At 60.5% G+C, this 42,500-nt stretch carries 39 protein-coding genes (1 of these 39 running past the window's edge); 19 read left to right on the top strand and 20 right to left on the bottom strand.

Going from position 1 to position 42,500, the window contains the following annotated elements; all coding sequences use genetic code 11:
* The coding region (locus ACKLNI_RS03185; protein WP_413717564.1) for a hypothetical protein at positions 1–3,215 on the bottom strand (3,215 nt) is incomplete at its 3' end.
* A gap of 931 nt (positions 3,216–4,146) precedes the next feature.
* Between ACKLNI_RS03185 and ACKLNI_RS03190 the strand changes: the two genes are divergently transcribed.
* Together ACKLNI_RS03190 and ACKLNI_RS03195 are read left to right on the top strand one after the other, a co-directional pair.
* On the top strand, positions 4,147–6,477 hold the full coding sequence (locus ACKLNI_RS03190; RefSeq protein WP_413717565.1) for a cadherin-like domain-containing protein: 2,331 nt from the start codon (positions 4,147–4,149) through the stop codon (positions 6,475–6,477).
* Positions 6,478–6,654: 177 nt separating this feature from the next.
* Complete coding sequence (locus tag ACKLNI_RS03195; protein WP_413717566.1) at positions 6,655–7,332, top strand: dienelactone hydrolase family protein; 678 nt, start codon at positions 6,655–6,657, stop codon at positions 7,330–7,332.
* A 260-nt stretch (positions 7,333–7,592) separates the two neighbouring features.
* On the opposite strand, the gene ACKLNI_RS03200 is transcribed toward ACKLNI_RS03195, so the two are convergent.
* Complete coding sequence (locus tag ACKLNI_RS03200) at positions 7,593–11,459, bottom strand: Ig-like domain-containing protein (RefSeq protein WP_413717567.1); 3,867 nt, start codon at positions 11,457–11,459, stop codon at positions 7,593–7,595.
* Positions 11,460–11,622: 163 nt separating this feature from the next.
* On the opposite strand from ACKLNI_RS03200, the gene ACKLNI_RS03205 reads away from it, so the two are divergent.
* From ACKLNI_RS03205 to ACKLNI_RS03215, 3 genes are all read left to right on the top strand, one after another.
* The gene (locus ACKLNI_RS03205) at positions 11,623–11,934 is read left to right on the top strand and encodes a hypothetical protein (protein WP_413717569.1); all 312 of its coding nucleotides are present in this window, start codon (positions 11,623–11,625) and stop codon (positions 11,932–11,934) included.
* A gap of 190 nt (positions 11,935–12,124) precedes the next feature.
* A complete protein-coding gene (locus tag ACKLNI_RS03210) occupies positions 12,125–12,661 on the top strand; it encodes a flavodoxin domain-containing protein (RefSeq protein WP_413717570.1) in 537 nt (178 codons plus the stop codon).
* A gap of 327 nt (positions 12,662–12,988) precedes the next feature.
* A complete protein-coding gene (locus ACKLNI_RS03215; protein WP_413717571.1) occupies positions 12,989–13,312 on the top strand; it encodes a hypothetical protein in 324 nt (107 codons plus the stop codon).
* Between the two features lie 845 nt (positions 13,313–14,157).
* On the opposite strand, the gene ACKLNI_RS03220 is transcribed toward ACKLNI_RS03215, so the two are convergent.
* From ACKLNI_RS03220 to ACKLNI_RS03250, 7 genes are all read right to left on the bottom strand, one after another.
* Positions 14,158–16,251, bottom strand: a complete 2,094-nt coding sequence (locus ACKLNI_RS03220) for a molybdopterin cofactor-binding domain-containing protein (protein WP_413717572.1) — start codon at positions 16,249–16,251, stop codon at positions 14,158–14,160.
* Positions 16,248–16,706 carry a (2Fe-2S)-binding protein gene (locus ACKLNI_RS03225; RefSeq protein WP_413717573.1) on the bottom strand — a complete coding sequence of 153 codons (459 nt, stop codon included), beginning with the start codon at positions 16,704–16,706 and terminating at the stop codon, positions 16,248–16,250. Before ACKLNI_RS03225 ends, ACKLNI_RS03220 begins: the two co-directional genes overlap by 4 nt.
* Positions 16,707–16,842: 136 nt before the next feature.
* Positions 16,843–18,102, bottom strand: coding sequence for an LVIVD repeat-containing protein (locus ACKLNI_RS03230; RefSeq protein WP_413717574.1), 1,260 nt, complete (start codon positions 18,100–18,102; stop codon positions 16,843–16,845).
* On the bottom strand, positions 18,099–19,613 hold the full coding sequence (locus ACKLNI_RS03235; RefSeq protein ID WP_413717575.1) for a tripartite tricarboxylate transporter permease: 1,515 nt from the start codon (positions 19,611–19,613) through the stop codon (positions 18,099–18,101). Before ACKLNI_RS03235 ends, ACKLNI_RS03230 begins: the two co-directional genes overlap by 4 nt.
* Entirely contained in the window at positions 19,606–20,097 is a 492-nt protein-coding gene (locus ACKLNI_RS03240) for a tripartite tricarboxylate transporter TctB family protein (protein WP_413717577.1), read from the bottom strand. The genes ACKLNI_RS03235 and ACKLNI_RS03240 overlap by 8 nt, the downstream gene beginning before the upstream one ends.
* Before the next feature lie 52 nt (positions 20,098–20,149).
* A complete protein-coding gene (locus ACKLNI_RS03245; RefSeq protein ID WP_413717578.1) occupies positions 20,150–21,145 on the bottom strand; it encodes a tripartite tricarboxylate transporter substrate-binding protein in 996 nt (331 codons plus the stop codon).
* A 71-nt stretch (positions 21,146–21,216) separates the two neighbouring features.
* Entirely contained in the window at positions 21,217–22,233 is a 1,017-nt protein-coding gene (locus tag ACKLNI_RS03250; protein WP_413717579.1) for a substrate-binding domain-containing protein, read from the bottom strand.
* 753 nt (positions 22,234–22,986) lie between these two features.
* On the opposite strand from ACKLNI_RS03250, the gene ACKLNI_RS03255 reads away from it, so the two are divergent.
* The 4 genes from ACKLNI_RS03255 to ACKLNI_RS03270 all read left to right on the top strand — a co-directional run bounded on the left by ACKLNI_RS03255 (position 22,987) and on the right by ACKLNI_RS03270 (position 26,400).
* Entirely contained in the window at positions 22,987–23,817 is an 831-nt protein-coding gene (locus ACKLNI_RS03255) for an ankyrin repeat domain-containing protein (RefSeq protein WP_413717580.1), read from the top strand.
* Positions 23,818–23,912: 95 nt separating this feature from the next.
* Positions 23,913–24,620 carry an SDR family oxidoreductase gene (locus ACKLNI_RS03260; protein ID WP_413717581.1) on the top strand — a complete coding sequence of 236 codons (708 nt, stop codon included), beginning with the start codon at positions 23,913–23,915 and terminating at the stop codon, positions 24,618–24,620.
* A gap of 106 nt (positions 24,621–24,726) precedes the next feature.
* Positions 24,727–25,155 carry a GFA family protein gene (locus ACKLNI_RS03265; protein WP_413717582.1) on the top strand — a complete coding sequence of 143 codons (429 nt, stop codon included), beginning with the start codon at positions 24,727–24,729 and terminating at the stop codon, positions 25,153–25,155.
* 57 nt (positions 25,156–25,212) lie between these two features.
* Complete coding sequence (locus ACKLNI_RS03270) at positions 25,213–26,400, top strand: peptidoglycan-binding domain-containing protein (RefSeq protein WP_413717583.1); 1,188 nt, start codon at positions 25,213–25,215, stop codon at positions 26,398–26,400.
* Positions 26,401–26,501: 101 nt separating this feature from the next.
* On the opposite strand, the gene ACKLNI_RS03275 is transcribed toward ACKLNI_RS03270, so the two are convergent.
* The 6 genes from ACKLNI_RS03275 to ACKLNI_RS03300 form a co-directional block, all read right to left on the bottom strand.
* On the bottom strand, positions 26,502–26,903 hold the full coding sequence (locus ACKLNI_RS03275) for a VOC family protein (protein ID WP_413717584.1): 402 nt from the start codon (positions 26,901–26,903) through the stop codon (positions 26,502–26,504).
* Between the two features lie 1,065 nt (positions 26,904–27,968).
* A complete protein-coding gene (locus tag ACKLNI_RS03280; protein ID WP_413717585.1) occupies positions 27,969–28,535 on the bottom strand; it encodes a hypothetical protein in 567 nt (188 codons plus the stop codon).
* Positions 28,536–28,637: 102 nt separating this feature from the next.
* Positions 28,638–28,904 (bottom strand): hypothetical protein, encoded by a 267-nt coding sequence (locus ACKLNI_RS03285; protein ID WP_413717586.1) that lies wholly within the window; start codon positions 28,902–28,904, stop codon positions 28,638–28,640.
* A gap of 467 nt (positions 28,905–29,371) precedes the next feature.
* Positions 29,372–30,571 carry a Gfo/Idh/MocA family protein gene (locus tag ACKLNI_RS03290; RefSeq protein ID WP_413717587.1) on the bottom strand — a complete coding sequence of 400 codons (1,200 nt, stop codon included), beginning with the start codon at positions 30,569–30,571 and terminating at the stop codon, positions 29,372–29,374.
* 75 nt (positions 30,572–30,646) lie between these two features.
* Complete coding sequence (locus ACKLNI_RS03295; RefSeq protein ID WP_413717588.1) at positions 30,647–32,302, bottom strand: DUF6504 family protein; 1,656 nt, start codon at positions 32,300–32,302, stop codon at positions 30,647–30,649.
* A 38-nt stretch (positions 32,303–32,340) separates the two neighbouring features.
* The gene (locus ACKLNI_RS03300) at positions 32,341–32,505 is read right to left on the bottom strand and encodes a hypothetical protein (protein WP_413717589.1); all 165 of its coding nucleotides are present in this window, start codon (positions 32,503–32,505) and stop codon (positions 32,341–32,343) included.
* Between ACKLNI_RS03300 and ACKLNI_RS03305 the strand changes: the two genes are divergently transcribed.
* Positions 32,480–32,911 (top strand): c-type cytochrome, encoded by a 432-nt coding sequence (locus ACKLNI_RS03305; RefSeq protein WP_413717590.1) that lies wholly within the window; start codon positions 32,480–32,482, stop codon positions 32,909–32,911. The two genes, ACKLNI_RS03300 and ACKLNI_RS03305, sit on opposite strands and share 26 nt — an antisense overlap.
* A gap of 6 nt (positions 32,912–32,917) precedes the next feature.
* Here the strand turns inward: ACKLNI_RS03305 and ACKLNI_RS03310 are convergent, their stop codons facing one another.
* Entirely contained in the window at positions 32,918–33,268 is a 351-nt protein-coding gene (locus ACKLNI_RS03310; RefSeq protein WP_413717591.1) for a hypothetical protein, read from the bottom strand.
* Positions 33,269–33,349: 81 nt separating this feature from the next.
* Between ACKLNI_RS03310 and ACKLNI_RS03315 the strand changes: the two genes are divergently transcribed.
* From ACKLNI_RS03315 to ACKLNI_RS03335, 5 genes are all read left to right on the top strand, one after another.
* The gene (locus ACKLNI_RS03315) at positions 33,350–34,480 is read left to right on the top strand and encodes an S-(hydroxymethyl)glutathione dehydrogenase/class III alcohol dehydrogenase (RefSeq protein WP_413717592.1); all 1,131 of its coding nucleotides are present in this window, start codon (positions 33,350–33,352) and stop codon (positions 34,478–34,480) included.
* Between the two features lie 95 nt (positions 34,481–34,575).
* Positions 34,576–34,959: a preprotein translocase subunit SecD family protein gene (locus tag ACKLNI_RS03320; RefSeq protein ID WP_413717593.1), complete on the top strand. Its 384-nt coding sequence runs from the start codon at positions 34,576–34,578 to the stop codon at positions 34,957–34,959.
* Positions 34,952–35,437, top strand: coding sequence for a GNAT family N-acetyltransferase (locus tag ACKLNI_RS03325; protein WP_413717594.1), 486 nt, complete (start codon positions 34,952–34,954; stop codon positions 35,435–35,437). Before ACKLNI_RS03320 ends, ACKLNI_RS03325 begins: the two co-directional genes overlap by 8 nt.
* 23 nt (positions 35,438–35,460) lie before the next feature.
* Positions 35,461–36,111, top strand: coding sequence for an ATP-dependent Clp protease proteolytic subunit (locus tag ACKLNI_RS03330; protein WP_413717595.1), 651 nt, complete (start codon positions 35,461–35,463; stop codon positions 36,109–36,111).
* Positions 36,111–36,827 (top strand): NYN domain-containing protein, encoded by a 717-nt coding sequence (locus ACKLNI_RS03335; protein ID WP_413717596.1) that lies wholly within the window; start codon positions 36,111–36,113, stop codon positions 36,825–36,827. The genes ACKLNI_RS03330 and ACKLNI_RS03335 overlap by 1 nt, the downstream gene beginning before the upstream one ends.
* A 110-nt stretch (positions 36,828–36,937) precedes the next feature.
* On the opposite strand, the gene ACKLNI_RS03340 is transcribed toward ACKLNI_RS03335, so the two are convergent.
* Both ACKLNI_RS03340 and ACKLNI_RS03345 read right to left on the bottom strand, forming a co-directional pair.
* Positions 36,938–37,726, bottom strand: coding sequence for a calcium-binding protein (locus tag ACKLNI_RS03340; protein WP_413717597.1), 789 nt, complete (start codon positions 37,724–37,726; stop codon positions 36,938–36,940).
* 158 nt (positions 37,727–37,884) lie between these two features.
* Complete coding sequence (locus ACKLNI_RS03345) at positions 37,885–38,502, bottom strand: TetR/AcrR family transcriptional regulator (RefSeq protein WP_413717598.1); 618 nt, start codon at positions 38,500–38,502, stop codon at positions 37,885–37,887.
* Between the two features lie 351 nt (positions 38,503–38,853).
* On the opposite strand from ACKLNI_RS03345, the gene mbfA reads away from it, so the two are divergent.
* On the top strand, positions 38,854–39,831 hold the full coding sequence (mbfA, locus tag ACKLNI_RS03350; RefSeq protein ID WP_413717599.1) for an iron exporter MbfA: 978 nt from the start codon (positions 38,854–38,856) through the stop codon (positions 39,829–39,831).
* Positions 39,832–39,871: 40 nt separating this feature from the next.
* Here mbfA and ACKLNI_RS03355 read toward each other — a convergent pair whose 3' ends face one another.
* Together ACKLNI_RS03355 and ACKLNI_RS03360 are read right to left on the bottom strand one after the other, a co-directional pair.
* Positions 39,872–40,363 (bottom strand): fasciclin domain-containing protein, encoded by a 492-nt coding sequence (locus ACKLNI_RS03355; RefSeq protein ID WP_413717600.1) that lies wholly within the window; start codon positions 40,361–40,363, stop codon positions 39,872–39,874.
* A gap of 69 nt (positions 40,364–40,432) precedes the next feature.
* The gene (locus tag ACKLNI_RS03360; protein WP_413717601.1) at positions 40,433–40,915 is read right to left on the bottom strand and encodes a fasciclin domain-containing protein; all 483 of its coding nucleotides are present in this window, start codon (positions 40,913–40,915) and stop codon (positions 40,433–40,435) included.
* A gap of 286 nt (positions 40,916–41,201) precedes the next feature.
* Between ACKLNI_RS03360 and msrP the strand changes: the two genes are divergently transcribed.
* The 3 genes in view from msrP to msrQ are tightly spaced (each overlapping or abutting the next) and all read left to right on the top strand, a layout consistent with a single transcriptional unit that may run on beyond the window.
* Complete coding sequence (msrP, locus tag ACKLNI_RS03365; RefSeq protein WP_413717602.1) at positions 41,202–42,131, top strand: protein-methionine-sulfoxide reductase catalytic subunit MsrP; 930 nt, start codon at positions 41,202–41,204, stop codon at positions 42,129–42,131.
* On the top strand, positions 42,131–42,337 hold the full coding sequence (locus tag ACKLNI_RS03370; RefSeq protein ID WP_413717603.1) for a GDCCVxC domain-containing (seleno)protein: 207 nt from the start codon (positions 42,131–42,133) through the stop codon (positions 42,335–42,337). Before msrP ends, ACKLNI_RS03370 begins: the two co-directional genes overlap by 1 nt.
* Positions 42,334–42,500 carry the 5' portion of a protein-methionine-sulfoxide reductase heme-binding subunit MsrQ gene (msrQ, locus tag ACKLNI_RS03375; RefSeq protein WP_413717605.1) on the top strand. The gene runs 442 nt beyond the window's last position, so the window shows 167 of its 609 coding nt (coding positions 1–167); its start codon is at positions 42,334–42,336; its stop codon lies beyond the right edge, outside the window. Before ACKLNI_RS03370 ends, msrQ begins: the two co-directional genes overlap by 4 nt.

Here is a 42,500-nt window from a genome sequence, read left to right on the forward strand (position 1 = left end):
TCGTTCGAGTCCGCCCCGGGATCGCCCCTCTCGATGTAGCCGTAGAGAATGTTGTTCGTCGTATCGAGGTCGTAGACAACCGCCTCGCCCCCCGAGAACAGGTCCGGAAGATCCCCAAGACCCGACGACGTCAGCGAGAAGGCCGCGCCTCCTCCAAGATTTTCGTCCGTCCCAACGCTGACGAGGCCCGCCAGTGACCCGCTCGCTGTATTGGTGGTGATGCCAAGGTTACCCTCAACGTCCCCATCCTTCGGATCCGGACCGACATCGTCGGTGCCCGGATCGTCCGTAGCATCCGGATTGAAGTGCTCGTCTTCAACAACGCCACTCGAATAACCCGCGACAGTTATCGGAACGTCGTCTAGAACCCGGAAATCCGCCAGATCGCCAAGATCAAGCACCGGGTCGCCGTCAGAATCGACGACATGCAGCGCACTGGTGAAATCGAACGCGATGTCCGCTTCCAGGTTGTCCCCGAACTGCGCGCCATCGTGGTCAATCTGCCGGAGAACCGTAAACGTCAGAAGGCCCGCCGGTGTGACCTCAAAGGTCACCGCGTTATCCAATGACCTCGTCGTCAGAGGATCTGCATCGTCGTCCGCGTAATCGCCATAGGCGCCATCGGTGATCCCGAATTCTTCAAAGCCGGAAAAGTCGAGGTTTGCATGATCGACGGACTCGATGCGCAGGGTGTCGCCATCCAGCTCGGCTGTCAGAAATCCTGATGCATTGATCGCCGTGACCAGTTGCTCAACGGTCTCGCCATCAGTGGGGACATTGAAGGAGAAAGCTTCGCTATCATCGTCAAGTTCGTCGATTGTGAATGACGTCGAAACCAATGACGCTCCTGGATCTATGTCCGTCGATGGTGTCTTTGTCCCCTCAATAGACACCACTGTTCCGTAGATCACGTAGCCGGTGATCGTCGGCGTGGGCGAACCGCCATCATCATTGACCACACGGTGGTAGTCGATCAGCGCGTCCCGTGAGTAGCGCACCGGCAGTGTCGCGCCCGTAAGGTCAAGGCTGAAAACCGCGTCCGCATCGGTTCCCGACACCACCTGAAGGATCGTCGGGGCATCTACCGATACGCCATTGGTAATGTTGTCGAAATCGTTGTCAGCGACTACATCGGTATCGACGTCGGCCAAGTCGACCTGCACGGACGTCGTCTCGTCCTCATTGCCCGCACCGCCAAGCAAGGAGTCTTCTTCCTCGACATATTTGGGTGCTGACTCCGCTTCGAACGGATAGTCGTCTTCGAAGCCGAAAATGTCCCCGATGGCGACAGACTGCGTCGAGACCTGGGTGATCATGAAGTTGCCAACGTCGAACTCGGCGCTGTCGTCACCGGAATTGTCGCCGTCGTTCTCGATCAGGAGACGGACATGGTAGTCGTCGGTTGTGTACTTGACCGTATCCCCTGCCAGGATGCCGCCCATTTGGACGCCCATTCCGTCTTCGTTGAACGCAACCGTGATGGTGGATGAACCATCGCTTCCGAGAACCGTCATTGGGTCACCGAAATCAAGCAGGTCGGAGCCTGCGTCATCCGCGCCGACGTAGGCAGCATATTCCGCATAGGAAACTGTAAACGTCACATCGGGCGCGTTTTTGCCCTTTGCGCGCGCACCGACGACCGTGATGGACTCGAAGCCGACCATTATTCCGGCGACGCTGTCCATATTGCCGAGCTGAGTTTCGAGGTCTTCCTCGAAAGTCGACCCGCCAAGCAGGCCGGTAGTCGACCCATCGATCGTATCTGAACCACTGATGTTTTCAGAGAGGGCTGTGAGGTACAGGACCGCCGACTTCCCGCTTTGTAGCTGAACGACGTCGAATTGCGCGCTGGTGGCGCCAAGTGTGTCTTCGAAATCAATCTTGTGCTCATCATCCGCTTCGTTCTGATCGAGTTCCGGCACGGTATAATCGGCGCGGGCGCCAGTCACGAAAGTCAGGACCAGGGTATCCCCGAGACCATCGCCGTCTGTGTCCGCCGTCAACATCTGGTTGTTGGTACCGAACACCTGGTCCTGACCCTTGGCCTTAGACGAGTTGACAGTGTCGCCGGACGTAAGATTTTCACCGCTGTCCACGTCAGCCGGGTCGCGGCCGGTAGCGACGATGGCATAATCATGACGAAGGACGCCGTCACCGTCTTCATCGGTCGCGACCGACCCTGTGGAGGCGAACATGATGAACATGTTCTGACCGGAGGGCGCGTTCGTGGCGTCGAAGGACAATTCATTTGTGATGGTCAGCGAGATGGCTTCATCCAGAATGGTGACCAGATTGTCCGGACCATCGGGCCCAACAAGATTCTCTGAATTGGCGTTATCGATGGAGACACCGTCGAATTGGACCGTCCAGAATCGGCCTTCGAGCGTGTCCGGATCGCTGTCAGTTGCACCAGGTGTCAGGACCTGCTCGAAATAGATCGCGATCGCAGGGCTGGTGGGGTCGATGGGGTCGCCATCTGCGTCGACTTCAAAGCCAATGAGAATGTAGTCATCCACTCCATCATTGGTTGGGTCTGGCACCAACCACAGATGAATCGGGTTACGGTCCTCATCGGTATTTCCGGACGTCCAGAGGCCACTCGGAACGCCGTCGGCATCCACTCCGAGAACGGGAAACGGCAAACCGCCGGTGCCTGTGGTCAGCGCGATGTAGTCGAGATCGTCTCCGGTCAACGAGAAGACCTTGGTCAGTTCGAATGAATCGGCGGCCACGTTCAGAAGGGCAGGCAGACCGAAGGCCTCTGTATCGCCTGAGATACTCAGGTTGCCAGTGGTGTAGAGGACGATCTGGTTATCGGCATTCAACTCAGCATTGATGCCAGAAAGGCTTCCGAACTGCGCAATGAGGTCAGCGTATGGATCCAGGGCGGATGCATCATAAGTTACAGCAACGTTATTGATCAATACTGTGTCGCCGTCGCTGAGGTTTGTGAGATCGACAGTTCCGGTGACAGTGCCGTAATTCGACAGGGCCGCCTCGTGGATTTCGTCGTCGAGATCTGCAACGTTGACGCTCAGATAAGCGGCCATCCAATTGGCGAACACAGGAGGAAGTTCGTTGACCGAGATGTCATTGTCGTTGTCGTCTTCCAGCGTTACGCCGGATTGCGTTACGGTATCTCCCCCGTTTTGCTGCCCCAAGCTTTCATCGAGAACTATGCCGCCAAAAATGTCGCTGTCAGAAAGGTCCGTCATTGTTCATTTCCCCCATAAGAATTTGCCTAGCGCGCCAGCCTCGAGAACCTCGCTTGCGCATCCTGCTTGACGATCCGATTTAAGTTTGCCTATCCGGACGCACGCAGGTAGTTGATACGGGTCAAGCGACGATTCCGTGTTCCGATGTTGCTGGTGTTCGACGTGTCTCGATCGGAGGCGAAAGGCGGCCTTCCGCAGCCCGCTGAGCGCGAGATCGACCGACCCCACCGTTGTCTTTCTGGAATTTGAACCTGAGATGCGTCTCCCGACGCTCGGGCAATCAATGCTGCTTGTGGCGTGTTCCGATTATTGCACTCGCCGATCGCGCGATCATGACCGCGCGAGCCTGACCCAGCTACAGATACCCAATCTTTTGACGATCCGTGCCTAAAACCGTCCTTGTACATCCCCACGAGCCCCCAGCCCAATCAGGATGCTCGATACCGCTTCGCCTGTCGTCACATCACAAGCAGCGAACTGATACTGGATAGGAACTCACACAAGCTGCCAGGGCTTCTGCACTCACTTTGACAATTCGGTTCTATCCGAAAGTATATTTTCAGCTTGCGCCACAAAGCATTCGAAAATCAATAGAAAACTTGGAATATTTGTATCATTCCGAATATTTAACAATACATAACAGTTTACTATTTCTGTTTCCGAAATAGAAACAAAAACGACTTGGGAGCCGTTTCCAAGGCTCCGATTTGTGACAGGAGCAAGGCTTTCTCTCTACCATTGGGCGAGTGGCGATTTCAGCCTTCCGAGCGACGTAAAGAGCCAGGGCGAGCGTGTCACGCTCGGCAAAACCCGCCCAATGCCGAAATGGGCAACAAAGCGCCCATGCCACGCTATGGCCATGATTCTGCCTTGCGGAGGGCTAGTTTCGGGAAAAAAACAGCCGGAAACCCTATGCACGAGAGGCGCGTTCATGCCGAAGAATATCGACAAGGGTAACGGTGGAACGGGTCCTGGTAGAGAGCAAAACCTGATTTTCGAAGCTGACGGTGTCGCGGGCACATATGCCGGCGGCCGGGGCGACGACACCTATTTCATCGATCACGCGGATGACCAGGTTTTCGAGAAGAACAATGCTGGCATCGACAGCGTATTCGCGAGCGTGGATTGGACGCTGAGCGACAACCTCGAGGCCCTGACCTTCCTGGGCGAGGGTGACTTCAGTGGTTCCGGGAACGCGGAAGACAACACTATCACCGGTGCCGCCGGGAATGACACGCTCCTAGGACAGGCTGGACAGGACAGTATTGTCGGCGGCGAGGGCGATGACATTCTCGATGGCGGAGAGGGGTCGGACATCCTCGAAGGTGGCCTTGGCTCCGACACGGCTCGGTATCTCGGGTCGGAACATGACTACACGCTTGCGATTGACGGCGATGTGGTGACCGTCACCTCGCTGATCACGGGTGACCGGGACATCCTTACGGAGATCGAGTGGCTTCTTTTTGATGATGCGCGGATTTCGACAGCAAGCCTGACATCTGACCCCGTCCCAAGCTTCGCGACAGCTGCCGACAGTGGCCCGGTCCCTGAGGACGGAACGATCGTGATCGACGTTCTCGGCAATGACGCCGGAGAGGGCCTCACGATTGTCGGTGTCACGCAGGGTGCCCTGGGGGCCGTCACGATCAATACCGACGGAACCCTTTCCTACGCACCAAATCCGGATGTCACCGGCGAGGACAGCTTCACCTACACGGTCATGGATGCGAGCGGCGCAGAGCTGACGGAAAGCGTCTCGATTGACATCCTGCCGGTGAACGACGCTCCGATCGCTGTGGATGACAGCTTTTCGATTTACCTGGGCGCAGATTATTTAGGTTCGTTCAACACCCTGTCCAATGACGCGGACCCCGATGGTGATGCCCTGTCCGTTGTGGCGGGCGGCGCATCGGCAGACGCCCTCGTATCAGGAGATGGCAGCGGTGCATCATTGGTCTTTAAGACCGCGGCCGGGGGCTCGGTGACACTCAATGCAGATGGCACCTTCAGCTACACGGCCGGTGAAACGGAGACCACGGAAGACAGCTTCATCTACGCGGTGTCCGACGGCAGCGACGCGCTGTCGACCGCGGAAGTCACCCTGAGCCTCACCACGTCGGCGCCGGAAGCACCAGCGCCGACCCCGGAGCCCACGCCCTATTACGTGGATGGGTTGATCTATGGCGATCCCTATCGGCTCAATGCCGGGAACGACCTCGGGACGGCCGTCCAGGTCACTTATACATTCCTGTCAGGTGTGCCCAGCTATTATGACGAAAACTCCGCACAAGCTCAGACCTTCGCGGCTTTCGACGATGCACAGCAGGAGACTGTCAGAGCAATACTGTCCGAGCTGTCCTCCTTTGCGAATGTTGAATTCGTTGAAGTGGTTGATGGGCCGGCTACGATCACGTTCGGCTTAGCTGATCTCGGCGGCGCAAAAGGGCTTGCGTTCAAGCCCTTGGGAACCGAAACGGGAACGTATTCCTCGGATATCTGGCTAGATTTGGCGCATGTGGCCACCGGCATGGACCCGGGAGATTATGCTTACTGGACGCTAACTCATGAAATTGGTCACGCCATAGGCCTGGATCATTCTGCACTCCCAAACGACGAAAACAACCTGCAGTATTCGGTTATGTCTGGCAGTGCACATCCCGAATTCGGACTTCCAGATTCCTATCAACTCTATGACGTTGCGGCACTGCAGTACCTCTACGGCGCGAACACCTCGGACACGGCCGGCGATGACGTCTATGCGTTTGATGCCCTTTCGGACGGCACGGCCGTCATCTGGGATGCCGGCGGCCGCGATACGATCGACATGTCCGGAGCCACCTACGGTGTGGAGATCGATTTGAATGAAGGTGTATTCAGCGATATCACGGCCCTTGGCAGCAACAATGTCGCGATTGCCTTTGGTACCACGATCGAGAATGCGATCGGCGGCGGCCATGACGATGTGATCCGCGGCAACGAGGTCGACAACTGGATCGACGGCGGTGCGGGCAACGATGTGCTCGCGGGCGGTGCCGGCTTCGACACCTACGGGTTCAGCAGCGGCTGGGGACAGGATACGATCGAGGATTATACTGTCGGCGAAGACCGCCTCGACTTCTCGAACACCGGCCTGACGCTCGAGAACCTCCTGATCACGGCCGTCGATGGCAATACCATCCTCAGCGATGGCGAGAACAGCGTGACGCTGACCGGGGTCGATGGCACCGAGACGAAGCTCGACGAGAGCTTCCTCCTCTTCTGATCGGCCATTATCACCGAAATACGCGAGGCCCTGGACGCATGTCGCGCCCGGGGCCTTGTCTTTCGACGAGGCGCAATCGTCTCCAACCAAGACGCGACAGACGGCCAACCTCCCGGCCCGGGACCAGGAATTGATCAGCGTCAAGGCACCGAAGCCGCGTCCACGGTCAGATGCCTCATGACCGAGATCGAGGAACGCGGCGTTGAGGTCGCTGCAGACGGCGAGCAGATATCCTTGCCCGGAACCTTGCTTCTACCGCCGCGCGCAAAAGCCTTGATCGTCTTTGCCCATGGCAGCGGCAGCAGTCGGCTCAGCCCGCGCAACCGCGCGGTCGCCGAGGCTCTCGCTGAACAAGGGTTCGCGACGCTCCTTTTCGATCTTCTGACCGAGGCAGAGGCGCGCGACCGGGCCAATGTCTTCGATATCCCGCTCCTCGCCGAGCGCGTGGGCGCGGCCATTCGCTGGGTCCGCGCGAGTCCCAACCTCGGTGCCCTCGCTCTCGGGCTCTTCGGCGCGAGCACCGGCGCAGCGGCGGCGCTCGTGGCCGCGGCCAAGGCCCCCGGCGAGGTCGGCGCCGTGGTCTCCCGCGGCGGGCGTCCCGACATGGCCGAAGGCGCCCTCCTCTCGGTCGAGGCCCCGACCTTGCTGATCGTGGGCGGTGCGGACCACGGGGTAATCGAGCTGAACGAGGCCGCCCACGCCGCGCTCCGCTGCCCGGCAAAGCTCGAGATCATCCCCGGCGCCACGCATCTCTTCGAGGAGCCGGGCGCGCTTGCGGCGGTGGTCGATCTCGCGGCGCGATGGTTTGACCTCACGCTGACCGCGGGCCCGGCCCGATGGAACGACGGGGAGTAAGACCCCCGAACGGGCGCCAGCCCGAGTCATCTCGAGGGCGAAGATTTCGGCCCCGTTGAGACCCCTTTTTAAAGAGGTCCGCAAAATTCCCGACTCGAAGGCCCGATAACGTGCGACCTCGTCTTCAAACGACAGCGCGATCGGAGTAGCGGAACCCTGTCTCGCAACCTCGACACCGCGACTCTGCTCGCGCTCAGAACGGCTTTCCTGCCGAGCGAAAAGGGTCTTCCGAAGTCCCCTTTCGACCGAGGTCTGCCGTGTTATGCGACGAACTGGCTGTCGAAGAGGAAATCATCCGCCGTAAGGGTCAGTTCTGCGTAGTTCGCAAAGGTCAGGCTGTCGCCGCTTGCGAATTGCAGGATCTGGTCGGAGCCTGAGATGCTGAAGGACAGGTCGGTGAACGTGGTCTCTGAGAAACCGCTCAGCGAGACGAGATCGAATTCCTCCTGGTTGAAGTCGAGGATCACGTCGTCGCCGTGGCCGAACTCGAAGTAGAAGATGTCCGCATCGGCTCCGCCTGCAAGGGTATCGTTCCCGAAATGGCCGTATAGTTCGTCCAGTCCGGCCCCGCCGCTGATGTCGTCGTCACCACGCATCCCGGCGAGCCGGTTGGCGCTGTCGTCGCCCAGAAGCGTGTCGTTGCCGTCCCCTGTGACCGCATGTTCGATCTGGGTGCCGGCATCGAAGGAGGCGATGGTCACTTCTCCGGCAGTCACGCCGGCTGCGAGATCGACCGCGATATCCGATGTCATCGCCGCGAGGTTCAGCCAGTCGATGCCGCCGGTGTCTGACAGGGTGACGCGATCGGCGTCGCCGTCGAGACCCATGCTCAGCATTTCGTCGGTATAGGTGTAGATGTCATTGTCGAGGCCGGTGTCCGAGCCGTGGAACTCCATGCCCAGCTCGACAAGAGTGTTGCCGTCGTACTCCCTCCGGTAGTTGTCGACGTCGAAGGTGACGTCCTTTTCCATGAGCGTCACGGTCCAGGTGCCGTTGGGGTCCTCGCCGCGGAAGGCGTTGGCCCCGAAGGTCCAGGTGACGTTGACGGTCAAAAGCTGGAAGCCGATGAAGTCATAGGCCGGCGTGTAGTCGTTGATCGGCACGTCGAGCAGCGTCACGGTCGTCCCGTCGGGCGAGGTGATCTGGAGCATCACCTCCTGCATCAGCGTCGTGCTGAGGTTCATGTAGATGTCGACATATTCCAGGTCCATCGGCGCGCCGGAATAGTCGAAAGTCCATTCAGCAATGTCGCCGTTGCCCGAGACCGTGAGGTTGGGGGTCATGACCCCGGTGCCATAGCTAACCTCGTTCGCCGAGGTTTGCGGCACGTCGAAGAAGCCCCAGACCTCCGCCATGCGCACGGCGGCCAGCGCGTTCACGGCACCGTAGCCATAGTCTTCCGAGAAGTGCATGCCGCCGCCGTTCCACGTGTCGGTACCGTTCCAGGTGCCCGGGAAATACTCGATCTGATCGAGCCCTGTCGTTTCGCGTATGCCGTCGGAATCCAGGTCGACGGGGACGATCTCGGCATCAGTTCTCTGGACCTCGATCTCGCTGCCGGTCCAGGTTGCCGATTGCGCGAGGATGGTCTGCACGTCGCGCCAGCCCAGCAATTCGTTTGCGTCCAGCATCAGGGCCACGACGCCCGCCACGGTCGGCGTTGCCGCCGAGGTGCCGCCGAAGCCGCTGGTGTCGTTGGCGCTGCTCCAGTCCTCGGGGCCATAGCCGAAGCTGCCCAGGCGGTCCGTGGTCGGAATGCGCAGATCGCTCTCGGCCGTCATGTCGCCATTGGCATCGACGATGGTGTTGCCGCTGGATGGCGCCGAGACCAGGATGTTCGCGCCGCGGCTGGAGTACCAAGAGACGTCGCCATCGGAATCGTAGGCGCCAACGGTGATCGAGAAGCGGGTCGTATCGGTGAAGTCGCCCTGTGAACTGTCCGCCCAGTTGCCCGCGGCCTTCAGGATGATCGTCCCCAGCCCGCCCCGACCGGTCGTTGTCGCGTCTTCGGCGGCCGCGACATAGGCCAGGATGGGGGCCGCGGTGTCGTTCAGATAGGTCGGTGCGCCGCCCCAGCTGTGGTTGACGACATCGAAATTGCCCATCTGCGCGATGGCATATTCGAAGACGGTTGTATCGGTGGTGTTGATGTTCGCCGGGCCCGAAAAGATGTTCACGCCGACCAGCGTGGCGTCATAGGCGATGCCTACCGTGCCCTCGCCGTTACGTTCGCCCGCGATGATGCCGGCCACGGCGGTCCCGTGGTTCGCCTCGTTCTCGTTTGTCGGCATCGGGTCGAGTTCTGTGCCCCGATACCTAAGATGCAGCGAGGCGTCGTAATTGTCGTCGAGATCGACATGGGTGTATTCGATCCCGTCGTCATAGACCGCAACCGTGACGCCGACGCCGGTATAATCCACCCAGACATCCTCGATGCCGCCCAGCATTTGCAGGTTCCACTGTTCGGCGTAAAGCGGATCGATCTCGGGTGCGGGAGGTTCCTCAACCAAGATAGTGAAAATGGAGGGGCCGGTGGGCTCCCCCGCAACATTGCCCGCTTCGTCGAAGGTCTGGAGCGTGATCTCGTGGGTTCCGGCAGCAAGGCCTGAAAGGTTTGCCGACCAGTCACCCGCATCGTCCGCATAGGTGTGCGTCGCAAGGACGCCATTTACATAAACATCCACGCGTGCATTGCGCTCGGCCGTGCCCACCAAAAGCGGACTTGAATCGGTAGTTGTCGATCCGCTGCCGATAGGCAGGGCGTCCGAAGACCCGCCATCATCGACCCTGACTTCGGTCAGAACAGCGGCACTGACCGCAGTGTCGATTGTGATGCTGAGATCGCTCGTCCAGGCTGTATTGCCCGCGGCGTCAGTGACGAGTGCCCGATAGGTATAGGTCCCATCCGTCAAGGCTCCAGGAGCGAATGTCCAGCTACCATCTCCAGCGACCGTGGCGATCACGCCAGCGTCAAGGTTCGCCTCGCCGCCGATGACGGGGTAGACCATCACGGTCGACCCCGCCTCCGCCATGCCTGTCAGAACCGGTGTGGTGTCCGAGGTGATGCCGTCGCCGTCGATGCCGGTATCATCGGAGATACCGTCGATCGTTGCGATCGAAACCGAACTGTCTATGGTTATCTGGAAATCCGCCGATGTCGCGGTATTCCCCGCGACGTCAGTGACGACAACATACAAGGTATGGGTCCCATCGCCGAGCCCCAGGATTTCAATCGCCCAGGTTCCGTCCGACGCAATAGTCTCTCCGAGGAGCGTTCCGCCGGCATCGTAGAGTTGGACAGTTGCGCCGGGCTCGGTGGTGCCAGTGACCGTCGGTGTCGTGTCGGTGACGACACCGTCGGCGTCCGGGGTTACATCGTCGGACAGCACGGCATCAATGGACGCGTTTGGAGCCACGATATCGAATGTCAGGCTGGTCGTGGCGGTAACGCTTTCGTTGCCGGCCGCATCATAGAGGCGTGCACTGACGAGGTTTTCCCCCTCGGACAGGCCGGTATCCGTCGTGGTCAGTACGACATAGCCCTGGTCGATGTCGGCTTGGGTAATCGTGGCCGAGACATTCATGACGCCGTCAATCAGGAGTTCGATCTGATCCCCGGTCTCCACGCTGGCATCAAGATCGATCCGGAAACTGGCAATATCGATATTTGTGACGCCGTCACCCTCGATACCTGAATCCGAGGACGCGAGCAGAAGCGGAACCGAGGCGGTCGGGGCGGTCGTATCTTCGCCTTCTATCAGAAGATTATAGGGCTCGGTCGACACCGTTTTGGGCCGATTGTTTTTCGGGTTTATCTCCGTGTAAGAGGCCGAGACCGTGAAGTTGCCTATTTCGTCGGAAAAGTCATCCGCGGGTGCCGCGGGGTCGATGTTGATCAAGTTGATGAATTCGATGGACCAGCTGCCGTCGCTCTCGACATTTGCTGTGCCTTCCCAGGTGGTCCCGTCAGCATCGGTAACGCGGACCGTGATCGTGCTAACGGAGGGATCACAGGTTCCGATCAGCGCAGTCTCATCAGCGCTGAGACCCTGTACGACGAAGGCAATGTCACCACCGCCGCCACCGCCGCCATTTTTTCCGCCACCGGTGTCATTGGGCTTCGGCATGTCATGACCTCCTGTCCCTCACGGAAGTGAGTATCCGTGCAAAGAAATTTTCTGAGTTTCCCTAGCACGGTGAGGCATTTTTATGAAATTTAATAGCCATTTTAATGTGTTAAGGGTCCGATTTGGAAACCGAGCGTCAGAAGAGTGAGGGATTGTTTTCCCTTTGGAAACAGCGCCCTTCCGTCTGGGCGTTCTCGCGGGGAGATACGCGCATAAAAAAGCCGCGAAGATTTCCGAGCGTGACTTGACGGGATGCCTGGTGCCGGTTCTGCGTGACCGTTCCTTTTTTGATGCCGTAAAACTGCTCCTCATAGCATGGCTCATGCGAATGTCAGGCATTGGGGACGAAACGTTCAGCCTGCGTGCCGGCAAGGAGGAGAGCGTCTCCCTGTCGTGCATCTTCGACGACGTCGACGAGGTTGTCCTGACAGCATCGGGCGGCTTGGTTGTTGACGACCTGGCCTTCTTCGTCTGAAGAGCGCCGTATTCTGCTACCAGTCAGAGGACGACCAATCTCCGGCGCGCTTTGAACATCGGCAGACGCGGCTGCGCCGTCGTGTTGCAACCATGAACCTTTCGGGTGATCGTCAGGCCACAAGTCGGAGGCTACGCGGATTACAGTTTCGCAGCGCCCTTCAAAGGATTTTAGGGGGAGGAGGTGGCTCATGAAGGTTTTGATCCTATTTGCAACCGAGGAGGGGCACACAGGCCGGATCGCGCGTTTCGTCGAGGAGGCCGCGGCGCGACTGGGCCATGATGCCCTTTTAGTTGACGCCGACGATCCTGCGGATCTGGACTTCGATTGGATCGATGCGGTGATCCTGGCCGCGCCAGTCCATCAGAGACGCCATCCGAAGACCTTTGAAGCTCTGATCGTGGCGCACAGAGAAGAGCTGGCGCGCGTTAGGACGCTTCTTCTCTCGGTCAGCCTGAGTGCCGCTTTCCCCGAGGGCCGGGAGGAAGCGGAGGACTACGTGCTAGAGATGAAAATGCGAACGGGTCTCGAACCCGACGTTGAGCTGCTCGTCGCCGGTGCCGTGCGCACAGATCACTACGACTACTTTGCGATGCAAGTTATCCGGCACGTTGTTCTCAGAGGCCGGGATTTTGATCCGGGTGACGGCGAGCATGACTTTACCGACTGGGACGGGCTCTCGGCAGAGGTCTCGCGTTTTCTCGCGGAAGAGACGCGCGCGCCCTGACCGCGAGCATGTGTCCTCGCCAGACGGATTGGAGTTCAAAGTCTCGTCTCTCGGTGAGTGCGTTCTTTCACACTCGAGGCGGACCGTCCTCGGTCCACCGCGGCGGCGGCGGCGCATGCTCAAAGTGGGACGATCAGGGCACTCCAGCTGCCATGGCCGCGGAGCAAATTGTGACGTGCCCGAGGCGCTGATACCAACTCGACGTTCTCTTTCCGTGGGCGAATTGGTGCCGAGTTTCGAAGAGCGGGCGCTTATGTCATATTCTCGCCTCAATTCTCTTGATACTTTGCGCCTACGACCCAAAACGCAGCAGGAAAGACTGACGTCATGAAGGCAGAGGCAATTCAGAAAGCGCTCGACGCGCTCACAGGCAAAAGTGCAGCTGGAATTACCACCGCAAGCGAGGTTCTCACGAACGTCCAGGCCGAACCCGCGCCACCCGCAGGCGTACCGGCACCACCTGAAGCGCAGGGCCCCGAGACCCAGGAGGCCGGCCCGCCCGAGGGCCTGCCGCCGGTTGAGGCAGGCAACATGGACGGTATCGCGGCGCTTACCGGGCTCCCCATGGTCCCAATGGGCGACCTTCCCGACCCGGCGGACATCCCCGCGGACGAGGAGGCCCAGGGCGCGGCTTTCGACTTCCTCTTCTGATCAGAGCGCGCATGCGCAAGGCGCCCGGCTCCCTCCGGCCGGGCCCTTTTTCAACCGACACGCCGCCTTGGCGGCGACGGCTTGGTCGAATTCTCTGTGAAATCTTGGCGCGCACGCTCTGCAAGTCCAACCATTATTCCGCGTGCGGGCCCGCACGCGGTCTCTTTCACGTCGCTCAAGCGGGAAGAACGTCATAGCCCTGTTCAGTCACGGCCGTCTGAACGGCGCCACCCTCACCATCGAGGTGGCGGCACCCGGGTCTTCTGTCACGCTGCTGACCGTCAAGCTCTCTCCTCAGAGCGTGACCGACGCAAATGCCCGATAACGCAAGCCCGCGATGTTCTTTAACCGCGCCAGTGTCCCGACCGCCTGATTCATTTTTTTTAAAGAGGGGTTTGCACCAAGCGGTCGAGACGGCCCCCACTCTGTCCAGCCAACCCCTCCCCAAAATTGGCTTCGCAACCGTGGCAGCACAAAATCATATCATATTTCGCATGAATTTTATACCCACACGGGGAGCAAAAAAGTTAAACGGCAACGCCGTCCAATTCAGACATCCAATGGATATTGAATGACTGCGTCGGAAGAATTGCGCCATTCTAGAAGCCGACGGCTGGCAGGCTGGCAGTGGGACTATCAGAGAAAAATAGACCAGCTCGAAAGACAGGTCGTCCCTGTGGTCAACAGCGAAGAGAATGACGCCGTTCGACTGCAAAATTCGTGTGTCCGCAAGCGGACGTTGGTTCTATGAAGACGGGGCCAGTCACTTTGGCGGCGCGCTTTTTCCGAGTGCAATGAGAAGGGAAAAGTCGAATGGGCGCGGTCTCCTACTCACACCTCTCCGGTCATGTATGGAGCGCTGCGGACCTGAGGTATTCCGGGGTAAACGGCAATCTTCTGATGCGAAGACCAATCGCGTTGAAAATGCCGTTGCCAATCGCCGCAAGCGTCGGGCCCGGCGCGGCTTCGCCGGCTCCAACAGAAGGCGCGTCACCGCGATCAAGGAGGATGACCTTGATGATGGGAACGCCGTCGAAGCGCAGGACCGGGTAACTATCCCAGTCACGTGACGTCACACCATCGCGATCCCAAGTCACTTCCTCGCACAGCGCCCAGCTTGCGGCCTGCAAGAAGCCGCCTTCGAGTTGCGCGGTCAACCCGTCCGGATCGATAACCCGACCCGCATCGGCAACGATGACAGCGCGCCGGAGGTGGATGGAGGCGCTATCATCGATGTCGAGGTCCACCGCCACGCCGACCCTGGTCATGGCGTTCTTGTATTGGGCATAGGCAAGGCCGCGCCCGTCCGTTTCCCGGTGCTCCGTGATTTCTTCGGCAAGCCTGTCCAGAACCGCCAAGGCGCGAGTGTCGGTGAGATGCGCCTTTCTGTATTCAAGCGGGTCCCAACCCTCGGCGCTGGCGATCTCGTCAACAAAGCTCTCGATGGCGAAGACATTCAGCGCCGCACCAAGGCAGCGGAGTGCCGAGGTTCGCAGCGGCAAATCGCGAACAAGGTTCTTGACGTAGCGGGCCTTGGGAATGTCATAGACCGGGTTGAGATTGCGCTGAAGCCCACCGTGCCGGTTCATGTTCGGCACAGCGGGTGCGGGCCCTTCCGCCCGTGCTCGGAATTGATTTGCAATCAGCTTTTTCGCGCCCGTCCGGTCCTTCCCGGCGCGCGGTCGGCCGCGAAAGGTGCCGCCGATGGCTTCAGCGGAAAATTCGGCTATGCGTCCATCTCCATCGGTGACGGCGCCGACCTCGACGGCGCTGGCGGTGCCATAAGGTTCCCAGGCGTGCTCGTCTTCCCGGGTCCACTTCAACAGGATAGGGGCTCCGGGCAACGTCATCGCAATCAATGCCGCCTCGAAGGCAGCGTCGTCGGCGCCATTGTGGCCGTAACAGCCTGAGCCGGGCGCATGCGTCAAGATCACGTCCTTGGGCATCAGGTCGAGGCTCTCTGCAATTGCGTTGCGAAGGACGTAAATCCCCTGGCTGTGGGTGGTGATCGAAAGCCTCCTGCCATCCCACTTGGCAAGTGCCGCCGAGGGCGCAAGCGCTCCATGCATGGTGAAAGGACGTTCGTAACGCGCCAAATAGGTCGGGTTCTCCATTGGCGCAGGTATCTCGGTGTCCTCGCGTGGTGTCCCGTCAACGACAGTGAGCCGTAACGCATTGTCCTGTGTCAGCTGGGAAAAAATATCCATCTCGGGAAGGCCTACGCCGCTGTCCCAATGGCACGCATTTGCGAGACGCTGGGCCGCTCGGACCAGGGGCCATTCCGAGGGGCCTGCAACGCCCAGGAAACTGCCGTCGCGGTGGATGTGAAAGCCCTCGTCTTCGAGTTTCCGCAGGATGGCGCCATCGATATTTGCCAAACTCGCGCGCGAATGTGGCGGGTGGACGACCCTGGCATGAAGCATGCCCGGTAAATCGAAGTCATGCACGAAGCGATAGTGCCCCGTGACGATATCTCCAATGCCGGACATTGGTATCGCGCGCGCATCATCGCGAAATCGCGTCGGTACTTCATCGGATACAGGTATGTCCAGTCCGGCTTCTGCCGCAATATCGAAGACGGGGATTGGACGGTTCAGACCGGGTCCGAAAAAAGAACCATCTGTCAACGCCCAGTCGTCCGGCGCCCCGCCGTACCGCCTGACGACCTCCGAAAGGAGACTGGCGCGCAGCGTCGCGGCGGCACGGCGAAGCGCCCACCCGGATTGTTCCACCGAGTTGCTGCCGGACGTCACGCCCTCATCCGGACTGTCGGCAGTTGTGACGGGCAGGACCTCGATCCGCTCGAAAGGAAGAGTAAGTTCCTCATGCACGATGGCCACAAGCGCGGTTGAGATGCGCTGACCGATGTCGACTTTGCCGGTGCGGACGAAGAGCTTGCCGTCACCAAGACGGAGGCGGTCGGAAACCCGCTCGGTCATGCCTTGCCGCTCGCGATGTCGATGGCGCGCAGCACGCGGGGGTGCGAGCCACAGCGGCAGAGATGCGGCGTCAGCTCGCGTTTGGCAGTCTCCCGGTCTGGATGCGGGGTCCTGGACAGAAGCCCCGTGACGGCGACAACCAGGCCGGCTGTGCAATAGCCACATTGTGCAGCGGTCGCCTGGATAAAGGCCTGCTGCACGCGCCTGCCGGTCTCGGTCGCCGCAAGGCCCTCGATCGTGAGGATCTCTTTGCCTTCGAATTCGGCGGCAGGCGACACGCAGGACAGGGTCGGCACACCGTCCACCAGCACCGCACAGGCTCCGCATTGCTCAAGCCCGCAGCCAAGTTTCGTTCCCTTGAGCTTCAGCTCGTCGCGAAGGACAAAGATCAGCGGCGTTTCAGGGTTCGCCGTGACCTCATGGGCTTCACCGTTGATCCGAAGCGAAAGTGTCACTGCGGGTTTTCCCGCAGAAGGTCCGAGATGACCTGGGCTGGGCGAAAGCGGGACCGGCCGGGGCAGGGGAAACCGGCAATGCGCGCCGCGGCGCGACGGTTGGCGTTGTCAGCGCGGTGCGGACGTCGCTCCTTGGTCACAGCGTCATCTCCAGAATGTCGAATCCGTTGACACGATCCAACAGATAGATCAGCCCGTCCTCACCGACATCCACATCATTCGATTGCGGCGGCCCGCCCTTGCCAGGTTCGGGCATGTAGTGAGCGATCTCGACGGGCAGAAACGGGTCCTTCAGGTCGAGGACGCGAAGCCCGCCGGCGAACCACGTGGCGTATACAAGCGTGCTGTCCAACTTCTCGCGGAATTGGTGCGCACCAAAGCGGACACCTGGCTGGCCGACCCATGGGCAAGAGCGCTCGGTCAGGTCCCAGGCGGCGACGGGTTCGATGTTTCCCATGTCGGTCACATCGAGCACCCAGAGGAAGCCATGCAAACGGCCCGGAAGGTGGTCGTGCTCCTCGTCGATGGCAATCGCATAACGGCGCGAGTTGATCGGCTGGTCCAAAGGCATCACGGTATGGGTTGGCTCGGGGATCGCCTTCGGCCAGATGTAGCTGCCCTTGACCGTTGGCCTCGTGATCTCGGATGCATCGAGCACGCGGAACCCGGCGTGCCAGACCGCTGCCCAGAGTTCGTCGCCGACGCGCATCGCGTGATGAAGACGGTTGCTGTAGCCTGCCCAAGTGGGCGTTTCGCCTCCCTCCAGATGCTGCCCTGGCATGTGCCAGCGCGATACTTCTTTCGGAGCGGTCGGATCGGCAAGGTCATATATGACCAGGATATTGCCAAGATAGCCCTCCATCTCGGTCGAGATGTAGGCATATTTTTCGTCCATGTCGAAGCGGTGCACGCCGAAACCGTGCGTCCTGACGTAGGACAGAAGCTTCGGTGCGGTCTTCTCCGAGATGTCCCAGACCCGAAATCCGCCCGCCGTATAACCGCGCTCGTTTGCCTCCTCGAGGACGGGAATATCTTCTGCTTTCACGCCAAGCTCTGCGGCAATACCGGCAACATCGAGACCTTTCTCGCGCAGCGCCGGGATCTTTTCACCCTTTCGCAGGAAGTGACGGCGGTCCATCTCGACGTTGGTGATCATCAGGTCGCCCGCGACACGTACCTTGTGCGTGTGGGACCATTCATCTGGTGGTTCGACATGGGACACGACCCGGGGATTGGCTGGCTCGCGTATGTCGATGATCGACGTTCCCATCGGCGGTTTCATGTGACCGACGAAGGCGTAGCCGTCCTGGACAACCACCTGCCCTCCGCCCGGAATGTCGAGATGGCCCAATCGACGGATGTTCCGGGAAAGCTGATATTCGACTTCCTGTTTCATTCGGCGTGTACCTTTGGACTAAGTCGCCTGCGGCGGCGCTCAAAGAAGATCGGCAGCAGCAGCGATACGATAAGCGCGACCCAGAGGACGTTGCCAAGGGTCGACGAGAAGAGGACGGAGACATCGCCGCCCGACTTTTTCAGGGCCAGCAGGAAGTATCGTTCAAGCAATGGTCCGAGTATGACACCGATCAGGATCGCCGCGACGTGGTAGCCCGTCCGTCGCGCGATGTATCCGAGAAAGCCAAAGGCGAGTGCGAGGTACATGTCGAACATGTATTCACGGGGCACGAAGCCGCCCACCAGCGTGAACGAGATGATGAGAGGCGCCAGATAGATCGTCGGCACCGTGGTGACGTGGCTCATGTACCGCGAGAGCGGCAGGATCGTGAAAAACATGAACAGGTAAGACAATGCCATCGCCATGAACATGCCGTAGCCGACTTCCGGTTGCCGCTGGAACAGCGAGGGGCCGAAGCCGACGCCGTGGAATTGCATGACGACGAGCATGATCGCCGCCGTCGCACCTCCGGGGATACCGAGAACGAGAAGCGGAACAAGCGTGCCCGAGGTGACGCCGTTGTTGGCGCTTTCGGGCGCGATCAGGCCCTCTGGGTGTCCGGTGCCGTAGCGCTCGGGGGTCGAGGAATAAGTGCGGGACTGCTGGTAGGCGACGAAGCTGGCGATGGAAGCGCCCGCGCCCGGGATCACGCCGATGACGAGGCCGATGAGCGAGGTCCAGACGATGTGCCACCAGCGGGAAAGGGCGATGGTCACGCCTTCGAACGTGTCATGCCAGTTAGGGGACTTGGGCTCGGCGTCTTCCGAGATGATCACCTTCTTCTCGATGATCATGAAAGCTTCCGAGACGGCGAAGAGGCCGACAAGCGCCGGGATCAGGGGAACGCCGTCGTAAAGCTCGAGGAATCCCATCGTGCCGCGCGGCGTGGCATAGACGACATCGGTGCCGATGGAGCCGATCATCAGGCCGAGGAAGCCCGCGATCAGGCCCTTGACCATGTCCTGTGCGGCGATCGACGCGATGAGCGAGATGCCGAAGAGCATGACGACGATCATCTCGACCGAGTGCATGTAGAAACCGACGCGAGCCAGAAGTGGCATCGTTGCAAGTGCGATGAGCGTCGTTAGCAGACCGCCAATGCAGGAGGCGACAAAGGAAATGGACAGTGCCTGCTGGCCCTTGCCGGCCTTCGCCATCGGGTAGCCGTCGAGCGGTGTCGCCGCAGCTCCGGCGGTGCCAGGGATGTTGACAAGGATCGCCGGAATGCCGGCCCCCATGCGCGCCGCGCAATAGAGCGTGACCATGAAGATGATCCCGGTCTCGACATCCATCGCCAGCGTGAGCGGCAGCAGGATGATGATCGTGTTGGCTGCCGAGAAGCCCGGGATGCCACCGACGATCAGCCCGAGGAAGATCGTCGGGACGATGACCCACCAATAGGACATGGTGTGAAGAAAGACTTCGAAGAGGAGGGACGCCGTCTCACCCATTGGCCAGCACCGCCTTCATCGTCGTTTCGAACCAGCCGCGCGGAAACCGTGTGTCGAAGGCCCAGATGAACACCGCCCATCCGACGAGCGCGATCGCTGCCGAGAGGCCGAAGATGAAGGGCACCCGCTGGAAGCGTGAAAGCATGGTCATCGAGGCGAAGAGAAAGAGAAAGGTCGCCAGCGTGAAGCCCAACGGCTCGATCAGCAGGCAGAAGCCCAGAGTGGCTGCGAGGAGGCCGATGCGTCCCGTCGCGATGTCCTGCCGGCTGACAAGGTTTGCGAAGCCGAGCGACCCCTCGCCGCGCGCAAGCCAGAGGATGCAGCGCAGGATGAAGATACCCGAAACCAGAAGCAGGATGCCGCCGACCATGAAGGCCGAGACCTGGGCGGTCCAGGGCGAGTTCCAAATCGTGGTGAAGTAGTAGATGGTGAACGCGACTGCCAGGATCGGGATCACCAGCTCGCCGCCGAGTTGACGTTTCATTTTCCAGCCTCTTAAGGATGCGGCGGGCCGGTGGCCCAGCCCGCCGTTCAGGTCACGCGCCGGTCAGGAGCGGCTTGTACTTGGCGCCGAGCTCCAGCATCGCCTGCATGAATGCGGCGCATTCCTCGACCCCACCGTAGCTGAGATACTCTGGCGTGCCGCCGTTGGCGACGTAGGCCTCGAGTAGCGCCGGATCCTCGAAAGTCGCCTTGAACGTGTCCTGAAGGATCTGGAACCGGTCGGGATGATCCTCGGCCGCCTTCCTGTGGATGGCGAAGGCGCGGGAGGACAGCATCTCGGGCAGGTCGGTGCCATAGGCGTCGTTCATCGAGGGCGCGTTGTCGAGCCCCTCGCCCACACGGTTCTCACCGAAGACGAGCAGTGTCTTCACCGCGTCGCCCGCCGAGATCACAGTACCCGAGGTCAAGACCGAGAAGTCGACCTCGCCGGTGACCGCGCCCGCGACGGTGTTCTTGCCGCCGGAGAGCGGGATCAGGTTGAATTGCGCGCCGGTAACCTCGCCCAGCGACAGCAGGCCGATCGAGGCCGGGTGCGCCATCCGGCTGGTGCCCACGTTGAGCACGCGCTCTTTCCCGGCAGCGATGATGTCGTCCATCGTCTGGAGCGGGCTTTCCGCACCGACGAAAAGGCAGCCCGGGTCAACGTCAACGCGGCCGAAGTAGAAGTAGTCATCGACGCTGAAACTTTCGGGTTCCTGCATGGCCCAGTTCAGCACTTCGGGACCCATGTTGCCGAAAATCAGGCTGTAGGCGTCGGGCTCGTTCTTGCCCATGTAGACCTCGTAGCCGACGCGGCCCGACGCGCCCGGGAAGAAGCCTGGCTCGAAGTCAACGCCAAGCTTTGTCTTCCAGACCTCGGCAAAGGCGCGAAAATTACGATCGGCGCCGCCACCTTCACGTGTCGGAATGATGACGCTGATGTTGCGCTCGGGATAGCCCGCAGCGCGGGCGATTTGGGGCGCTGCAAGCGTCATGGCGGACGCCGCGGCGCCGGTCTTCAGAAAGCCTCTACGGTCGAGACAGATCATATTCTCCTCCTTTTTCGATGCGCTTTGTGTTGTCTTTTCCCACCGGTTTGCGCCCGGCCGGCGGGTTTCGTTCAGGTGTCCATCACGGATGGGTGGAACATTTCCTCGACCGCGACCTTTCGGGCCGCAAGGTATTGCTCCGTCGAGTAACGGCAGACGGCCTCCAACTCGGCACGGTTCGCCGCGACGCCGTATTTCCAGTAGTCGCTGCCCATCGCGGCAATCGTTCGTTCCATCCCGGCGTTGAGCCACGGCAAAGACAAGCGGTTTGCATTGCCAAGCCAGACCTTTCGGAGTCGGCCGAGCGCGTCGTTCTTTGCTTCCAGGAATGCTTGGTAAAGCGCGCGCGGAACCCAGGGATGCGCTTCGGCCAGCGATCTACGCAAGCCGACCAGATGCATGATGGGGAAGAAGCCCGTCTTTGCATGGTAGGCGCGCTCTGCGGCCTCGAAGTCGGGAAAAAGGCGGACGAAACGGCCGTCGCCGTCAAGAAAGGCTTGAGGCGGCTTCGGGGCCAGCAGCCCGTCGATCTCGCCCGATTGAAGAAGAGACTGAAGCGTCTCTCCCTCGTTTATGGGCTCGACGATCATTCCTTCAGGCAAAGACAACTCCAGCCGCTCGCGGCGTACGCCAGCGTCAAGAGCTCCTGTTCTCCAGCGGACGTCCGCGGCATTTACACCGTATTCGTCCTTCAGGATGCCCCGCATCCAGAGTGCCGCTGTCATCTGGTACTCGGGTACGCCTATGGTCTTGCCCTTGAAGTCCGCGGGTGTCTCGATGCGCGCGCCACGTCGAGCGAAGAATCCAGAGTGACGGAAGGCACGACTTATAAAAGCAGGAATAGCGACGTACTCACCAACTCCCCTGGAAATCTGCAATATATAGCTGGAGATCGACATTTCGGTGATGTCGTAGGGCGCTGCGCTGACTGCAGCAGGAAACAGCTTCGAAGTCGGTTCAATGACGCTTTTGAGTCTGATACCTGGCACGCTAATCCGGCGCTCGTGAAGGGCCATTACGCGGTCATGGTCCCAGGTGGCAAGGGATAGTGCGAGCGGCGCCTCATTTGTCTCTATCGCTGTAACCATTCCCGCCTCAGGTGACTTTGAAAACCATTGCACTGAGACCTTCGCACCCGGTCTCCCTTGCCTCGCCTTTCTGAATGACGACCATATCCCCAGGCATGCCTAAAAGGATCATATCTTCGGCGTTAGGCACGAAGTTCTTGGAAGGGTAGGAAATCAATTCGCAACCCTCCAAATTGTCTGGTTCAAGTTTCCTTCCCCGGGCGGATCACCAGATACCGTTATCCTTAAGGCGACTTCACTGATATGCCTGACCTCGGACAACGGCCGGGTCGACCGACGTGAGCTGATCGCTCGAATAGGACCCCGACGCGCAGGGGCAAACGAATTCGTTTCTTTCACCCGTGGGTCTATGAGCGGCGGTGCTCAGTGGCGAATTTGGACAATGAGCCGTCCATGTCAGTCCCTCCACTGGACGAGCGCACCATAATCAATGGATCATTGCAACCGAATTGAGTCATCACTTCCCGAGACCCCTTATTCGCTACTTTCAAAATGCCGCAAAGCCAGCACATATGCGCGACGTTAAGAGGCGCCAGAGATGCTATAACCGCCCGGCGCATTGGATGGTCGCTCTGTCCGTTAGGCGGTCATTCCTGAAAATCGTCTGGGTATCTGCATAAAGCGCGTTGCGGGGCCTCGCTCGTCAACGACTTGGACCAGGACAAGCCCGAGCGAGCTCACAGCAAATCACCACGAGAAGATCGGTGCGCTGATTTCTGCTATAGTGTCGGATAAGACGCAGGGGAGGGACTTATGAAAAGAATGACGATATTGCTGGGCGGTCTCATGACAGGGGCATTATTCGCTTTTCCCGCTGCGGCAGAAATGATCCACCTGATGGCGCGTAAAGGAGATGTTGAAAAGGTTCTGGCTGAGATCGAAAAGGGAGTGCCAGTCGATCTTCCCAGCACTCTCCATACGACCGTGCCCGGGGTTTCCCCGCTATCTGTTGCCGCACAGTTCGGACGAACTGACGTCGTCATTGCGCTTCTTGAAAAAGGTGCGGACCCCGACTTCAACCGGCCTGCTGAAGTAATGGAGGGCGACAACGATGTGCTTGGCGCGCCAATCCATGAGGCAGCGCGAAACGGCCATGCAGAGATTGTTCAACTGTTGATCGACGCGGGCGCAAATCCGACGCTTGAGGACCCGGGACTTGGTACACCGCTGCACCAAGCACGTCGCTGGGATCATGCGGAAGCTGCTGGCATCCTCTTAGCGAATGGAGCCGAGGAAACTGTGCAGGCCCCGTCAATTGAGCCCTTACTGGCCTTGGCAGACACTGCGAACGGGCAGAAGCTCGCAAACGGCTGCGGTCTGTGTCACAGCCTCGAAACCGGAAGCACAGACATCATCACAGGGCCCAGTCTATGGGGCATAGTTGGACGCAAGATCGGCGAGGTTGACGCATTCGAGTACTCGGACGTGATGGCGTCACGTGGTGGCACTTGGGACTACGATGCGCTGAACTCGCTCCTCGCTTCACCGACCGCCTATATGCCTGGGACAAAGATGGAGATTTCCGGCGTTTCGACGCCTGAGGCGCGTGCCGACCTGATCGCCTATCTTCGAACTCTCCAGTGATGACCCATTTCCCCTGCCTTAAGCAGCGCCGCCTTCACCGCAGGTCATCCCAACCGGAGGGCTGAGTTGAAAAAGACGAAACGGAGCCTTCTCAAATGGAACTCAAGAACAAAGTCATTCTCATCACCGGTGCATCTGGTGGCATTGGCGCGGCTGCAGCGCAACGATTGGCCGGACGGGGAATGTCGATCGCGCTAGCCGGTCGGAATATTAAGAAGCTCGAAAGCGTTGCCGAAGATTGCAGGACACTCGGGGGAGTAGCCGAGATATTTCCCGGTGAGATCACAGATGAAAACTACACGTCAGGTCTCCCACATGCTGTCAAAGAGCGATTTGGAGGCCTGCATGCGCTCTTTAACAACGCAGGGGTCTTCGAGACCGGGGCATTCGATCAAGCTGATATTTCGCGATGGGACGATGCGCTTGATGTTAACTTCAGGAGCCTCCTACATCTCACAAAGGCGGCTATTCCGTACCTTTTGGAAAACGGCGAGAGCGCTGTGATCAACCTAAGCTCCATTGCTGGCCGCATGACCTTCGGCGGTGGAGGTATCTACAGTGCCACAAAACACGCGGTGCATGCATTCTCTGGTTGTCTCTTCGAGGACCTTCGCGACCGGGGTTTGAAGGTCAGTACGATCTACCCCGGGTTCGTCGATACCGGCATGACCTCTGGTGTTGCGGGGGACCGCTCCCATATGATCCAGCCGGATGACGTCGCTCGGACGTTGGAGTTTGTCTTGGAGTTCCCCTCTAACGCCTGTCCCACCGAGATCGTCATTCGGCCGCAATTCCCCCTGTGAACAGCAGGCATATTGGTCGTGGTACGAGGGTCACGTCGCGCCTCTCTGGTTTTTTGAAGTTTTGTGCTAGCCTACACAGATTAATAACCGAGAACGGGGGTAGACAATGTCTGGCACACACAAGGGACAATGCTTTTGCGGCGCGGTCGAAATCGAAGTAAGCGGTGAGCCCGCTGGCATGGGGTATTGCCATTGCGAGAGTTGCCGGCACTGGTCGGCGGGCCCGGTCAATGCCTTCACACTTTGGGACCCTGACAAAGTTCGGGTGGTGAAGGGCGAAGAGCATCTTCTTCAATACAACAAGACCGAAAACACCGACCGGAAATGGTGCGCGAAATGTGGAGGCCACGTTATGGCGGGGCATCCGGGGCTCAAACTCATCGACGTCTATGCAGCGATCATTCCTAGCGTCGCGTTTCAGCCTGGTATCCACGTCAATTACGCGGAGACAGTGCTGCCGATGAAAGATGGCCTTCCGAAGATGAAGGATTTTCCGTCTGAGTTCGGAGGGTCCGGAGAGACCGTTCCGGAATAGTCAGAACGAAACCCGTATAGGCGCGTCCAACAACCGATGAGCAAGAGAGGTGGTACCATGAGACTGGTTGCAACATCTCTGCTCGTCGGTATTTGGGCCTTCGCCGCGCAGGGGCAGGAAAATCTATTTCGTCAGGCTGAAGAAGCTTTAGCCGAACTTGGCTACGAGCCTGGCGTGATCGATGGCGCCTGGGATGATGCACTTTCCGCAGCCGTGAATAGCTATAAACGCGATCGAGGTCTTGATCCGAATGGCGACTTGTCCCTGCGCGAGTTTGCGGAATTGCGTGCCGAAGCTGCTGAAGCAGAGCAAGCGGCCAATGGAACTTTGGTTTCACCCTACGTTCCCAGCAGCGACGCGCCGGAGACACCCGAAGTCATTCGTACCGAAGGGCGCGTTCCTTATCACCGCATCATGGACTGTCGCTACGAGCATGGGATGGGGACCATGTTCTATTCCGAGGGGCGCAAGGAAGAGTTTCATTTCACGGATGTCTGCTTCGACGCAGACGGAGGCAGGTTCTGGAGCGCAGAGAGCGTGGAGGGGTGGTCGCTTACAAATGATGCTCCCTCGTTCAAAGAATACAAAGTTATCGAAGAAGGCGTTCCGGACTGGCAGCGACACACACTGATGCTTCAGCCGCTCCCAGAGACGATCGCGCAAATGGGACTCACCTTGCCTGGAAGTACCGGAACCGGTGCAACTTGGTTTTGGCAAGTCCCGAGATCGTATCAGCCCCAGGCGGGACTCTCGCGCTTAACCATGGCCACCGGGATATTCCTCAATGAGCCACAAAACGTTGAAGCGCTGGATGGAACATTTCATGTGGCGATTTCAATGGTTCACCGTGTCGTCGAGGGGCAGGGGAAAGCCCCCATCCTTCCTGGCATGGGATTTGTCGGTGAGGTCACCTTCGACGGCATATCTGGCGAAGGTGTTCTGGGTCCGGCGCCAAACGGCTACCTCTCCGAAGACAGTTCTGCTCAGGTCGTTCTGTCTATCAAAGACAATCTCTTGGCGGGAGCGGCCTCATTAGCAGGAGTTAATGGCGAGAAATCGGGTCTTGAACCCACCGATTGGAAGTCTTTGGAATTGTCCGTCGACGACCTTTTTGGACGGGTCGATGGTGCAGGTGGAGAGTCGATATTCCTTATGGGAGCCGCCGACGGCATTGCTTATGACCGATCGGGACGCGAGTTCAAACTTCTGACAGCAATCTCCGTTCAGGGATTTCGGGCTAGGTGAGCGTCGGCACCGTCGGCAGACAAATCTCCCGGTATTGTCTGCTAAAACTGACCTTACTCTTGTCCAATCAAAGAGACCAACCGAAGCCCTGGTTGGTCATGTCAGTGGAAAGATCCGTGGTTTGAGGCGATGATTTCGATGACGTTTCCATCCGGATCGCGAAAAAAAAATGAACGCCCATCCCAAGGTAGAGTCTCGGGCCATGCCCGTTCATGAATGACCATATTCATCGCCTTGAAGCGTGCCAGCTCTTCCTCGTACCACTCGCCGTCAATCTCAAAAGCTACGTGATCAAATGTGGAAAGCGATTGATCGATCTTGTCGCCACGTCCGAATAGCGCGAATAACTGCGGATGACCGACTGCCCCGAGTGGTGTTTCGAGTGGGCCGACCTCCAAAAATATCACGCCTGGCTCGGCGTGATGGTATTCGAACCCTAAGACGTCCCGGTAAAAAGCCAATGATGTCTCGAGATCACCCACCCGTATGGCGACCTCAGCCACTCGATATGATCGCTTCCGTGCCATCTGCTTACCGGGCAATCTGGCTGGTGCGGTCGGAAACCTCAAGAGCTCTGCCGGGCATGGCACCCGTGTGTTTTAAAAGAGCACCTGCCGGTGTCCGGCCAACCAAATGCCCGATAACGTGTGCCGGCATTACGCCGGTATGGCCACACTTAAGAACGCATACAGCTGTCTTTTGCCCCAGACCCTCCGCGCCGCCATATGGCGTGACGATTGGAAAGCCTCGCCTTCCCGCTCAGGCTGGGATGCGTTTCCGGTTATGCCTTGCAGAGGATTGGAGTTTTTGACGCGCCGAGAAAAACTTCACTCGTGCTGCCTCAAGTTGCATCAGCGCACGGTCCCGCTCCTCGGCGAGTCTCGGCATGCGCGACCGAGGTGCCCCTATTGCAAGCACGCGATCGCTCAAAAGACCTGGACACCATCTGCGCGCCTCGTTCCGGGCCTCGCTCCAAGCTCGGTCCACAGCGAGATACCGCTGGTATGTCAGCACGAGAACACGGCGACGTGTGGCTAGCCTCTCATCCATTTCAGATATCCACCTCCCTGTATCAGCGATAAAGGCCCGGTGTTTCGTCGCGCTTTTTCTGCTTTTCCCGCATGAGGCGACGAAGAGTATGTTCCATGTCTTCCGCCCATTCCGGCACATGTGTATCGTCGTCAGCGGGGACTGACGTCGGTTTCGACAAATCGGGATTTGGGCCTGGGTTTTCAGATTGCACCGACATCGCTTCCTCCCAAAACAAGAACAGTCATCGAGGGTGTTCGCGCTTCTTGCGAGGGTAAGCCGATTTCTCGATGCGGCTCAACCTTGGGATGTTCAGGACTCGCATCGCCGGAGGATGCCGGAGGGCTTGATCGTAGCCGCTGTTGAGCAGTGTCGGATCACGTCTTCGGCCGTGCCGGGTGAGGTTGGGCATCAGGCGGTGCACTGACGCATCAACTCAGGCGGGCCAGATGTCCTGTCCATTATTGATTTGAAGGACCGAAGGGGGGCGTTGGACGATTAAGCGAACAAGTTCGTTGCCGATGTGGCCGGCAACACCTTCAATATCCGGGCCTGCCAAAAATGCGGAGCCAGCGAAAGACAAACATCAGTGCCACCATGCAGAGGATGAGGCCTACAAGGTCGCCGGCGGCGTACACGAACAGCGCGCCGGGGACCTGGCGGAGTCCGATTAATCCGGAATAGACGAGCGTCTGTCCGATGGAATTGACAAGCGAGGCGAGGGCGCCAACCGCGATCAGTCCCTTCCAGTTCAGTGCCCGGAGGCGACCAAAATAGCAATCATAGCCAAACAGTCGCATCAGTTCGAAGGCGGCGAAAGCAGAGACCGCGCCGACGGCGATGCCTTCCAGCAAAGCCGGCTCCAGAATGTTCAGGTCCTTGGACGGGCTAAAAATATAGGCTGAAAGGCTGACGCCGACGACGAGGGCGGGGATTGCTCTCCAGCCATAGGCCCATGTCGCAAGCACCCTGACCCCGTGCGGCAGATACACGAGGCTCGCGAAAACGGTCAGTTCAGGTAAATATATGCTCTGGAGCGGGGTGATCAGGAGGGCGACCAGCCCGTGGCAGAGAACGTAGGCGAAAACTATAAAGATAAAGGTCATAGGGTCTGATTACCAACTAAGGACTGGGGATCAAAATCCCCTCGGTATGCTGCACAAAGAGAAGCCTCGTGGAACGGCTCCAGGCAGACCAGTCTGGTCGCGTCACTTTCCGACAAGATCACCGCGGACCACGTAGAACCGGGCCTTATGCCCATCTGCCCTCTCGAGGAGCCCGAGGGACAAAAGCGACCGAAGCGCTCTGTGAAAGGTGGCCTGGGCGATATCGGAGACCAAGTCATGTCGCCGGATTTGGTCTGACGAAATGGCCTCTCCTGGGTCCCCGGTAACGGCATGGGCGGCAAGAAGGACGTCCATTTCTGACTGGGTCAGTTCTTGCAGCCCGACGTCGCGTTCCATATCGCGCAGCATGCTGCGCAGTTCGAAAAGTGCTGAAAGTTTACTCGCTGGTCGTCGTGCCAATGGACTTGCTTCCTTGTCTGACGTGTAACACGCGCGATTACTAAAATTATCATATTGACAACATTTCAATCCCAAGCCACCGTCTTGAAACTCCCAGGACAGTCTCGTGAGTGATGGCATCCTGCGTGAGATTTGAGCATCTCAGCCCCAGTCGCTCCCGTGCGGCTGGGGTAATTTATCAGGATGATTGGGCTATCGTAAAGAGGCCGGGAGCGTTCTGCATCAATAGATTGATGCTGCAATCCCGGGGCATGGGGCGTCGGGAAGCCCAATTTGCCCCGGCCTTTCGGTAACGATCGGCGTGATGGCTGTACGAAAAGCGGCAAGTACAATGACTGCTGCCTTGTGCGGTGGTTCTCTTTATGTCGCGCGCCGGGCATTGGCTTGGTGTTGGGCGACCCCTTTTTCGATACACGCTATGATGGAACGCCCGCGAAGCGCGCGTCGTTGACTTCATTTACCCTCACGGGCAGGCCCTCTTTCGCCGAGCAGATCGCGGCCATGGTGGTCCGGACGTGGCGCGTGCCATCGGCGCCGGTGTAACGTGGGGGCTGGCCGGTGGTCAGCGCGTCTATGAATTCAGTGATCTGGTTCAGATGTGCACGGCTGTAGTACGACACCTCGGACTGCCAGATCTCGTCACCGCCTTCGTCGAAGCGGAGGCTGTCGGTCCCGTCGGTCTTGCGGTGGAGGACGAGGTGGGCGTCTTTGCCCCGCCAAGTAAGGCCGCGCCCGCCCTCGCCGAGGACTTCGATCATGCCGGTTTCGCCGATGACGCTGACCGAGAAGCCGAACATGGGGTCGTATTTGCCGTTCAGTGCCTCGGCGCGCATCCAGACCCCTTGGCAGGCGGGGTCGTCGTATGTCCAGGTGATGATCGGGATGTCGCCGGCGCTTTCGGGGCGGTACATGTGGGTCTCGGCGGCGTCTGGCGGCTGCATCCACGAGAGGTCGGACTTGAGGGCGTAGACCTCGCGGATGCGAGCATCACTCATCAGGTATTCGGCGGTGGCGAAGAAGTGGACGCAGTGATCGAACATCCACGGGTAGCCGGCCCCGCCCGCCCGGGTCGAATCGAGGCGCCAGCCGCGGTGATCGTCAGTGATGGCGCGGTCGGTGGCATGGGCGCCGGGGCGTTCGAGCCAGGTGCCGAAGCGCTGGCGGATCTGCAAGGGTCGGCCGATATGACCCGCGTCGATCAGTGCGCGGGCCTTCATGATCGAGGTCATGAAGATGTAGGATTCGCCCACCATCAACGTCACGTCCGCCGCATCCGCCGCGTCGCAGGCGGCCTGACCTTCGGCGAGGGTGAGGCAAAAGGGTTTCTCGCAGAGAATATGTTTGCCGGCGCGGGCGGCGGCGATGGCCATGGGGGCGTGGAGCACGGTGGGCGTGGTGATGTCGACCGTGTCGATCTCGGGATCGGTCAGCATTTGGGCATAGTCGGTGTAGGTCTTCGGGATTCCGTATTTCGAGGCGATCTGGCCGGCGCGGTCCTGGTCGAGGTCGCAGACGGCGACGACCCTTGCCTTGGGGTGCGCCCGATAGGCCTTGATATGGGACTCGCAGACGAGACCCAGACCGACGAGGCCGACTTTCACTTCTGATAGCGCCATGAGCCGATCCCCCTGAGGTAGGCTGCCCGATGGTGCCAGTTTGACGGTTTGCGCGACCGTCGGCAATCGGTGCGGTTAACCGAAACTGCCCTGGCAGAACCAGCCCGACGACATGGTGGCGCCGTGGGCGTAGTAGAGCCAGAGCCGTTCGCCGCTGCGAGTGGTGACGCGCCAGTAATCGCGCACGCCGGTGCGCCAGGCGGGATCGTCCAGCCACCATTCGGGCGCGATGCGTTCCGGTCCGGTCGCAGCGCGGGTTTCATAGGTGCGGCCGCGCCAGCGGAAATGGGCGGGGAGCGCGGGTGTCGCCTCGGCGGCGACGATCTCGGGCGGCCATATCTCGATCGGGCGGGGGCCGGGGGGCGCGGGCCAGAGGTCCGCGGGCTCTGACCATGCCGCGGCGGCGATCCGGGCGGTTTTCTCGGGGATGTGGCTGTCGGCGGGCTGCAGCCGGGTGATCGTCTCGAGCCCCAGTCGCGCGCCGATCCGGCCCATCAGGTCGTCCATCCCGGCGGTGCCGTTCAGCCGCGCGACGCCCTGCGCCGCGGCATCGGCGTGGCCCTGGTGCTGACGGGCGTGGACCGGTTCGGTCACCACCGCGGCCAGCCGGATCATGTCGATGCCGAAACCCGCCTCGATCTCGCCGGTCTTCATCGCCAGAAGCGGGCGGATGCGGTCGGGCTCGGCCGAGGGGCGGGCCAGCCCGATCTCGGTCCAACCCATGGTGTGATCGCTGCGATGCCATTCCAGCCGTACCCGCCGCGCGCCGCGTCCCGCCTGCCGGAGCTTGTCGGCGAGGGGCGGCAGGAGCCGGTCGAGGGCGGCGGAGATGTCGCTTTCCAGCCCGATCGGCTCGGGCAGGGTCAGGCGGACGGCGAAATGGTTCCTGGGGCGCGCCGGGCTGACCGGCTCCGGCTCTACCCCCATGGCTTGATCCAGACGCTGCACGAGGTGGCGTCCGAAGCGCCGGGCGAGTGCCGCGCGGGGCTGGCCCGCCAGATCGCCGATCTGCCGGAGGCCCAGCCGCGCGAGCGTCTGCACGGTATCGGCGTCGAGGCGCAGGGCCGGGATGGGCAGGGGGGCGAGGACCGTACGGGTCTGGCCGGGGGGCGCGATGAGCCGGGCGGCGTTTCGCGGGGCCGCTGCCTGGGGCGCGGGACCGCCGCGTTCCCAGTGCCGCCGCTTCGCCGCGCGCGAGCGCGTCGCCCGCGCCTCTTGCGAGATGTCGTCGCCCGAGCGCACGGCCCCGACCTGTCCGCCCGCGAACCGGGCCAGGGCCCAGGCCGCGCCGACGGTGTCGGCGATGCCGCCGAGAACCGTCAGGCCGAGATCGGCGCAATCCTGTTCGACGGCCTGCATCAGCGCCTCTTCGCCGCCGAAGAGATGGGCGCATCCGGTCAGGTCGATGACGAGCGCGTCGGGCGCTTCCTCGGCGACCCAGGGGCTGAACTTGCCGGCCCAGCGTTGCAGGACGGACAGGAAGGCGGCGTCGGTCTGGGGATTGCGCAGCCGGGTCTGCAATTCGGGGCACATGGCGCGCGCGTCGCGAAGCGGCTGCCCGGAGACCAGCCCCGCTGCCTGGGCCTCGGCCGAGAGCGAGACCAGCACCTGGGCGTTGCGATCCTCGCCCACCACGGCGAAGGGCCGGCCGGGCAGGCCGAAGCCCTGCCGGAGGCAGCGCTCGGCAGAGAGGCGGGGAAACCAGAGCGAGAGGATTCGTCGCTGAGGCATGGCGGCAGCACATGTTCTTGTTTTGTTCCAGACGAAATCTAGGGCAGCGTGCCGGGCGTGTCGAGTCGCAACATCCCGCCACCAATCTCCGGGATCGGCCCGAATGGCTTGACCCACGGGAAAATCGCTTCATTTTCCGGCCGGGCAGGTGAACGAAAACGAAAAGAGGACAGGCCGATGACGAGGGCATTCCCAACGATCATTGTCACCCTCCTTGGAGCGACCGCCGTTCTGGCGCATTCGGGTGTTCAGAATCCGGTAGTTCTTGCCCGGATGCAGACCATGGAGAAGATCGCGGAGGCGACCAAGGCGCTGGGGGGCATGGCCAAGGGTCAGACCCCGTTCGATGCCGGAGCTGCGCGGGCGGCCCTGGCGCAGATCGAGCAGCATGCCGCCATTATCCCGCAGCAGTTCCGGACCGATGCGGACGATCCCAAATCGGAAGCGAGCGACACGATCTGGACCAACTGGGATGACTTCGTGAAGACGTCCGAGGAGCTTGTCACCATCGCGGCGACGGCCGAGGTGGGCGATCTGGACCAGTTGCGCGCCAGCCTTGGAAAGATCGGCGCCAACTGCAAATCCTGCCACGCCGATTTTCGAGAATAGCCCGTTTCAACCGCACTCGACGCGGATGATCGTGCCATCGGGGCGATAGACGATGTTCGTCCGCTGGGGGATGTATTCCTGCGTGACGATATCGTCGACGCTGAAGGCCCGCAGCCTTGGACCGGCGGGCAACGTGGCGGCCGCGATGTTGCTGCCGATCAGCGGCCGGTAGTCCCTGGCGTCGCAGAGTTCGATATCGGCGAGACCCGCGGGGTCTTGGCCGGTCTCCTCGCCCTCGGTTGCGGCGGGTACAACCACCACTTCGGTCACGACGGCATCGGAGTCCGGCGCAGGCCCGCAGGCCGTGGCCCAGAGCATCGCGGAGCAGGACAAAAAGCGGAAAATCAATTTGGGCACGACAACTTCCTCGGGTTTGGCGTTGATTTCACAGAGAGGGTCGCGCAGGGTCAAGCCGAATTGACAAAAAGGGAGAGACCGATGCGCACCCGTGCCGCCGTTGCCTTGGAAGCTGGAAAGCCGCTGGAAATCATGGAAGTGAACCTGGATGGCCCGAAGGCGGGCGAGGTTCTGGTCGAGATCAAGGCCACAGGCATCTGCCATACGGACGAATTCACGCTGTCGGGCGCGGACCCCGAGGGGCTGTTTCCCTCGATTCTCGGCCATGAGGGCGCGGGCGTCGTTCTGGAGGTGGGCGAGGGCGTGACTACGCTGCGGCCCGGCGATCACGTGATCCCGCTTTACACGCCGGAATGCCGCCAGTGTCCGTCCTGCCTGTCGGGCAAGACCAACCTCTGCACCGCGATCCGGAACACGCAAGGTCAGGGCCTGATGCCCGATGGCACGACGCGGTTCTCGATGCTCGATGGCACACCGATCTATCACTACATGGGCTGCTCGACCTTCGCCAATCACACGGTCCTGCCGGAAATCGCGCTGGCCAAGGTGCGGCCCGACGCGCCCTTCGAGAAGATCTGCTATATCGGCTGCGGCGTGACCACGGGCATCGGCGCCGTGATCAACACGGCCGGGGTCGAGATCGGCTCGACCGCCGCGGTCTTCGGCCTTGGCGGCATCGGGCTCAACGTGATTCAGGGCCTGCGCATGGCGGGCGCGGACATGATCATCGGGGTCGACCTGAACGACGCCAAGGAGGAGATGGCGCGCAAGTTCGGCATGACGCATTTCATCAACCCCTCGAAGATCGACGGGTCGGTCGTGCAGGCCATTGTCGACCTGACCAAGACGGAGAAGGACCAGATCGGCGGGGTCGACTATTCGTTCGACGCCACGGGCAACGTCAAGGTAATGCGCGATGCGCTGGAATGCTCGCATCGCGGCTGGGGCGTGTCGGTGATCATCGGCGTGGCGCCGGCCGGGGCCGAGATTTCGACCCGGCCGTTTCAGCTTGTGACCGGCCGCGTCTGGAAGGGCACCGCCTTTGGTGGCGCGAAAGGGCGGACGGATGTGCCGAAATTCGTGGACTGGTACATGAGCGGCAAGATCGAGATCGATCCGATGATCACCCACACGATGCCGCTTGAGGACATCAACACGGCGTTCGACCTGATGCATGCGGGCGAGTCGATCCGGAGCGTGGTGATCTATTGAGGTTTCGCCGAAGCGGGGCTTCGGCGACCGGCCGGGGTGCGCTGCCCCCCGGACCCCCCGAAGCATTTGGGCCAAGAGGAAGGGGGCTGCCTGTCTTGCTGCTCCTTGCAGCCGGGCCGGTGGCCTCGGCCGAGATTCTCGAAGCCGGTTCCACCCGGCCGGACAAGGTTGTCGCGGAGTTTCGGGTCGGCGGGACTCGGCTGGTGCTGGTGGCGGGCGATATCGCCGAGGCGGCGCCGAGCTTCGGACAGAACACGCCGGGGCTGGATTTTCGGCTTGCGCCCGATGCGGGCAGGCTCTTCGCGGACCTGACCGAAGGCGCGATCGGACAGGAGATGTCGCTGGACATCTGCGGCGATACGCTGGTTACGGCGACGATCCGGGAGCGGCTCGACGGCGCGGGCCATGTCGCATTCGAGAGCCTCGGCGAGGCGGTCTTTTACGCAACGCGCCTGACCGGAGAGATCACCTGTGACTGACCTGACGATCCGCCCAGCGACGACGGATGATCACGACGCGATCTGGTCCATGCTGGAGCCGGTGTTCCGGGCGGGCGATACCTACGCGATCGATCCGGGCATCAGCCGCGACGACGCGCTGGCGTACTGGACCCTGCATCATGCCTATGTCGCTGAGGCCGACGGTGACCTGCTGGGTACCTTCTATATCCGGCCGAACCAGCAGGGCGGCGGCGCGCATGTCTGCAATTGCGGCTATATCACCGCACGCGGGGCCGAGGGGCGCGGCGTGGCGCGGGCCATGCTGGGCTTTTCGCTGGAAGAGGCGAAACGGCTTGGGTTCGAAGCGATGCAGTACAACTTCGTCCTGACGACCAATGCGCGCGCCATCGACACCTGGCAGCGGGCGGGGTTCATCGAGATCGGGCGCATTCCGCGTGCGTTTCGGCTGCCCGGCGGCGGCTTGACCGACGCGCTGATCCTGCATCGCTTCCTCTGAAACAACGCTTTATTAATCGCCCCTTGCCATTCCCCGGCACAGGGCCGACATTCCCCCAAACTGACGACAAACGAGCGGAGCGCCACATGGCCGACAAGAAAAACGACGATGACGACAAGAAGGAAATGGGCGGCAAGGCGGCCGATCTGTTCTTCAAGTCGCGCAACGTCATCATCACGGGCGAGATCAACGACAAGCTGGCGCAAAGGATCGCGACGCAGCTGATCGCTCTGGCCGAGGATTCGGACAAGCCGATCAACCTGTTCATCTCGTCGCCGGGCGGCCATGTCGAATCCGGCGACATGGTGCATGACATGATCAAGTTCATCAAACCCGAGGTCCGCACGATCGGTTCGGGCTGGGTGGCCTCGGCCGGGGCGCTGATCTTCGTCGGAGCGCAGAAGAAGAACCGTTTCTGCCTGCCTAACACCCGCTTCCTGCTGCACGAGCCGCGGGGCGGCATCGGGGGCACGGCGTCGGACATGTGGATTCAGGCAGAGCAGATCCGCATCATGCGCGAGCGTTTCCACAAGCTTTTCGCCGAGGCCACCGGCCAGACGGAAGAGAAGATCGCCAATGATACCGAGCGTGATTTCTGGCTGAACACGCAGGAGGCGATTGACTACGGGCTTCTGGGCAAGGTGATCCGGACCTCGGACGAACTGCCGAAGTAATGGCCGACCGTGACCGCCCGCTTTACGCCGTTCTGATCGACGCGGACAACATTCCGGCGAAATACGCCGGGGCGGTGCTGAAGGAGATAACCTCGTTCGGCGAGCCGGCGTTGCGGCGGGTCTATGGCGACTGGGGCTCGTCGCGGCTGAACAGCTGGGCCAAGGCCGTGCGCGACCTTGGCCTGGTGGCGCATCAGGAGACGGCGAACACGGTGGGCAAGAACGCCAGCGATATCGGTCTGGTGATCGATGCGATGGACATTCTGCATACCGGCCGGTTCGACGGGTTCGTCCTTGTCTCGTCGGACAGCGATTTCACCGCGCTTGCAAACCGCGTGCGCGAGCAGGGGATGGATGTGATCGGTATAGGCGAGGCGAAGGCGCCCGAAAGCCTGCGCAACGTCTGCAACCGGTTCATCCTGCTTGAGAACCTGCTGGACGAGCCCGCCCAGAGCGACAAGAGCCAGCCGGCGGTGAAGTCGGGCAAGCAGGACCCGATCAATGCCGCGCCGCTGATCCTGAAGGCGATGGACAAGATCAACGCGGATGACGAGTGGTATGCGCTGGGTCAGCTGGGCCAGTATATCGTGCGGGACAATCCGGATTTCGATCCGCGCACCTATGGCAAGAAGAAGCTGTCGGACCTTGTCGAAGTGCTGAAACGGTTCGAGACGAAGAAGATCGGGAACCAGCTGCACGTGCGGCGGGTGGACTGAGAGGCGACCGGGCGGGTGCCTAAGGTTTCTTTGCCTGTTTGCACATCGAATGGCCGATCGGATTTTCAAGCCAGAACGAGCGCAGGCCAGGCTTTCGTCAGCGCTGGATTTCACACAAACAGGAAGTCGTCGAAGCCCAAACCGACAACGCCTTCTACAAGAAGTGTATGTTCGCCGGCACCCGATCCGCTGGCCTCGCCCAGATCGATAAGAGTGGAGCCGTCCACGATCTGAACGAATGTATCGCTCTCGTCGAGGCTTCCATTTTTGCTTGCGGCAAGAATTATCCAAGCCATTTCGTCGTCCAAAACGATTTTGTCTCCATCCGCCGTGTGGAAATCCATGATGACGTCATTGCCGTCAGCCGATCCGAAGACAAACCAATCCGCTCCGCCGGAAGCTTCATCCCAAAGTACGCCATCGCCCCAGAGCGTGTCGTTTCCCGTGCCGCCGTTCAGAGTGTCGTCACCGCCTGCCGCGGTTTCGAAAAGGTTGGGAGAATCTCCGACGATGAGATCATCGCCTGCATCGCCGTTGAGAACATCGTCGAGCTTCCAGGCTACGTCGCCAAGTCCGAGGTCGGTGTCTCCGAAGATGAAATCCCGGCCATCCCCGCCAGAGATCGTGTCGTTGCCCGGGCCACCGACGGCGATGTCATCGCCGCCTCCCATGTCGGCCAGGTCGTCATGCGCGCTCATTATGATGTCTTCGCTGTTTTCGGATCCAACGACGACAAGCGCCGATTGATTCCCCTTGCCAGAGAGGAAATTGAAGAAGGGGATATCCGGCTCGCCTGTGTACGGATGCGTGTAGTAGCTGTCGAAATTCCGCTTGCCCGCGAGGGCACCCAGATCGATGATGTCCGGGTCCGACGTATCGTTTGGTGGTTTCCGCGGCATGCACACCTCCCCCCAAGGAATGTATGGTCGGTTCCTTCACCTTAGCGGCGTTCTTCGGAATTCGGCAAGTTTATTGATCTTGGCCCGGTTCGCTTGTGCGCCTGCCAATGCTTCCGCGTCTATCTGAATTCTCTTGTCCGGCCGCGCCGCCGTGAGCCCTAGACGCCGTACCGGCAGAGGAACATGTCGACGGCGCTTTCGACGACCCGGTCGATCTCGTCGTCGGTTGGCTTGGAGCGGATGCCGATGGCCATCGGCATGTGAAGCCCGGCCTTGCAGAGTTCGGGGAACTGGTCGACCGCGAGGTCGAGATCTTCGATCTTCAATTTGCCGGCGTCGATTCCCTTTTGCAGGAAGTCCCGGAGAATTTCGCGGACTTGCGCCGGTCCGGTCTCGTAGAACTCTCTGCCAAGTTCGGGGAAGCGCTGGCTTTCGCCGACGACGATCCGGTAGACCTGCATCCCCACGTCCGACATGAAGAACCGCACCATGCGCTTCGCCGCCTTGGTCATAGCCTCACGCAGATCGTCGGTCTCGCCGATCTGGGCGACGGCGGCGTCGGATTGCGCCCGGCATTCGGTCTTGGCGACTTCCAGAAACAGCAGCCGTTTGTCGGGGAAGTAGCTGTAAAGCGTTGCTTTCGACACGCCCGCCTCGCGGACGATGTCATCCACGCTGGCGCCCTCGAAACCGTCGCGCATGAAAACGGTGCGGGCGCCGTCCAGCACCTGGTCCCATTTTCTGCCTTGCCTAACGATTTGTCCGGGTGCGTTCATGACTGCCTCTGATCCTTTCGGACTAATATAAACTATCCAGTTCAGTTCTTTCAAGAAGCCGAGGCAGTGGGAGCCGGTCGGTCACGAAAGCGATTTCTCGCAGAAGCCTCCGGCCGGGATCTTGGGAACGCTGACGCCCGAGACGGCGGGCATCGAGTAGACGCAGACCATTGCGGCGATAAGGAAAGTGGCGCGGAGCATGTTGGACCTCCCATAATCTGAACCAATTGGTTCACTTTGTAGGGTTGATGTCGTCTGGTCAATCAAAAAATGAACCGCATGGTTCAGTTTGGGAGGTTGAACCTTTTCGCGACAGGCTTAATTTGGAACTATTCTAAAAGTGAGAGCAGCATGATCCCCGGAGTCACCTCCCGCCGTCGTTTCTCGGACCTGAGCGAGCAGGAAATCCTTGCGCTTGCGATCTCGTCGGAAGAGGACGACGCGCGCATTTATCGTACGTACGCCGAGCGGCTGCGCGGCGAGTTCCCCGCATCTGCCGCCATCTTCGATGGCATGGCAGAGGAAGAGAACACGCACCGCCAGCGGCTGATCGATCTGCACAAGAAGCGTTTCGGCGACGTAATCCCGCTGATCCGGCGCGAACATGTCTCGGGGTTCTATGCGCGCCGTCCTGTCTGGCTGGTCGAGAACCTCGGGCTTGACCGGATCCGGGAAGAAGCCGAAGCGATGGAGCGCGACGCGGAGCGTTTCTATCGGCAGGCCGCCGCCCGCACGAGCGATGCCGATACCCGGAAGCTTCTGGGCGATCTGGCGGCGGCGGAGGCCGGGCACACAGAGAAGGCCGACGCCCTTGCCGAAAAACATCTCGACGAGGAAACCCGGGGCCAGGAAGAGCGCGCGGCACATCGGCAATTCGTGCTGACCTGGGTTCAGCCAGGTCTGGCGGGACTTATGGATGGGTCGGTCTCGACGCTGGCGCCGATCTTCGCGACGGCATTCGCCACTCAGGACCCGTGGACGACTTTTCTTGTCGGTCTCGCGGCCTCGATCGGCGCAGGTATTTCGATGGGCTTCACCGAGGCGGCGTCGGATGACGGCCAAATCTCGGGCCGCGGCTCGCCGATCAAGCGGGGTATAGCCTCGGGCGTGATGACCACGGTCGGCGGTCTGGGCCACGCCTTGCCCTATCTCATACCGCACTTCTGGACTGCGACCACTATCGCGCTGATCGTGGTGTTCGTGGAATTGTGGGCGATTGCGTGGATTCAGAACAAGTACATGGAGACGCCGTTCTTCCGGGCCGCATTCCAGGTCGTTCTTGGCGGTGCGCTGGTGCTGGCCGCCGGCATCCTTATCGGATCAGGGTAGGGGCGACCGCGCGCATCGAAGCCGCGCGGCCGGGCCAAACTCATTTGGGCAGAAGCACCTTGTCGATGACATGGATCACGCCATTGGTCGCGATGATGTCGGGCGTCGTCACTCTCGACTTGTTCACCCGAACGCCATGGGTGCCGTCTATGTGAACGGTCTGACCCTGCACCGTTGCGACGGTGAGGCGCTGGCCGATCAACTGGTCCGATGTCACCGCGCCGGGAACGACGTGATAGGTGAGGACCTTGATCAGTTGATCCTTGTTCTCGGGCTTGAGCAGCGTATCGACCGTGCCGGCGGGCAGGGCGGCGAAGGCTGCGTTCGTGGGTGCGAAAACCGTGAATGGGCCGTCGCCTTTCAGCGTATCGACGAGGCCGGCGGCGGAAACGGCTGCGACCAGCGTCGAGAAATCGTCATTGCCGGCGGCGATGTCGACGATGTCGTCGCCATCGTCCATCGGCGCACAGGCCGCCAGGGCTGCCATCGCGACCGCGGCGGCGATCGTCTTGAGCGTTGTTCTGCGGTTCATCTGTCCCTGCTCCTTTTTGAATGTCGGGATAAGGAAAGGGCGGCATTTCTGCCGCCCCGTTTTTCCGGATCAGCCCTCCGGCAGGATCACCTTGTTGATCACGTGGATCACGCCGTTCGAGGCTTCGATATCGGCTGCGGTTACGGTGGCGTCCTGGACCATCACGCCGTTGTCGAGGTCGATCTTGACGTCCGAACCCTGGACGGTCGTGGCCATCATGTCGTCGGCCAGATCGGTGGACATCACCTTGCCCGGGACGACGTGGTAGGTGAGGATCGCGGTCAGCTGGTCGATGTTCTCGGGCTTGAGCAGGTTCTCGACGGTGCCCTCGGGGAGCGCCGCGAAGGCTTCATCCGTCGGAGCGAAGACGGTGAACGGGCCTTCGCCTTTCAGCGTGTCGACGAGGCCGGCGGCTTCGACGGCAGCGACGAGGGTCGAGAAGGTGCCGGCGTCTACGGCGGTGTCGACGATGTCCTTGGAGTGGCCACCGGCGAAGGCAGTGGTTGCGAGGAGGGTTGCAGCAGCGGATGCAAAGAGTGTCTTACGAAGCATGTTCAGTTTCCTTCATTGCAAGTTGTTTCGGATACCTGTCTGGCATCGGGTCTTGCTACGCCTCGCCACCGTGACTGGATGACCGGAAAAATCCGCCGATTGATGTTGACGAAAACGGGCTGCGCTCTAAGCCGCGGCCCGTTTCCGCTTCAAGTCACATAGTTGTTATGGTCGCCGGGTTTTTCGTGATCGGCTTCAGACATTTCCGATTTGCACACTCGCGTGAGGTAGATTGCCAGAAGACCTCGGGCGCATCATCTTGAGCGCAACACGATGGAGGCTCCGAATGGCGGGACGATATAAGAGCGATCTTACAATGGCGGATGTCACGCTCAAGGCGGCATGGATGAACCGCAGGCAGATCATGGCAGGCGCGGGTGCTGCAGCTTTGGGTGCGATTGCCGGGCCGGCGATGGCGGGCCTTGGCGCGAAGAAGACCGGCTATGGTCAGGGGCTGGAGCCGAACACCTGGGAAGAGATCACGTCCTACAACAACTTTTACGAGTTCGGCACGGGCAAGGACGATCCGGTTCGCAATGCCGGCGCGATGAAGACCGATCCATGGTCGGTGAAGATCGACGGTCTGGTGGACCGACCGGGCGAGTACTCGATGGGGGATATCCTCGCCGGGGTGACACTGGAGGAACGGATCTATCGCCTTCGTTGTGTCGAGGCATGGTCGATGGTCGTTCCCTGGGTGGGATTTGAATTGGCCGATCTTCTGAATAGGGTCGGCGTCAAGCCTTCCGCGAAATACGTTGCGTTCGAGACGGCCTATCTTCCCGAGGTCATGCCCGGGTTGAGCTATCCGATCGTGTCTTGGCCTTATACAGAGGGCCTTCGGCTGGATGAAGCGATGCACCCGCTGACGATCCTGGCCACGGGCATCTACGATGAACCGATGCCGAACCAGAACGGCGCGCCGATCCGTCTCGTGGTTCCGTGGAAGTATGGATACAAATCGATCAAGTCGATCACGCGGATCTCGCTGGTCGAAAGCGAGCCGCCAACGGCATGGAACGGGTATTCGGCAAGCGAGTACGGGTTCTATTCGAACGTGAATCCGAACCGCGATCATCCGCGTTGGAGCCAGGCATCCGAGCGACGTATCGGTGGCGGCCTGTTCTCGAAGAAGATCCCGACCCTGATGTTCAACGGTTATGAAAAAGAGGTGGCTCACCTTTATGAGGGCATGGACCTGATCAAGTACCACTGATGACGGAACTGACATCGACACTGACGTGCCCCGAATGCGGAGCGAAGAGCACCGCGGAGATGCCGACGGACGCTTGCCAGTTCTTCTATGACTGCCCCGCTTGCGGCGCCGTACTGCGTCCGAAGCCCGGAGACTGCTGTGTCTGGTGTTCTTATGGGACTGTGCCATGCCCGCCGGTGCAGGTGGGCGCAGGATGCTGTTCATGACCGTCGCACAACGGATCAACAGGGCGCTTTCGAAGCTGCCGGCATGGCCTCTCTATATAATAGGGGCCGTGCCGCCGGTCTGGTTCTTGTGGCTGGGCCTGACGGGAGGGCTGGGCGTCGAGCCGATCACGGCGCTGGAGCACCGGCTTGGTGAACTGGCGCT

Origin of the sequence: Silicimonas lutimaris, from assembly GCF_047314965.1 — a bacterium.
Taxonomy (GTDB): Bacteria; Pseudomonadota; Alphaproteobacteria; order Rhodobacterales; family Rhodobacteraceae; genus JAVJUV01.

Excerpts from the sequence above, each read along its gene's own strand:
- ACKLNI_RS03190 (WP_413717565.1), top strand. The coding sequence starts at position 4,147 with ATGCCGAAGAATATCGACAAGGGTAACGGTGGAACGGGTCCTGGTAGA.
- ACKLNI_RS03195 (WP_413717566.1), top strand. The coding sequence starts at position 6,655 with ATGACCGAGATCGAGGAACGCGGCGTTGAGGTCGCTGCAGACGGCGAG.
- ACKLNI_RS03200 (WP_413717567.1), bottom strand. The coding sequence starts at position 11,459 with ATGCCGAAGCCCAATGACACCGGTGGCGGAAAAAATGGCGGCGGTGGC.
- ACKLNI_RS03210 (WP_413717570.1), top strand. The coding sequence starts at position 12,125 with ATGAAGGTTTTGATCCTATTTGCAACCGAGGAGGGGCACACAGGCCGG.
- ACKLNI_RS03215 (WP_413717571.1), top strand. The coding sequence starts at position 12,989 with ATGAAGGCAGAGGCAATTCAGAAAGCGCTCGACGCGCTCACAGGCAAA.
- ACKLNI_RS03220 (WP_413717572.1), bottom strand. The coding sequence starts at position 16,251 with ATGACCGAGCGGGTTTCCGACCGCCTCCGTCTTGGTGACGGCAAGCTC.
- ACKLNI_RS03230 (WP_413717574.1), bottom strand. The coding sequence starts at position 18,102 with ATGAAACAGGAAGTCGAATATCAGCTTTCCCGGAACATCCGTCGATTG.
- ACKLNI_RS03235 (WP_413717575.1), bottom strand. The coding sequence starts at position 19,613 with ATGGGTGAGACGGCGTCCCTCCTCTTCGAAGTCTTTCTTCACACCATG.
- ACKLNI_RS03240 (WP_413717577.1), bottom strand. The coding sequence starts at position 20,097 with ATGAAACGTCAACTCGGCGGCGAGCTGGTGATCCCGATCCTGGCAGTC.
- ACKLNI_RS03245 (WP_413717578.1), bottom strand. The coding sequence starts at position 21,145 with ATGATCTGTCTCGACCGTAGAGGCTTTCTGAAGACCGGCGCCGCGGCG.
- ACKLNI_RS03250 (WP_413717579.1), bottom strand. The coding sequence starts at position 22,233 with ATGGTTACAGCGATAGAGACAAATGAGGCGCCGCTCGCACTATCCCTT.
- ACKLNI_RS03255 (WP_413717580.1), top strand. The coding sequence starts at position 22,987 with ATGAAAAGAATGACGATATTGCTGGGCGGTCTCATGACAGGGGCATTA.
- ACKLNI_RS03260 (WP_413717581.1), top strand. The coding sequence starts at position 23,913 with ATGGAACTCAAGAACAAAGTCATTCTCATCACCGGTGCATCTGGTGGC.
- ACKLNI_RS03265 (WP_413717582.1), top strand. The coding sequence starts at position 24,727 with ATGTCTGGCACACACAAGGGACAATGCTTTTGCGGCGCGGTCGAAATC.
- ACKLNI_RS03270 (WP_413717583.1), top strand. The coding sequence starts at position 25,213 with ATGAGACTGGTTGCAACATCTCTGCTCGTCGGTATTTGGGCCTTCGCC.
- ACKLNI_RS03280 (WP_413717585.1), bottom strand. The coding sequence starts at position 28,535 with ATGACCTTTATCTTTATAGTTTTCGCCTACGTTCTCTGCCACGGGCTG.
- ACKLNI_RS03285 (WP_413717586.1), bottom strand. The coding sequence starts at position 28,904 with ATGCTGCGCGATATGGAACGCGACGTCGGGCTGCAAGAACTGACCCAG.
- ACKLNI_RS03290 (WP_413717587.1), bottom strand. The coding sequence starts at position 30,571 with ATGGCGCTATCAGAAGTGAAAGTCGGCCTCGTCGGTCTGGGTCTCGTC.
- ACKLNI_RS03295 (WP_413717588.1), bottom strand. The coding sequence starts at position 32,302 with ATGCCTCAGCGACGAATCCTCTCGCTCTGGTTTCCCCGCCTCTCTGCC.
- ACKLNI_RS03305 (WP_413717590.1), top strand. The coding sequence starts at position 32,480 with ATGACGAGGGCATTCCCAACGATCATTGTCACCCTCCTTGGAGCGACC.
- ACKLNI_RS03300 (WP_413717589.1), bottom strand. The coding sequence starts at position 32,505 with ATGATCGTTGGGAATGCCCTCGTCATCGGCCTGTCCTCTTTTCGTTTT.
- ACKLNI_RS03315 (WP_413717592.1), top strand. The coding sequence starts at position 33,350 with ATGCGCACCCGTGCCGCCGTTGCCTTGGAAGCTGGAAAGCCGCTGGAA.
- ACKLNI_RS03335 (WP_413717596.1), top strand. The coding sequence starts at position 36,111 with ATGGCCGACCGTGACCGCCCGCTTTACGCCGTTCTGATCGACGCGGAC.
- ACKLNI_RS03340 (WP_413717597.1), bottom strand. The coding sequence starts at position 37,726 with ATGCCGCGGAAACCACCAAACGATACGTCGGACCCGGACATCATCGAT.
- ACKLNI_RS03345 (WP_413717598.1), bottom strand. The coding sequence starts at position 38,502 with ATGAACGCACCCGGACAAATCGTTAGGCAAGGCAGAAAATGGGACCAG.
- mbfA (WP_413717599.1), top strand. The coding sequence starts at position 38,854 with ATGATCCCCGGAGTCACCTCCCGCCGTCGTTTCTCGGACCTGAGCGAG.
- ACKLNI_RS03355 (WP_413717600.1), bottom strand. The coding sequence starts at position 40,363 with ATGAACCGCAGAACAACGCTCAAGACGATCGCCGCCGCGGTCGCGATG.
- ACKLNI_RS03360 (WP_413717601.1), bottom strand. The coding sequence starts at position 40,915 with ATGCTTCGTAAGACACTCTTTGCATCCGCTGCTGCAACCCTCCTCGCA.
- msrP (WP_413717602.1), top strand. The coding sequence starts at position 41,202 with ATGGCGGGACGATATAAGAGCGATCTTACAATGGCGGATGTCACGCTC.
- ACKLNI_RS03370 (WP_413717603.1), top strand. The coding sequence starts at position 42,131 with ATGACGGAACTGACATCGACACTGACGTGCCCCGAATGCGGAGCGAAG.